Annotated in this window: 58 protein-coding genes, 1 tRNA gene, 4 pseudogenes and 1 riboswitch (2 of these 64 cut by a window edge); of the genes and pseudogenes, 27 read left to right on the forward strand and 36 right to left on the reverse strand. The window is 68.4% G+C overall.

What is annotated here, in order from left to right; all coding sequences use genetic code 11:
* On the forward strand, positions 1-629 hold the 3' portion of the coding sequence (locus ATI37_RS02365) for a glycosyltransferase family 4 protein (protein WP_198665490.1). The gene continues 448 nt to the left of window position 1, outside the view; 629 of the gene's 1,077 nt are visible here — the last part of the coding sequence; its start codon lies off the left edge, out of view; the stop codon is at positions 627-629.
* An 11-nt stretch (positions 630-640) separates the two neighbouring features.
* Positions 641-1,852 carry a glycosyltransferase family 4 protein gene (locus ATI37_RS02370; RefSeq protein ID WP_117236947.1) on the forward strand — a complete coding sequence of 404 codons (1,212 nt, stop codon included), beginning with the start codon at positions 641-643 and terminating at the stop codon, positions 1,850-1,852.
* Here ATI37_RS02370 and ATI37_RS02375 read toward each other — a convergent pair.
* Positions 1,791-2,474: a glycosyltransferase family 2 protein gene (locus ATI37_RS02375; protein ID WP_117236948.1), complete on the reverse strand. Its 684-nt coding sequence runs from the start codon at positions 2,472-2,474 to the stop codon at positions 1,791-1,793. The genes ATI37_RS02370 and ATI37_RS02375 overlap by 62 nt on opposite strands.
* 14 nt (positions 2,475-2,488) lie before the next feature.
* Here ATI37_RS02375 and ATI37_RS02380 point away from each other — a divergent pair, with 14 nt between their 5' ends.
* Together ATI37_RS02380 and ATI37_RS02385 are read left to right on the forward strand one after the other, a co-directional pair.
* Positions 2,489-3,655, forward strand: coding sequence for an MFS transporter (locus ATI37_RS02380; protein ID WP_117236949.1), 1,167 nt, complete (start codon positions 2,489-2,491; stop codon positions 3,653-3,655).
* Positions 3,646-4,827 carry a polysaccharide deacetylase family protein gene (locus ATI37_RS02385; protein ID WP_117236950.1) on the forward strand — a complete coding sequence of 394 codons (1,182 nt, stop codon included), beginning with the start codon at positions 3,646-3,648 and terminating at the stop codon, positions 4,825-4,827. Before ATI37_RS02380 ends, ATI37_RS02385 begins: the two co-directional genes overlap by 10 nt.
* Here ATI37_RS02385 and mnmD read toward each other — a convergent pair.
* Positions 4,721-5,389 (reverse strand): tRNA (5-methylaminomethyl-2-thiouridine)(34)-methyltransferase MnmD, encoded by a 669-nt coding sequence (gene mnmD / locus ATI37_RS02390; RefSeq protein ID WP_117236951.1) that lies wholly within the window; start codon positions 5,387-5,389, stop codon positions 4,721-4,723. The genes ATI37_RS02385 and mnmD overlap by 107 nt on opposite strands.
* 20 nt (positions 5,390-5,409) lie before the next feature.
* Between mnmD and ATI37_RS02395 the strand changes: the two genes are divergently transcribed.
* From ATI37_RS02395 to ATI37_RS02425, 7 genes are read left to right on the forward strand one after another with little or no spacing between them, the layout of a single operon-like run.
* Positions 5,410-6,153 (forward strand): DUF554 domain-containing protein, encoded by a 744-nt coding sequence (locus ATI37_RS02395; RefSeq protein ID WP_117236952.1) that lies wholly within the window; start codon positions 5,410-5,412, stop codon positions 6,151-6,153.
* Between the two features lie 10 nt (positions 6,154-6,163).
* Positions 6,164-6,433 (forward strand): Asp-tRNA(Asn)/Glu-tRNA(Gln) amidotransferase subunit GatC, encoded by a 270-nt coding sequence (gene gatC / locus ATI37_RS02400; protein ID WP_198665491.1) that lies wholly within the window; start codon positions 6,164-6,166, stop codon positions 6,431-6,433.
* A 2-nt stretch (positions 6,434-6,435) separates the two neighbouring features.
* Positions 6,436-7,704, forward strand: a complete 1,269-nt coding sequence (serS, locus tag ATI37_RS02405; protein ID WP_117236954.1) for a serine--tRNA ligase — start codon at positions 6,436-6,438, stop codon at positions 7,702-7,704.
* Entirely contained in the window at positions 7,695-8,804 is a 1,110-nt protein-coding gene (menC, locus tag ATI37_RS02410) for an o-succinylbenzoate synthase (RefSeq protein WP_117236955.1), read from the forward strand. The genes serS and menC overlap by 10 nt, the downstream gene beginning before the upstream one ends.
* The gene (locus ATI37_RS02415) at positions 8,777-9,559 is read left to right on the forward strand and encodes a GNAT family N-acetyltransferase (protein WP_117236956.1); all 783 of its coding nucleotides are present in this window, start codon (positions 8,777-8,779) and stop codon (positions 9,557-9,559) included. Before menC ends, ATI37_RS02415 begins: the two co-directional genes overlap by 28 nt.
* Positions 9,540-10,649: an amidohydrolase family protein gene (locus ATI37_RS02420; RefSeq protein WP_117236957.1), complete on the forward strand. Its 1,110-nt coding sequence runs from the start codon at positions 9,540-9,542 to the stop codon at positions 10,647-10,649. The genes ATI37_RS02415 and ATI37_RS02420 overlap by 20 nt, the downstream gene beginning before the upstream one ends.
* On the forward strand, positions 10,649-12,022 hold the full coding sequence (locus ATI37_RS02425; protein WP_117236958.1) for a chloride channel protein: 1,374 nt from the start codon (positions 10,649-10,651) through the stop codon (positions 12,020-12,022). The genes ATI37_RS02420 and ATI37_RS02425 overlap by 1 nt, the downstream gene beginning before the upstream one ends.
* Here the strand turns inward: ATI37_RS02425 and ATI37_RS02430 are convergent.
* Positions 11,910-12,563, reverse strand: coding sequence for a PIG-L deacetylase family protein (locus ATI37_RS02430; protein WP_198665566.1), 654 nt, complete (start codon positions 12,561-12,563; stop codon positions 11,910-11,912). The two genes, ATI37_RS02425 and ATI37_RS02430, sit on opposite strands and share 113 nt — an antisense overlap.
* A 68-nt stretch (positions 12,564-12,631) precedes the next feature.
* On the opposite strand from ATI37_RS02430, the gene aroH reads away from it, so the two are divergent.
* Both aroH and ATI37_RS02440 read left to right on the forward strand, forming a co-directional pair.
* On the forward strand, positions 12,632-13,000 hold the full coding sequence (gene aroH / locus ATI37_RS02435; protein ID WP_117236960.1) for a chorismate mutase: 369 nt from the start codon (positions 12,632-12,634) through the stop codon (positions 12,998-13,000).
* A 156-nt stretch (positions 13,001-13,156) separates the two neighbouring features.
* Complete coding sequence (locus ATI37_RS02440) at positions 13,157-13,456, forward strand: hypothetical protein (protein WP_232822420.1); 300 nt, start codon at positions 13,157-13,159, stop codon at positions 13,454-13,456.
* Positions 13,457-13,561: 105 nt separating this feature from the next.
* On the opposite strand, the gene ATI37_RS11935 is transcribed toward ATI37_RS02440, so the two are convergent.
* The 7 genes from ATI37_RS11935 to ATI37_RS02470 all read right to left on the reverse strand — a co-directional run bounded on the left by ATI37_RS11935 (position 13,562) and on the right by ATI37_RS02470 (position 18,927).
* Complete coding sequence (locus tag ATI37_RS11935) at positions 13,562-13,978, reverse strand: WD40 repeat domain-containing protein (RefSeq protein ID WP_232822421.1); 417 nt, start codon at positions 13,976-13,978, stop codon at positions 13,562-13,564.
* A gap of 36 nt (positions 13,979-14,014) precedes the next feature.
* On the reverse strand, positions 14,015-14,584 hold the full coding sequence (locus ATI37_RS11940) for a WD40 repeat domain-containing protein (protein WP_232822422.1): 570 nt from the start codon (positions 14,582-14,584) through the stop codon (positions 14,015-14,017).
* Between the two features lie 125 nt (positions 14,585-14,709).
* Positions 14,710-16,299: an aldehyde dehydrogenase family protein gene (locus ATI37_RS02450; RefSeq protein WP_117236961.1), complete on the reverse strand. Its 1,590-nt coding sequence runs from the start codon at positions 16,297-16,299 to the stop codon at positions 14,710-14,712.
* A gap of 20 nt (positions 16,300-16,319) precedes the next feature.
* Complete coding sequence (gene coaD / locus ATI37_RS02455) at positions 16,320-16,805, reverse strand: pantetheine-phosphate adenylyltransferase (protein ID WP_117236962.1); 486 nt, start codon at positions 16,803-16,805, stop codon at positions 16,320-16,322.
* Positions 16,806-17,321 (reverse strand): RsmD family RNA methyltransferase, encoded by a 516-nt coding sequence (locus tag ATI37_RS02460; protein ID WP_117236963.1) that lies wholly within the window; start codon positions 17,319-17,321, stop codon positions 16,806-16,808.
* Between the two features lie 10 nt (positions 17,322-17,331).
* Positions 17,332-18,810, reverse strand: a complete 1,479-nt coding sequence (locus ATI37_RS02465; protein WP_117236964.1) for a PhoU domain-containing protein — start codon at positions 18,808-18,810, stop codon at positions 17,332-17,334.
* A 40-nt stretch (positions 18,811-18,850) separates the two neighbouring features.
* Positions 18,851-18,927, reverse strand: a tRNA-Pro gene (locus ATI37_RS02470).
* A 117-nt stretch (positions 18,928-19,044) separates the two neighbouring features.
* A riboswitch (SAM riboswitch) is annotated at positions 19,045-19,181 on the forward strand.
* A 106-nt stretch (positions 19,182-19,287) separates the two neighbouring features.
* On the opposite strand from ATI37_RS02470, the gene ATI37_RS02475 reads away from it, so the two are divergent.
* Together ATI37_RS02475 and metX are read left to right on the forward strand one after the other, a co-directional pair.
* The gene (locus tag ATI37_RS02475) at positions 19,288-20,553 is read left to right on the forward strand and encodes an O-acetylhomoserine aminocarboxypropyltransferase/cysteine synthase family protein (protein ID WP_117238487.1); all 1,266 of its coding nucleotides are present in this window, start codon (positions 19,288-19,290) and stop codon (positions 20,551-20,553) included.
* A complete protein-coding gene (metX, locus tag ATI37_RS02480) occupies positions 20,550-21,692 on the forward strand; it encodes a homoserine O-acetyltransferase MetX (protein ID WP_117236965.1) in 1,143 nt (380 codons plus the stop codon). The genes ATI37_RS02475 and metX overlap by 4 nt, the downstream gene beginning before the upstream one ends.
* 8 nt (positions 21,693-21,700) lie before the next feature.
* Here metX and mnmE read toward each other — a convergent pair whose 3' ends face one another.
* From mnmE to ATI37_RS02545, 12 genes are all read right to left on the reverse strand, one after another.
* Positions 21,701-22,999: a tRNA uridine-5-carboxymethylaminomethyl(34) synthesis GTPase MnmE gene (gene mnmE, locus ATI37_RS02485; protein ID WP_117236966.1), complete on the reverse strand. Its 1,299-nt coding sequence runs from the start codon at positions 22,997-22,999 to the stop codon at positions 21,701-21,703.
* Positions 22,996-23,208 (reverse strand): type II toxin-antitoxin system HicA family toxin, encoded by a 213-nt coding sequence (locus ATI37_RS02490; RefSeq protein WP_117236967.1) that lies wholly within the window; start codon positions 23,206-23,208, stop codon positions 22,996-22,998. Before ATI37_RS02490 ends, mnmE begins: the two co-directional genes overlap by 4 nt.
* Entirely contained in the window at positions 23,198-23,419 is a 222-nt protein-coding gene (locus tag ATI37_RS02495) for a type II toxin-antitoxin system HicB family antitoxin (RefSeq protein ID WP_232822423.1), read from the reverse strand. The genes ATI37_RS02490 and ATI37_RS02495 overlap by 11 nt, the downstream gene beginning before the upstream one ends.
* 8 nt (positions 23,420-23,427) lie before the next feature.
* Complete coding sequence (gene hemL, locus ATI37_RS02500) at positions 23,428-24,702, reverse strand: glutamate-1-semialdehyde 2,1-aminomutase (RefSeq protein ID WP_117236969.1); 1,275 nt, start codon at positions 24,700-24,702, stop codon at positions 23,428-23,430.
* A 124-nt stretch (positions 24,703-24,826) separates the two neighbouring features.
* A complete protein-coding gene (locus tag ATI37_RS02505; protein WP_117236970.1) occupies positions 24,827-25,363 on the reverse strand; it encodes a Uma2 family endonuclease in 537 nt (178 codons plus the stop codon).
* Positions 25,364-25,375: 12 nt separating this feature from the next.
* Positions 25,376-26,371 (reverse strand): alpha-ketoacid dehydrogenase subunit beta, encoded by a 996-nt coding sequence (locus ATI37_RS02510; protein WP_117236971.1) that lies wholly within the window; start codon positions 26,369-26,371, stop codon positions 25,376-25,378.
* Positions 26,365-27,405 carry a pyruvate dehydrogenase (acetyl-transferring) E1 component subunit alpha gene (gene pdhA / locus ATI37_RS02515; protein WP_117236972.1) on the reverse strand — a complete coding sequence of 347 codons (1,041 nt, stop codon included), beginning with the start codon at positions 27,403-27,405 and terminating at the stop codon, positions 26,365-26,367. The genes ATI37_RS02510 and pdhA overlap by 7 nt, the downstream gene beginning before the upstream one ends.
* A complete protein-coding gene (locus ATI37_RS02520; RefSeq protein ID WP_117238488.1) occupies positions 27,402-28,520 on the reverse strand; it encodes a pyridoxal phosphate-dependent aminotransferase in 1,119 nt (372 codons plus the stop codon). The genes pdhA and ATI37_RS02520 overlap by 4 nt, the downstream gene beginning before the upstream one ends.
* A gap of 20 nt (positions 28,521-28,540) precedes the next feature.
* Positions 28,541-29,446, reverse strand: a complete 906-nt coding sequence (locus ATI37_RS02525) for an ABC transporter ATP-binding protein (RefSeq protein WP_117236973.1) — start codon at positions 29,444-29,446, stop codon at positions 28,541-28,543.
* The gene (locus ATI37_RS02530; RefSeq protein WP_117236974.1) at positions 29,446-30,207 is read right to left on the reverse strand and encodes an ABC transporter; all 762 of its coding nucleotides are present in this window, start codon (positions 30,205-30,207) and stop codon (positions 29,446-29,448) included. Before ATI37_RS02530 ends, ATI37_RS02525 begins: the two co-directional genes overlap by 1 nt.
* Before the next feature lie 5 nt (positions 30,208-30,212).
* Positions 30,213-30,971 carry an ABC transporter gene (locus ATI37_RS11945; RefSeq protein WP_117236975.1) on the reverse strand — a complete coding sequence of 253 codons (759 nt, stop codon included), beginning with the start codon at positions 30,969-30,971 and terminating at the stop codon, positions 30,213-30,215.
* Between the two features lie 693 nt (positions 30,972-31,664).
* Positions 31,665-33,137 (reverse strand): hypothetical protein, encoded by a 1,473-nt coding sequence (locus tag ATI37_RS02545; protein ID WP_117236976.1) that lies wholly within the window; start codon positions 33,135-33,137, stop codon positions 31,665-31,667.
* A gap of 147 nt (positions 33,138-33,284) precedes the next feature.
* Here ATI37_RS02545 and ATI37_RS02550 point away from each other — a divergent pair, with 147 nt between their 5' ends.
* A complete protein-coding gene (locus ATI37_RS02550) occupies positions 33,285-33,509 on the forward strand; it encodes a ribbon-helix-helix domain-containing protein (RefSeq protein WP_117236977.1) in 225 nt (74 codons plus the stop codon).
* Positions 33,510-33,528: 19 nt separating this feature from the next.
* Complete coding sequence (locus tag ATI37_RS02555) at positions 33,529-33,756, forward strand: PIN domain-containing protein (RefSeq protein ID WP_232822424.1); 228 nt, start codon at positions 33,529-33,531, stop codon at positions 33,754-33,756.
* Here the strand turns inward: ATI37_RS02555 and tpiA are convergent.
* From tpiA to gap, 3 genes are read right to left on the reverse strand one after another with little or no spacing between them, the layout of a single operon-like run.
* Positions 33,753-34,505, reverse strand: coding sequence for a triose-phosphate isomerase (tpiA, locus tag ATI37_RS02560; protein WP_117238489.1), 753 nt, complete (start codon positions 34,503-34,505; stop codon positions 33,753-33,755). The genes ATI37_RS02555 and tpiA overlap by 4 nt on opposite strands.
* Positions 34,506-34,556: 51 nt before the next feature.
* Positions 34,557-35,726: a phosphoglycerate kinase gene (locus tag ATI37_RS02565; protein ID WP_117236979.1), complete on the reverse strand. Its 1,170-nt coding sequence runs from the start codon at positions 35,724-35,726 to the stop codon at positions 34,557-34,559.
* A complete protein-coding gene (gene gap / locus ATI37_RS02570) occupies positions 35,727-36,722 on the reverse strand; it encodes a type I glyceraldehyde-3-phosphate dehydrogenase (RefSeq protein ID WP_117236980.1) in 996 nt (331 codons plus the stop codon).
* A gap of 344 nt (positions 36,723-37,066) precedes the next feature.
* On the opposite strand from gap, the gene ATI37_RS12415 reads away from it, so the two are divergent.
* Both ATI37_RS12415 and ATI37_RS12420 read left to right on the forward strand, forming a co-directional pair.
* Positions 37,067-38,134, forward strand: coding sequence for an XdhC family protein (locus tag ATI37_RS12415; RefSeq protein WP_117236981.1), 1,068 nt, complete (start codon positions 37,067-37,069; stop codon positions 38,132-38,134).
* Positions 38,131-38,598: pseudogene (locus tag ATI37_RS12420) on the forward strand (nucleotidyltransferase family protein); the annotation flags it as partial. The gene ATI37_RS12415 and the pseudogene ATI37_RS12420, both read left to right, overlap by 4 nt.
* Before the next feature lie 285 nt (positions 38,599-38,883).
* Here ATI37_RS12420 and ATI37_RS02585 read toward each other — a convergent pair.
* The 8 genes from ATI37_RS02585 to ATI37_RS02615 are packed head-to-tail and all read right to left on the reverse strand — an operon-like array spanning position 38,884 to position 46,065.
* Positions 38,884-39,975, reverse strand: a complete 1,092-nt coding sequence (locus tag ATI37_RS02585; RefSeq protein WP_117236983.1) for a vWA domain-containing protein — start codon at positions 39,973-39,975, stop codon at positions 38,884-38,886.
* The gene (locus ATI37_RS02590) at positions 39,972-40,865 is read right to left on the reverse strand and encodes an AAA family ATPase (protein WP_117236984.1); all 894 of its coding nucleotides are present in this window, start codon (positions 40,863-40,865) and stop codon (positions 39,972-39,974) included. The genes ATI37_RS02585 and ATI37_RS02590 overlap by 4 nt, the downstream gene beginning before the upstream one ends.
* Positions 40,866-40,904: 39 nt before the next feature.
* Positions 40,905-41,729: an FAD binding domain-containing protein gene (locus ATI37_RS02595; RefSeq protein WP_117236985.1), complete on the reverse strand. Its 825-nt coding sequence runs from the start codon at positions 41,727-41,729 to the stop codon at positions 40,905-40,907.
* 11 nt (positions 41,730-41,740) lie between these two features.
* The gene (locus ATI37_RS02600; RefSeq protein WP_117236986.1) at positions 41,741-44,098 is read right to left on the reverse strand and encodes a xanthine dehydrogenase family protein molybdopterin-binding subunit; all 2,358 of its coding nucleotides are present in this window, start codon (positions 44,096-44,098) and stop codon (positions 41,741-41,743) included.
* Between the two features lie 12 nt (positions 44,099-44,110).
* Positions 44,111-44,596: a (2Fe-2S)-binding protein gene (locus tag ATI37_RS02605; protein ID WP_117236987.1), complete on the reverse strand. Its 486-nt coding sequence runs from the start codon at positions 44,594-44,596 to the stop codon at positions 44,111-44,113.
* Complete coding sequence (locus ATI37_RS02610) at positions 44,556-45,035, reverse strand: SRPBCC family protein (RefSeq protein ID WP_117236988.1); 480 nt, start codon at positions 45,033-45,035, stop codon at positions 44,556-44,558. Before ATI37_RS02610 ends, ATI37_RS02605 begins: the two co-directional genes overlap by 41 nt.
* 57 nt (positions 45,036-45,092) lie before the next feature.
* Entirely contained in the window at positions 45,093-45,386 is a 294-nt protein-coding gene (locus tag ATI37_RS11965; protein WP_332871149.1) for an IS4 family transposase, read from the reverse strand.
* Positions 45,343-46,065, reverse strand: a complete 723-nt coding sequence (locus ATI37_RS02615; protein WP_232822426.1) for a hypothetical protein — start codon at positions 46,063-46,065, stop codon at positions 45,343-45,345. Before ATI37_RS02615 ends, ATI37_RS11965 begins: the two co-directional genes overlap by 44 nt.
* A gap of 138 nt (positions 46,066-46,203) precedes the next feature.
* On the opposite strand from ATI37_RS02615, the gene ATI37_RS02620 reads away from it, so the two are divergent.
* Genes ATI37_RS02620 through ATI37_RS02630 form a run of 3 tightly spaced genes read left to right on the forward strand, consistent with a single transcriptional unit; the run spans position 46,204 to position 48,486 of the window.
* Positions 46,204-46,758: an ABC transporter substrate-binding protein gene (locus ATI37_RS02620; protein ID WP_232822427.1), complete on the forward strand. Its 555-nt coding sequence runs from the start codon at positions 46,204-46,206 to the stop codon at positions 46,756-46,758.
* On the forward strand, positions 46,755-47,744 hold the full coding sequence (locus tag ATI37_RS02625) for a FecCD family ABC transporter permease (RefSeq protein ID WP_232822417.1): 990 nt from the start codon (positions 46,755-46,757) through the stop codon (positions 47,742-47,744). The genes ATI37_RS02620 and ATI37_RS02625 overlap by 4 nt, the downstream gene beginning before the upstream one ends.
* The gene (locus tag ATI37_RS02630) at positions 47,737-48,486 is read left to right on the forward strand and encodes a heme ABC transporter ATP-binding protein (RefSeq protein WP_117236989.1); all 750 of its coding nucleotides are present in this window, start codon (positions 47,737-47,739) and stop codon (positions 48,484-48,486) included. The genes ATI37_RS02625 and ATI37_RS02630 overlap by 8 nt, the downstream gene beginning before the upstream one ends.
* 57 nt (positions 48,487-48,543) lie before the next feature.
* On the opposite strand, the pseudogene ATI37_RS02635 reads toward ATI37_RS02630, so the two are convergent.
* Positions 48,544-48,690: pseudogene (locus ATI37_RS02635) on the reverse strand (RNA-guided endonuclease TnpB family protein); the annotation flags it as partial.
* Positions 48,650-49,096 (reverse strand): annotated as a pseudogene (locus tag ATI37_RS02640) (IS5/IS1182 family transposase); the annotation flags it as partial. The pseudogenes ATI37_RS02635 and ATI37_RS02640, both read right to left, overlap by 41 nt.
* Positions 49,097-49,145: 49 nt before the next feature.
* On the opposite strand from ATI37_RS02640, the gene ATI37_RS02645 reads away from it, so the two are divergent.
* The 5 genes from ATI37_RS02645 (at position 49,146) to ATI37_RS02665 (ending at position 52,870) form a co-directional block, all read left to right on the forward strand.
* Complete coding sequence (locus tag ATI37_RS02645) at positions 49,146-49,667, forward strand: winged helix-turn-helix domain-containing protein (RefSeq protein WP_232822428.1); 522 nt, start codon at positions 49,146-49,148, stop codon at positions 49,665-49,667.
* On the forward strand, positions 49,664-50,188 hold the full coding sequence (locus tag ATI37_RS02650; RefSeq protein ID WP_117236990.1) for an IS630 family transposase: 525 nt from the start codon (positions 49,664-49,666) through the stop codon (positions 50,186-50,188). The genes ATI37_RS02645 and ATI37_RS02650 overlap by 4 nt, the downstream gene beginning before the upstream one ends.
* 89 nt (positions 50,189-50,277) lie before the next feature.
* Complete coding sequence (locus ATI37_RS02655; protein ID WP_269801866.1) at positions 50,278-51,966, forward strand: helix-turn-helix domain-containing protein; 1,689 nt, start codon at positions 50,278-50,280, stop codon at positions 51,964-51,966.
* Positions 51,963-52,601: an AzlC family ABC transporter permease gene (locus ATI37_RS02660; protein WP_117236992.1), complete on the forward strand. Its 639-nt coding sequence runs from the start codon at positions 51,963-51,965 to the stop codon at positions 52,599-52,601. Before ATI37_RS02655 ends, ATI37_RS02660 begins: the two co-directional genes overlap by 4 nt.
* The gene (locus ATI37_RS02665) at positions 52,598-52,870 is read left to right on the forward strand and encodes an AzlD domain-containing protein (protein ID WP_117236993.1); all 273 of its coding nucleotides are present in this window, start codon (positions 52,598-52,600) and stop codon (positions 52,868-52,870) included. The genes ATI37_RS02660 and ATI37_RS02665 overlap by 4 nt, the downstream gene beginning before the upstream one ends.
* A 31-nt stretch (positions 52,871-52,901) precedes the next feature.
* On the opposite strand, the pseudogene ATI37_RS02670 reads toward ATI37_RS02665, so the two are convergent.
* Positions 52,902-53,146: pseudogene (locus ATI37_RS02670) on the reverse strand (IS256 family transposase); its annotated part runs 116 nt beyond the window's last position; the annotation flags it as partial.

Below are 53,146 nucleotides of genomic sequence, written 5' to 3' on the forward strand. Positions count from 1 at the left end.
ACTTCGGCTTGAGAGCCCATGTGGTGCCCGTAGGCGTTGATCCAAACCACTTTAAGCCCCCGACGGAGGAACAGCGGCACCAACTGCGCCATACATATCGCTTGGAGCGCTTTACGCTCATTACACCCGCCCGCTTCACCCTGGAGAAAAATCAAATCAGTATCGCTTTTGTTGCCAAGCTTGTACCTGAAGCTGAGTTCCTTCTTGTAGGAGAAGGGAATTTAGCCCGAGTTATCCAGACCTTGAGCCGCGCTCTAAGGGTGAACAACGTTCGGTTTCTAAAGCCTCGCCTGGACGTGTCCGAGCTCTACCGGGCAAGCGATGCAGTCCTCTTCCCCACGTTAGGGGACAACCCTGGGCTCGTCATCTTGGAAGGTATGGCATCGGGCCTGCCTGTGATTACAAGCCCCTTCCCTCCCCAGAAGGAAGTGCTCTCACCTTCGGAAGGACTTTTGGTCCCTCCTACGCCTAGGGCTCTAGCCAAAGTCGTGCGCTGGCTCCAAGACCACCCGACAGAACTCAAAATCATGGGCCAAAAAGGACGCGAGCGCATCCTACGGGAGCGAACCAACGCCCATAGCGCCCAAGCCCTGGTTGAAGCCCTACACCAATGTCTAAACCGTAGGTAGAATCCCCTAGGATGCGTCTTTATCGCGTAGGTCTCTTCACCGACGTCTACTTCCCCAACCCCAACGGGGTGACCACCAGCGTCTACCTCCTCCTGAGGGAGCTCAGGCGCATGGGGCACGAGGCCTGGGTCCTGGCTCCCGCCCACCCCGAGGCCCCGGAGGAGGAAGAGGGCGTGGTGCGGGTCCCCTCGGTGGCCTACCCTTTCTACGAGGGCCAGCAGATCGCCCTACCTTCGGCTCGCTATTTGCCTACGAAGTTCGAGATCGTCCACACCCACACCCCCCTCACCCTCGGGGTCTGGGGGCTGAGGCTCGCCCGCAACAGGGGCCTGCCCCACGTCTCCACCTTCCACACCCACTACGAGAAGTACGCCCACTACATCCCAGGCCTGGCCGTTCTGGATCGGTACACGGGCATCGTGCCCCGCCTGGCCAAGGCCTTCTACAACCGGGTGGAGGTGGTCATCACCCCCACGGAGCCGGTGAGACGCTTGGCGGAAGGGTACGGGATCGAGAGGCCCATCCGGGTCATCCCCACGGGGATTGACAACCGCCTCTTGGAGGAGGCCCCCCTCCCCTCCCCTCCCCCCTGGCCCGAGGGGAAAAGGCGGCTTGTCACTGTGGGCCGCCTGGGGAAGGAGAAGAGCTTTGACCTGGTCCTGAGGGCGCTGGCGGAGATGGCCCGAGTGGAGGACGTCTTCCTGGTTCACATCGGGGAAGGTCCCGAGCTTACCTATCTCCAGGCCCTGGCCCGGGAGCTTTCCATCGTCCACAGGGTGCGCTTTCTAGGACCCGTCCCCTACCGAAGGATCGGGGGCTACTACCGTTCGGCCGAGCTCTTTCTCTTCGCCAGCGAGACGGAAACCCAGGGCCTCGTCATCTGGGAGGCCCAGGCCATGGGGGTGCCGGTGATAGCGGTGGGAGCGGAAGGGACTTTAGAAGGGGTAGAGGAAGGAAGGACCGGATACCTAGTGCCCCCCGGAGACTACAAAGCCTTGGCGAAAAAAGCCTTAGAGCTCCTCCAGGATGAGGAAAAGCGGCGGCGATTCAGCGTACGGTCCCGGGCCTGGGCCCTGGAACGCTCAGCGGAGCGCATCGCCGAAAGGATCGTGGCCGTCTACGAAGAGGCCAGCGAGATCCTCCGCGCCGAGCCCAGGCGGCTCATCTTTCCCTTTCCCCGCCTTCCCCGAAGTAACCTCGAGGATCGCCCAGGAGGTTCCTAACCTGCCTCAGGAGAAAAGGCCCCCAGCCCCCCTGGAGTCTCCGGGCCGAGGTAAGGACGAGGGCCTCGGGCACGTAGCGCACAGGGCCGAGGCGCCTTAGCCTCCAACCCAAAAGGACGTCCTCCCGGGCCTCCACCTCGGGGAAGCCGCCCACCCAGAGGGCCGCCTCCTTGAGGAGCATCATGTTGGCCCCCGCCAGGTTGGGCCGACCGAGGAGGGCCATCAGGTTGAGAAAAGCCCGGTAGCCTTGCTCGGAAAGGGTGGCCTCAAAGGGGGAGACCCCGTAAAAGCGTAGGGGGCCGTAGAGGGCCACCGCCCCCCCTGCCCGCGCGGTCAGGCGTTCCAGCCAGCGCTCCGTGGGCAAGGAGTCGGCATCGGTCATGGCCACCCACTCCCCCCGGGCCGCCAGGAGGCCCGCCTGCCGGGCGAAGGCCACCCCCTTCCTGGCGCAGAGAACCACCCGGGCGCCGTGGGCCTCGGCCACCTCCCGTGTGCGGTCGGTGGAGGCGTTGTCCACCACGATGACCTCCAGGGGCTTCAGGGTCTGGGCCGCCACCGCCCCAAGGGCTCTAGGAAGGTAGGCCTCCTCGTTGTGGGCGGGGATCACCACGCTGATGCGCACGGGTATACTTTAGCGTGTTTCGCTACCTGCCTTGGGCCCAAGACGGTCTTAGCATCCTCCTCCGCCTCATCCTGGCCGTGGGTCTGATGGAGGGGGTAAGGAGCGGTTATTTTGCTGGATTTCTCGCCTTCTACGCCCCGGAAAGGTTAGAGCTAGGCCCCACCGCTTTCACCCTGGCCTACACCCTACATCACCTCGCCGACCACCTCTCCAAAGGCCTGGGGGGGCTGATGGCGGAGCGGGTAGGCTTCGGCCTCACCGCCAGCCTGGCGGCTTTTGTGGGCTTTTTGGCCCTCCTCCTCACCCCCGCGGCCCACGGGGCCTGGACCCTCTGGGCCTTGGGGCTCCTCTGGGGGGTTTCCATGTCCACCCTCTACCCGGGCCTCATGACCTACGCCAGCCGCATCGCTGTCCCCGGAAGGGAGGCCAGGGCCCTTTCCTTCACCCTTACCCTGGTCCTGCCCTGGGTGGGCATCGGGGTGGTGGGGGTGGGGCAGGTGGCCTGGCGCCACCCGGAGGCGGGCCTCACCGCCCTCCTCTTCGCCCAGGGGGCGGCCCTGGCCCTGGCCCTCTCTCTCCTCCGCTTCCGCATCCCCGTGCCCCCGAAGAGCCGGAAGCGCTACCCCCTTTCCCGCCCTCTGTTCTTTTTGCCCGCGGCCTTCGGCCAGACCTTCGCCCCGGCTTTGGTCTCCCTCTTCCTCCTCCGCTTCGCCAAGGAGAGCCTGGGCCTCGAGCCCATCGGGGTAGGGGGGCTCCTCCTCCTTGGCGGCGGACTCGCCTTCGGCCTCCTCCCCTTCACCGGCAGAATGGTGGACCGCAAGGGGTACCGCCTGCCCCTGATCCTGGGCCTGGCCCTCCTGGGCGGGGTCATGCTCCGCCTGGCCCTGGGGCCCTCTCTGGCGGAGGTCTTTCTCCTTGCGGCCCTGGGGGGCTTGGGCTTCAGCCTCTTCATGCCGGGGTGGAACGGCTTCCTGGCCAAGAACCTGCCCCAGGAGAATCGGGCCGCCATCTGGGGTAGCCTGATGACCGTGGAGGGGCTCGGCGTGGCCCTGGGGCCCGTGGTGGGAGGGGCTCTCTGGGAGGCCTTTGGGCTCCAAGCTCCCTTCTTGGCGGGGGGCATCATCCTCTTTAGCCTGAGCCTCTTCTACGCCTTAGCGCTACGGAGGTTTGGATGGAACTAGCCTTCGGATTGGTCCTTCTGCTCTACGGACTTTCGGATATCCTCTTCCGCTTTCTGGGCCTTGGGGCCTACGCCCGGGGAAGCCGGCGGGAGCCCAAGGTGGCCCTCACCTTTGACGACGGCCCTTCGGAAAGGACAGAGGCTCTTCTTCACCTCCTGAAAGCCCACGGGGTGAAGGCCACCTTCTTCCTCACCGGGGAAAAGGCGAAGAAGCGGCCAGACCTGGTGGAAAGGATCAGGGAAGAGGGCCACCAGATAGAGGACCACGGCCAGATCCACCAGGCCTGGAAGCTCCTTCTGCCCTGGGTGGAGTGGCGGCACATGGCGGAGAACCCGGCGCGGTACTACCGCCCCCCCCACGGTCTCCACACCCCCTTCACCCGCCTCTTCGCCCGCCTACTGGGGAAAAGGGTGGCCCTCTGGGACCTGGAGAGCAAGGACTGGCTGGACCTGCCTCCTGAGGCCTTGGCGGAGAGGCTTCTCTACTACCTGCGCCCAGGGAGCGTGGTCCTCCTCCACGATGGCCCCGAAAGGACCCTGAGGCTTCTGGAGCTGGCCCTACCCAGGATGCGGGCGCTGGGCTACCGGTCCGTCACCCTAGACGAGCTTTCCCCCATACCCCTGGGGCCCCGTTTAGCCCTGGTCAGGGGCCTCCAGGGGTTCAACGAGCGGTATGACCGGAGGCACGGGCTAAAAAGGGTAGGTCTCGGCCCTTTTGATTTCCTCAAAGTGGAAGCCAAGCCTTTTCCCTTTCCTCCACTTAGAGGAGAGCCCGCTTTGGAACTCCATCTGGACTCCGAGCGGGTGGTGGAGCTCAGCCCCTTCCAAGCCCTCAGACAGATTCGGGAGGGGATGAAGGGGCTTGCGGCCATGATAGAAAGGGGCGAGATTCCTAGGCCCAAACTCCTTTATGGTTTCAGCTACCAGGCGGAGGACCTACGGGTTTTGGGTTTCCAGCCTTGGCCTTACCCTCTTCCCCCATGGGCCGCCCGCCTGGCCGCCTTAGCCACCATGTGGCAACTCTGGCTCTACCGAGGCGACCTCCCCGACTGGCGTAGGCCCGCCGCTACCCTCCGCTACATGGAAACCGAGGAGCTTCTACGGCGATTCCCACCGTCCACTCCCGCTTCCCCACCCCTGGCACCCGGTGGAGGCGAAACCCCGCCTCCTTGAGGGCCCGCCGGAAGGCTCCTTGGGCGGAGTAGGTGGCGAGCACCCCGCCCCGCCTTAGGGCCAGGCGGAGCCTCCTGAGCACCGGGGCTTCCCAGGCCTCGGGGTTGGCCTTGGGGCTGAAGGGGTCCAGATAGACCGCCGTGGCCCAGAGGGCGGGAAGGGCCACCTCCCGGATATCCCCGAAGACCACCCTAAGCTCCCCCCAGGGGCCGGAAAACCGCTCCTCGGGCCAGGCCTCGAGGATCTCCCCAAAGACCCTCTCCCCCAGGGGCAGGGGGAGGCGGATGGCGGAAAGGACCTCCCGGGGCAGGGGCTCCTTTTCCACCGCCAGGTAGCGGAGGAAGACCCCCCGGGCCAGGGCGCTTTCCAGGGCCACCCGGAAGTTCACCAGGAGGCCCAGGCCCACCTCCAGGACCCTCGGGGCCGGGTGGAGGTGGGTCCGGGTCCTCTCCAGGTAGAGCCTCCGGGCCTGGAGGAGGGCCCCCTGCCTGGGGTGGTAGGCCTCCCCGTAGGCGGGGTGGAAGAGGGTGGGGGTGCCGTCTTCGGTGTACAGGACCTCCACGCCCCCTTAGAATACCCCCCATGGAGCTCACCCTCCTGGATAGGCTCTCGGGAACCCTGGTGAACGCCGCCACGGTGGCCCTGGGCACGGGGCTGGGCCTGGCCCTAAGGGGCAGGCTACCCCAGCGCATGGCCCGCATCATGGTCCAGGGGGTGGGGCTCACCACCCTCTTCATCGGCCTCTCCATGGCCCAGGCCCTGGGGGGGGCCAAAGGGGGAGCCGTAGACGGGGTGGTCCTGGGCCTCCTGGCCTTGGTCCTGGGGGGGCTTCTGGGGGAGGCCCTGGGGGTGGAGGAGGCCCTCGAGGGCCTGGGGGAGAAGATCAAGCGGGCGGTGCGGGGCGGGGGGAGCTTCACCGAGGGCTTCGTGGCGGCAAGCCTCCTCTTCTGCGTGGGCCCCATGACCCTTTTGGGCTCCATCCAAAACGGCCTCACCGGGGATGCAAGCCTCCTGCTCCTCAAGGCCACCCTGGACGGGATGAGCGCCATCGCCCTCACCAGCTCCTTCGGGATCGGGGTAGGGTTCAGCGTGGTGGTGATCCTCCTCTACCAGGGCGGGGTGGCCCTCCTGGCGGGCACCCTGGCCCAGGTCCTCCCCGACCCCGCCCAGGACCCCCGGGTCCTCCTGGTGACCGGGGTGGGGGGGCTCATGGTCCTGGGGGTGGGGATCAACCTCCTGGGCCTCACCAAGGTGCGGGTGGGCTCCTTCCTGCCCGCTCTTCTCCTCGCCCCCCTGGTCTGGGCCCTGGCCGACTGGCTGAGCTAAGATAGCCCCCATGGAACTATCCTCCGAGCTATTGAGGAAGCTGGAAGCCCTGGCCAAGCTCAGGCTTTCCCCAGAGGAGGAGGCCCTTCTCCTGGAGGACCTGAGGCGCATCCTGGACTTCGTGGACACCCTGCCCCAGGTAGAGGTGGAGGAAGGGGATGAGGCCCTGGGGCGGCTAAGGGAGGACGAGGAAAGGCCCTCCCTCCCCCAGGCCCTGGCCCTCTCCGTGGCCCCCGACCAGGAGGAAGGCTTCTTCCGGGTCCCCCCGGTTTTGGAGTAGCCATGGTGGACCTCAGGCGCATCCGGCAAAACCCCGAGGAGATCCGGAGGACCATCGCCCTAAAGGGGGTGGACCTAGACCTCGAGGCCCTCCTGGCCCTGGACCGGGAGGTGCTAGGCCTCAAGCAACGCCTCCAAGACATCCAAACCGAGCGCAACCGCATCGCCAAGGAGGTGCCCAAGGCCTCCCCTGAGGCCCGAGAGGCCCTCATCGCAAAGGGGAGGGCCCTGGCCGAGGAAGCCAAGGCGGCGGAGGAGGCCTTGAGGGCAAAGGAGGCCCTCCTCCAGGAACTCCTCCTAAAAGTCCCCCTCCCCCCCTGGCCTTTGGCTCCGGTAGGCCCTGACGACAGCGCCAACGTGGAGATCAAGCGGGTGGGAGACCCCCCCCGGTTCTCCTTCCCTCCCCTGGACCACGTGAGCCTCCTGGAGAAGAACGGCTGGTGGGAGCCCAGGATCAGCAAGGTTTCGGGAAGCCGCTCCTACGCCCTAAGGGGGGACCTGGCCCTCTACGAGTTTGCCCTCCTCCGCTTCGCCATGGACTTCATGGTGGGAAAGGGGTTCACCCCCCTCACCCTTCCCTCCTACGCCCGGGAGATGGCCTTCGTCGGCACTGGGCACTTCCCCGCCGCCAGGGAACAGGTCTGGCCCATAGGGGGCGCCGACCTCTACCTCACGGGGACGGCGGAGGTGGTCCTGAACGCCCTCCACTCCGGGGAGATCCTGAGGAAGGAGGAGCTTCCCAAGCGCTACGCCGGCTACGCCCCCGCCTTCCGCTCGGAGGCGGGAAGCTTCGGCAAGGACGTCAGGGGCCTCATGCGGGTCCACCAGTTCCACAAGGTGGAGCAGTACGTCCTCACCGAGGCCAGCCTCGAGGCCTCGGACCAGGCCTTCGGGGAGCTTTTACAAAACGCCGAGGAGATCGTGAGCCTGCTGGAACTCCCCTACCGCCTCGTAGAGGTCTCCACCGGGGACATGGGCCCGGGGAAGTGGCGGCAGGTGGACCTGGAGGTCTGGGTCCCCTCGGAGGGGCGGTACCGGGAGACCCACTCCTGCTCCGCCCTCCTGGACTGGCAGGCCCGGCGGGCTGAGCTCCGCTACCGGGACGGGGAAGGCCGGGTGCGCCACGCCTACACCCTCAACAACACCGCCCTGGCCACCCCCCGCATCCTGGTGATGCTCCTGGAAAACCACCAGCTCCAAGATGGCCGGGTCCGGGTACCAGGGGCCCTCATCCCCTACGTGGGCAAGGAGGTGCTGGAGCCATGCGGATAGAGGCGGCCGAACTGAGGATCCTGGAGCTTCCCCTGAGGTTCCGCTTTGAGACTAGCTTCGGGGTGCAAACCAAGCGCACCATCCTCCTCCTGAGGCTCTTCGGGGAGGGCCTCGAGGGCCTGGGAGAGGGGGTGATGGAGAGGCTTCCCCTCTACCGGGAAGAAACCGTGGAGGGGACCCGCTACCTCCTCCAGGAAGCCTTCCTGCCCCGGGTGCTGGGCCAGGACCTCCCCAACCCCGAGGCCCTCGCCCAGGCCCTAAGCCCCTTCCGGGGGAACCCCATGGCCAAGGCCCTCCTGGAGATGGCCTTCTACGACCTCTTCGCCAAGGGACTGGGAAGGCCCCTCTGGCAGGTCCTGGGCGGGGTGCGGCGGGAGGTGGAGGTGGGGGTCTCCCTGGGCATCCAGTCCACGGTGGAAGCCACGCTCCGGGTAGTGGAGAGGCACCTCCAGGAGGGCTACCGCCGCATCAAGCTGAAGATCAAGCCGGGCTGGGACCACGAGGTTCTGAGGGCCGTGAGGGAGGCCTTCCCCGAGGCCACCCTCACCGCCGACGCCAACAGCGCCTACCGCCTTTCCGACCTCCCCCGCCTTAGGCGCCTGGACGAGCTGGGGCTGGACTACCTGGAGCAACCCTTGGGTTACGACGACCTCCTGGACCACGCTAGGCTCCAGCGGGAGCTTGCTACCCCCATCTGCCTGGACGAGAGCCTCACCTCGGCGGAGAAGGCCAGGAAGGCCATAGAGCTGGGCTCGGGCCGGGTCTTCAACGTCAAGCCCGCCCGGCTTGGGGGCCACGGGGAAAGCCTCAAGGTGCACGCCCTGGCCCAAAGCGCCGGCATCCCCCTCTGGATGGGGGGGATGCTGGAGGCGGGGGTGGGCCGGGCCCACAACCTGCACCTTTCCACCCTGCCCGGCTTCACCAAGCCCGGGGACGTGAGCTCCGCCAGCCGCTACTGGGAGGAGGACCTCATAGATGAGGCCCTCGAGGCCAAGGAGGGCCTCATGCCCGTTCCGGAGGGCCCCGGCATCGGCGTCCATCTGAAGCTTGCCTTGGTGGACAGGATCACCCTATGGAAGGGCTACGTGTCCGCGAGCTGAGGGGCTGGGAAGAGATGGAAAGGGTGGTGGGGCTCCAGCGGGAGGTCTGGGGCCGCGCGGAGAGCGACCTGGTGCCCAGGGGCCTCCTCATCGCCGTCCAGGACCAAGGGGGGCTGGTGGCGGGGGCCTTTTTGGGGGAGGAGCTGGTGGGCTTCGTCTTCGGCCTCCCCACCCAAGACCCTAGCCTCCAGCACTCCCACATGCTGGGGGTCCTGGAGCCTTACCGGGGCACGGGGGCCGCCCTCCTCCTCAAGCGCTTCCAGCGGGACTGGTGCCTAGCCCGGGGCATCCGCAAGGTGGTCTGGACCTTTGACCCCTTGAGGGGGGCCAACGCCAACTTCAACCTGAGGAAGCTCGGGGCCTGGAGCAGGACCTACCTCCCCGACCACTACGGACCCATGTCCGGCATCAACGCCGGGGCCCCCTCGGACCGCCTCCTGGCCGAGTGGGACCTCCTTTCGGAAAGGGTCTACGCCCGGATCTACGCCCCTCCGCCCGAAGCCAAGGTGGCGGGCCTTCCCCAGGCCAACCGGGTGGAGGAGGAGGTGCCCCTGAAGGCAAGGCTGGACCTGGAGGCGGAAAGGGTGTTGGTCCAGATTCCCGAGGACTGGGGACGGATCCTGCGGGAAGACCCCGCTTTGGCCCTAAGGTGGCGGGAGCACAGCCAAGAGGTCTTCGGCCATTACTTCGCCCGGGGGTACGTGGCCGTGGACTTCGTCCGAGGGCCCAACCGCTATGTCCTGGCCAAGGACTGAGATCTGGACCGCCGAGGTGGTCTACACCGGCTTCGGCACCCCCATGCTCCGGGGGGGGATCGCCGTCCAGGGGGGGGTGGTGGTGGGCCAGGGGCCTTTGGAAGAGCTCCAGGCCCGCTTCCCCCAGGGCCAGGTGGTGAGGAAGGGCCGGGCCCTCCTCCCGCCCCCGGTGAACGCCCACACCCACCTGGACCTCTCCCTCCTCTCCCTCTACCGGGGGCCCTTCACGGGCTTCCTCCCCCACGTGGTGGCCCACCGGGGGCTCAGGGGCCTCGAGGGGGCAAAAAGGGGCTTAGAAGAGCTCCAGGCCTCGGGGGTGGGGGCCTTCGGCGACATCGTCTTCCGGGACGAGGTCATGGACTTCCTCCTCCGGGAAAGCCCCCTGCCGGGGGTGGCCTTCTACGAGGTCTTCGCCCCCGAGCCCAGCGAGGCCGAGGAGGTTTTCGCCAGGGTGCGGGGGAAGCTTGCGGCCTGGCGCAGGCGGGAAGGGAGGGTGCGGGTGGGCCTCGCCCCCCACGCCCCCTACTCCGTGAGCCCGCCTCTGCTTAGGAAGCTGGCCCAGTATGCTCAGGCCGAGGGCATCCCCCTCATGATCCACGCGGCGGAAAGCCTCGAGGAGGTGAGGTTCCTCAAGGGCGGAGAGGGACCTTTTTTGGAGGTGTACCGCCGCCTCGCCCAGACCCCCTGGCGGCCCCCGGGCCTCACCCCCATCCGCCACCTCCACGCCCTGGGGGTCCTGGGGCCCCAGACCCTTCTGGTTCACGGGGTCCAGGTGGACGAGGAAGAGGTGCAGCTCATCGCCGAAACCGGAGCCAAGGTGATCCTCTGCCCTAGGTCCAACGAGAACCTTGAGGTGGGGGAGGCCCCCCTTCTCCTCTACGCCCGCCACGGGGTGGAGCTAGCCTTGGGAACAGACTCCAGGGCCAGCAGCCCCGATCTGGACGTGAAGGGGGAAGCCCTCCACCTCTGGGACAAGGCGGACCCCCGCCTCCTGGTGCGGGCCCTCACCCGGGGCGGGTACCGGGCTTTGGGCCTTCCCACCCCCCGCCTCGCCCGGGGAACCCCAGCGGCTTTGGTACACTCCCTCTGATGCGGCCCCTGCCCCACACCCTGGGCTTTCTCCCTACCCTCTTTGGTGAGGACCTGCGCCAGACGGGCCCCCTCATCCTCTACAGCGCCTTCACCGGGGCCCTGGCGGGGCTTCTGGTGGCCCTTCTGAACCTCCTCCTGAGGGCCTTAAGCGCCCTCTTGGGCCTCCTCTTCGGCTACCTTCCCCCCGAGGCCCCCGGGGAGAGGGGGCTCCTCCAGGCCTTCACCGGACCCCCGTTCTGGCCCCTGGCCCTCCTCCTCCCGCCCCTCTTCGCCCTCACCAGTTTTCTGGGCACGGGGCAGGGGCTTTCCGCCCTCCTCCTCGCCGCCCGGGAAGGACGCCCACCCCCGAGGCACACCCATCCCCGGACGATCCTGGGCGGGGTCCTGCAGATCTCCCTCTACTCCCCCATGGGCCGGGAGGGGCCCTTCGGGGTCCTGGGCCTCTGGCTGGGAAGCGCCCTGGACCACCGCTTTCCCCGGATGGGCGGGGGGCTCGCCTTTGCCGGCTTGGCAGCAGGCCTCGCCGCCGCTTTCCACGCCCCGGTGGCCGGGGCCCTTCTGGCCACGGAGATCCTCTACCGCTCCCTCCTCCTCGAGGCCCGGGCCCTTACCCCCGCCCTCATCGGGGCCCTCTCGGGCTTCGCCGTCTACGGGGCCTTCTTCGGCTACACCCCCCTCCTCCCCTTCCGGGTGGAGGTGGAGCTCACGGCCATCCCCTTGGGGGCCCTCATCGGCCTCCTGGCTGCCGCTCTGGCCACCTTCTGGACGGAAGGAAGCCGCTTTCTGGAAGGCCGCCTGAGGGGCCTGGTCCTCCCCCTGAGACACGCCCTCTTGGGCCTAGCCCTGGCCTTCCTCCTCCTCTTCCTCCCCGAAGCCTTGGGAAGTGGCCTGGGATGGGTAGCCATCGCCACCACCCCCCTCCTTCCCCCTCTGGCCCTCCTCTACCTCCTCCTGGCCAAGCTCCTCCTCCTCCTCCTGGCCCAGGGGGTGCGGGCCCACGGCGGCCCTTATACCCCAGCCCTGGTCCTGGGCGGGTTTCTTGGGGCCCTTCTCGCCCGCTTCTCCGGCCCCCTGGCCCTACCCCCCGAGGCTCTGGCCCTGGCCGGGGGGGCAGCGGTCCTCTCCGGGGTAGCCCGGGCCCCTTTTGCGGCCACGGTCTTGGCGGCGGAGTGGGGCGGGTACGCCATCTTGCCCCTGGTCATCCCCGCGGTCCTCCTAGCCTATGTGCTCACCCCGGCCCATGCCCCGGAGGAAGGCTTCAAGGAAGCCCCGGCCACGCCGGAGGCGCCTCCGTCTGAAACGCCTCTGCAAAGGGAACCCCCGCCTCCTGCCCCCGGAGCCGACGCCGAGCCCGGAAGTCCTCGAGGGTGAAGGGCCAGCGGTAAAACTCCTGGTAGAACCGGAAGACGGCCTCGGCCACCTCTTCCGTCTCGGTCACGTCCACATAGACCAGGGGCCTCCCTAGGTCCCGCCTGGGGTAGTGGTAGAGGCGCACGGGGTCCCGGTGGGCCTCCCCCACCAGCTTGGGGATGCGGCAGAGCTTCAGAGCCGAGAGCACCGCCTGGTGGGTAGCCCGGTGGTCGGGGTGGAGGTCCAAGGGATCCCAGGTGATCACCGCCTGGGGGCGGAACGCCGCCATGAGCCGGGCTAGGGCCAAGGCCTCCTCCCTTCCTCCGGAGAGAAGGGTGTCTCCGAAGGGCAAAAACCTGTACTCGGCCCCAATCAGCCCGGCTACGTGAGCCCCGTGCTCCTCCCGCATTTGGGCCACCTCCTCGGGAGAGGCCTCCCCAAAGTGGCTGGCCAGTTCCCCCCGGGTCATCCAGACCAGAAGGACCCGGTCCCCCCTCCTGGCGTGGAGGGCCAGGGTGCCCGAGGCCCCAATCTCGTCGTCGGGATGGGCGAAGACCGCCATGAGGTTCATGGGGGGAAGTCTACCCAACTTGCCCCCCTAGGGCAAACCCCTTAGCATGGGGCCTAGCCATGGTTCGGGGTATCCGGGGTGCTATCGCTGTGGAAGAGGACACGCCCGAGGCCATCCACCAGGCCACCCGGGAACTCCTCCTGAAGATGCTGGAGGCCAACGGCATCCAAAGCCATGAGGAGCTGGCCGCCATTATCTTCACCGTCACCGAGGACCTCACCTCGGCCTTTCCCGCGGAGGCCGCGCGGCAGATCGGCATGCACCGGGTGCCCCTCCTCTCCGCCCGGGAGGTGCCCGTGCCGGGCAGCCTCCCCCGGGTCATCCGCGTCCTCGCTCTCTGGAACACGGACATCCCCCAGGACCGGGTGCGCCACGTGTACCTGAGGGAGGCGGTCAAACTCCGGCCCGATCTGGAAAGTGCCCAATGAGCCTTGACAAGCCGGTCCCCCGGGCGTATCCTGAAGAAGGTAAGGTTTAAGGGAGAAAAAAGGCATATCTGGTTTGGGGTATGACGGCGCTTCCTAGCTTGGGAGTGGCTCAACAGGTGGGAGGCCTCACCCCGGAGGGCCTACCCTGTAGGGTTCGTGGACCTCACCCCCTGGAAGCGGGCCTTGGAGGCGGCGGAGGCCCTAGTAAAGCAGAACCCCAACGACCTGCGGGCCCTCCGGCTCCTGGCCGAGATCTACACTGAAACCCAGTGGGCCATCCGCGCCTGGGAGGCCTGGATGAACTACCGGGAGCAGGGGGGCATCTGGGACGAGGCCTCCAGGGAGGCGGCGGCCAAGGTGGCCCGCACCCTAGCCTTCTACGCCAACCAGCGCGGGGACCGGGCCGAGGCGGAGCGCTGGGCAGCCCAGGCCCTGGCGGTGGGGGCGGGCCAGTAATACCACCCCATGCTGGCTTGCGCCGGCATGGGGGCCCCGGCGCAAGGTCCCTGGGGGCCTCCTAGGGCTCGTAGGGTAAAGGAAACCGGAAGCAAGGGTATAAGCCTAGGGCAGGCGGAAAAGGAGGACCCGCCCTTCCCCCCCGCCCGTAGCCAGGGCGGGGGCTTGGGGGTGAAAGTCCAGCCCGTACACCGCACCGGTATGCCCCACGTAAACCCGCTCCAAAAGGTCCGCCTCGAGGTCGTAGAGGCGCACCTCCTGGTCCTGCCCTCCGGAAGCCAAATAGCGGCCATCGGGGCTGAAGGCTAGGCCCAAGGGCAGATCCTTGTGGGCGTAGAGGAGCCGGGGTTCGGGCCCGCCCGGGGCCAGGAGGTCCAAAAGCCTCACCCCCCCGTCCGCCGAACCCACGGCGAGGTAGCGGCTGTCGGGGCTGAAGGCCAGGGCGTAGACGGGCCCTCCCGGGACCCGGACTTCCCCCCGCTTTCCTGGGAGGGCGAGGTCCCACACCTCCACCCGGCCCACGGAAAGCCCCAAAGCGAGGACCCTCCCCCCGGGGCTTTAGGCCGCGGAGAAGAGGTAGGGGCTTAGGGGACGGGTGGCCAGGACCTTGCCCGTGGCAGGGTCAAACAGGGAGAGGTTCCCCCGGAGCTGAAGGCCGTAGAGGCGGCCCTGGGAGTCAAAGCCCACCTTGAGGAAGGCCGGGCCCCTACCCAAAGCCCGGAGGAAACGGCCTTGGGTCTCGTACAGGCGCACCGTCCCATCCCCTGAGGCCGAGGCGAGGTGGCGGCCGTCGGGGCTGAAGGCTAGGTCGCGCACGTAGGAGGCGTGCCCCTCGAGGTCCAAGGGGGGGCGGCCCGGGGGGATGAGGCGGACCTGCCCGGCTGCGTCCCCCAGGGCCAAGACCCCCTTGGGGCTGTAGGCCAGGGCGTAGACCAAGCCCCTGCCCCCCTTCAGGGCCTCCGCCCGGGGATCATGGCGCAGGAGTTCGGCGGTGAAGGCCCTCAGGCCCCCCTCCTGCACCTCCACCCGAGCCTCGTAGGCCAGGTAGGTCCCCCCGGGCTCCTCGAGGCGCAGGCGGAGAAGGCGGCGGCCCGGGGCAGCTTGGACCTCGAGGGGACAGGTCCCCAAGAGGCTCCCGTCCCAGAAGACTTAGGCGGGCCTGGCCTCCCCTCGGAAGCAGCAGTCCAGTTGAAAGGCCGGGGCCAGGGTCTGGGCCAGGGCCGGAAGGACGAGGGGGAGGAGACCCAGCGCCCTCATCCCAACACCTCCCCCCAGGGCGTGGGCTCCTTGGGGCTCACGTAGCCCGTGTCCATCTGGGCGAGCTGCAGCCTCCCCGAGTACTCCTCGTTCACCGCCTGCCAGTAGGTGTACTCCTCTATGACCCAGATCCCCGACTCCCGGGCCCCGTTGCCGCTCCCCTTCACCCCGCCGAAGGGCAGGTGGGCCTCGGCCCCCACAGTGGCGTTGTTGATGCTGGTCATGCCCGCGCGGATGCCCACCTTGAAGAGGTAGGCCCAGTGGCGGTGGTTGGTGTAGATGGCGCTGGAAAGCCCATAGGGGGTGCTGTTGGCCACCTCGATGGCCTCCTCGATGCCGTCCACCTTCACCAGGTTGATGGTGGGGCCGAAGATCTCCTCCTGGAACTGGCGCATGCCGGGACGGGCCTCAAAGACCGTGGGCCAGCCGAAGAGGCCCGCCTCCGGGTCCCCGTGGAAGTGGGGGTAGGGGTTGTCCCGCCCGATCCGCCCCCGGCCGAAGAGGAGCGTAGCCCCGTCCTCCTCAGCCCAACGGTAGTGCTCCAGCCAACGGGCGTAAAGCCTCTCGTTGATGAAGGGGCCATAGGTGACCTGGGGGTAGAGGAGGGGGTTGCCGATGGCGGTGGCCTCCACCTTCTCCAGGAAGCGCCTTTTGAACTCCTCGTAGATGGGGGCGTCCACCAGGATGTTGCCCGCCGAGGTGCACCTTTGGCCCCCGGTGGCGAAGGCGCTCCACCAGGCCCCCTCCACCGCCAGGTCCAAGTCGGCGTCCCGCATGACCAAAAGGGGGTTCTTGCCCCCAAGCTCCAGGGTGGGCCTTATGAGGTTCCGCCCCGCCACCTCCCCGATCCAGCGGCCCACCTGGGTGCTCCCCGTGAAGGCGAACTTCTGGAAAAGCCCCTCGTCCATGAGCTCCACCAGCCACTGGCCGGTGGAGTCCTTCCCTCCGCCCAAGACCAGGTTGATGACCCCGGGGGGTAGGCCCGCTTCTTCAAAGAGCTTCACGAAGACGTAGGAGAGGACCGGAGAGTCGTCGGAGGGCTTCCACACGACCGTGTTCCCCGCGAGGACCGCCGGGATCAGCTTCCAGCTGGGCACGGCGATGGGGAAGTTGCCGGCGGTGATCATTCCCACCACCCCCAGGGGCCGCCTGAAGGTGAAGAGCTCCTTATGGGGCATCTCGCTGGGGACGGTCTGGCCGTAGAGCCTGCGCCCCTCGGAGGCAAAGAAGATGGCGGTGTCTATGGCCTCCTGCACGTCCCCTGCCGCCTCCTTGAAGGTCTTCCCCACCTCCCGCACCATGAGGCGGGTCAGGGTGGGCTTCTCCCTTTCTAGGATCTTGGCCAGGTTGAAGAGGACCTGGCCCCGGACGGGGGCGGGGGTGCGGCTCCATTCGGAGAAGGCCTCCTTAGCCTTCAGGGCCGCCTTCCTCAGGGTGTCCTTGGTGCCCTCGGGGAAGCGGGCGATCAGGTCCTCCCCGTCCGAGGGGTTCCGCCTCTCCAGGACCTTCCCTTCAAAGACCTCATCCCCACCGATGAGGTGGCCCAGCTCCAGGGCGTTGCCGTACTTGCTCGCAAAGGCCTTCATGGGAACCTCCAGGGAGGATTCTACCCCTGGCCGAACTTGGCCTTCAAAGCCCTCAGGGTGGCGGGGGGAACCAGCTTGGACACGTCCCCTCCGTAGCGGGCGATCTCCTTTACCATGGTGCTGGAAACGAAGGAGTAGCGGGTGGCGGAGAGGATAAAGAGGGTTTCCAACCCGGGCAGGAGCTGGCGGTTCAGGTGGGCCATCTGCAGCTCGTACTCGTAGTCGGAAACCGCCCTAAGCCCTTTCACAATGGCCTGGGCTCCCACCCGCCGCACGAAGTCCACCAGAAGCCCGGAGAAGGTGGAGGCCTCCACGTTGGGGAGGTGGGCGGTGGCCTCGCGGACAATGCTTAGCCGCTCCTCGGCGGTGAAGAGGTAATGGCCCCGCTTGTTGGGGTTTTCCAGGATGGCCACCGTGACCTTGGTGAAGAGGCGGCTCGCCCGCTGGATCACGTCCATATGGCCATTGGTCAGGGGATCAAAGCTTCCGGGGTAGACCACGTGCATCTAGACCTCCACCAGGGTGAGGGCGTTCTCCCCGTAGACCCGGCGCTCCCCCAAGGGCAGGTGGAGGTCCTTGGGGTGCTGAAGGATGCAAAGCCCCCCTTTCTCCACCAGACTGCTTTCTAAAAGGGCCCGAAAGGCGGCCACCAGGTCCATGGGATAGGGCGGGGCCATGAAGGCCACGGTGTACCGCTCCCCTTTGGCCTGGGCCTCGGGGAGGAAAACCTCCACGGGCAAGGGGACGATGCGCACGGAAAGACCGGCCCTACGGGCGTTTTCCTTGAGCAGGGCGATGGCCCCTTTGTCCCTCTCCACCAGGGTGGCTTGCCAACCCTCGCTGGCCGCCTCGAGGCCCACCGCCCCGCTTCCCGCATAGAGGTCCAGAAACCGCCCCTTCCTTGGGTAGCGCAGGCGGAGGTAGTCAAAGAGGGCCTTCCTGAGGCGCACCGGGGAGGGACGGGCCGAGGTGGGCACCTTCAGGGGCACCCCCTTGGCCCTGCCGCCAAGAATCCTCACCACACCCCTTAGCTTAAAGCTCCAAGACCAGCTGGGCCAGGCGGGCCACCCCCTGGTCTATCTCCTCCAGGGTGAGGAGGATGTCCAGATGGGCCAGGGTGCTGGCCCGGGTCTGGGCTAAGCCGGCCTCGAGGCGGCGCAGATGGGCCCGCTTGAGGCCTTGGAAAAACTCGCCGCCCTCTTCCCCCAAAACCTCCTTCGCCAAGGCCCGCTCCCCCGTGGCCAAGGCCGCCCCCAGGCGCTCCAGCCGGGAGAGCACCCGGGAGGCCGCCAGGAGAAGGTCCTCCTTGCCCTCTGGGCTGAAGCGGAGGCCCTGGGACCAGAGCCTCTCCGCCTGGCGCACCACCCGGCGCACCAGGTCCCCCAGGCGCTCCAGCTCGCTGGCGGCCACGAACAGCCTCACCGCCCGCTCGTCCCCTGTGCGTCTAGCCAGCTCGGAGGTGTAGAGGACCAGCTCCCGGGTGAGGGCGTCCACCTTCTCCTCCTGTTCCTGCAAGCTGGCCTCTCTCCCCTCCTCCTGGGAAAGGACCCGCACGGACTGGACCAGCATGCTCCGCACGGTGTCCGCCACCCGGGATAGCTCCCGCCGCGCCAGGGCTAAGGCCAGAAGGGGGGAGTCCAAAGCTTCCGAACGCAGGTACTTCGGGACCACCTTGCGCTTAGGGAATATCCCCTGCGCCACCCTGCCCCAAACCCCGGAAAGCGGCCAGTAGAGGAGGGTATAGAGGAGGTGGCCCAAAAGGTGCCAGGCCAGGATGTTCTCGGGAATGATCCACACCAGGGGGAGGAGGAAGCCCGAGACCAAAAGCCGGTGCAGGAAAAGGGGAATCCCCAGGCGCCAGGCCTCCCCCCTTCCCCCTAGGGCGGCCCAAAAGAAGGTGCTGGTGGTGCCCACCCCGGCCCCCAGGACCATGGCGGCGGCCACCCCAGGGGCTAGCTCGCCCACAAGCAGGAGAGCCAAAGCGGCCACGGCGTTGGCCGAGCCCATGAGCCCCCCTAAAAAAAGCCCCACCAGATACCCTGTCCCAAGGCCCCGCACCTCCCGGGCCAGGGCCAGCACCGGGTCAAGGCCCCGCCCCATCTCGGCAAAGCCCAAAAGGAGGAGGCCCAGGCCGAGGAAGAAAAACCCCCACCGCCGCCACGCGGCCACCAGGTAGAGGAAAAGCCCCAAAACCAAAAGGGCCTCCTGCACCCCCTCCCGGGCCACGGCCAACAGCCCTACCCAGACCCCCGCCCCCGCGGTGGCGGCCAGGGCCAGGAGGGCCGCCTGGGCGTGGGTCAGGACCCCCACCTCCAGGAGGGCCAAGGCCAGCAGCCCAAGACCCGAGCCGCTCCCGGAGAGAGCGCCCAGGGCCAGGCCATAGACCAGGCTCCCCGCAGGAGAGCCCAGCCCCCGGGAGAGAAGCACCCTGCGCCCCCTCCATCCGGCCAGGGCCTCGGAGATGAGGTGTAAACCCAAGAGGAAGAGGGCCAGGCCCGCTAAAAAGTGCACGGGGAAAGTATACGTAAAGCCGGCCCCAGGGCCGGCCTTATGGTCGGGGAGACTGGATTTGAACCAGCGACCCCCTCGTCCCGAACGAGGTGCGCTACCGGGCTGCGCTACTCCCCGTAGCGGAGTCCAGTATAGGGGAGGAAGGAGAAAAGGTCAAAGGGGATTGACGGGAAAGCCCAAGGGTTTCTACACTAGGGCCTAACCGCGCCGGGGCGCGGCCACAACCAGCCCGTTCTCTTATCCAGAGCGGTGGAGGGTACGGCCCTAGGAAGCCGCGGCAACCTCCCACCCCTTCCGTTTCATGGCCGGATGCGGGTGGGGCTGGTGCCAACGCCGGCCCGGGCGGGGGAAACGCCCGGGGACGATAAGAGAGGGGGGTAAGCGCCACGCCCAACCCCTTCTTGGCGAGAGAACGGTCCCGCCGGGAAGGGGCTTTTTATGGCCCCTTCCAGCGCCCCCGCGGGGAAGGAGGCCAAGATGCGCTTTGAGACCTTACAACTGCACGCCGGGTACACGCCGGAACCCACGACCCTAAGCCGCCAGGTCCCCATCTATCCCACCACGAGCTACGTCTTCACTAGCCCCGAGCACGCCGCCGACCTCTTCGCCCTTAGGACCTTCGGCAACATTTACTCCCGCATCATGAACCCCACGGTGGACGTCCTGGAGAAGCGCTTGGCGGCCCTAGAAGGGGGGAAGGCGGCCCTGGCCACCTCTAGCGGCCACGCCGCCCAGTTCCTGGCCCTCACCGCCATCGCCGGGGCGGGGGACAACCTTGTCTCCACCCCCAACCTCTACGGGGGTACCTTCAACCAGTTCAAGGTCACCCTGAGGCGCCTGGGGATCGAGGTGCGCTTCACCTCCCGGGAAGAAGCCCCCGAGGAGTTCCTGGCCCTCACCGACGAGAGGACCCGGGCCTGGTGGGTGGAGTCCATCGGCAACCCCGCCCTCAACATCCCCGACCTCGAGGCCCTGGCCCAAGCGGCCCGGGAGAAGGGCGTGGCCCTCTTCGTGGACAACACCTTCGGCATGGGAGGCTACCTCCTTAGGCCCTTGGAATGGGGGGCCGCGGTGGTCACCCACTCCCTCACCAAATGGGTGGGGGGGCACGGGGCGGTGATCGCCGGGGCCATCGTGGACGGGGGGAGCTTCCCCTGGGAGAACGGCCGCTACCCCCTTCTCACCGAGCCCCAGCCGGGCTACCACGGCCTCCGGCTTACGGAGGCTTTCGGGGACCTGGCCTTCATCCTCAAGGCCCGGGTGGATGGCCTCCGGGACCAGGGGCAGGCCCTGGGGCCCTTTGAGGCCTGGGTGGTCCTCCTGGGGATGGAAACCCTCTCCTTGAGGGCCGAGCGCCACGTGGAGAACACCCTGCACCTGGCCTACTGGCTTAGGGAGCACCCCCAGGTGGCCTGGGTCAACTACCCGGGGCTTCCGGACCACCCCCACCACCAGAGGGCCCAGAAGTATTTCAGGGGAAGGCCGGGAGCCGTCCTCACCTTCGGCCTCAAGGGAGGCTACGAGGCGGCCAAAGCCTTCATCTCCCGCCTCAAGCTCATCTCCCACCTGGCCAACGTGGGGGACACCCGGACCCTCGCCATCCACCCCGCCTCCACCACCCACTCCCAGCTCTCCCCAAAGGAGCAGGCCCAAGCCGGGGTGGCCCCGGAGACCATCCGCCTCTCCGTGGGCTTGGAGCACGTGGAGGACCTGAAGGCGGAGCTAGAGGAGGCCCTGGGATGAGCGAGATCGCCCTGGAGGCCTGGGGGGAGCACGAGGCCCTCCTCCTCAAGCCCCCCCGCTCCCCCCTCACCATCCCCCCGCCCAAGCCCCGCACCGCCGTCCTCTTCCCCAGGCGGGAGGGGTTTTACACGGAGCTCGGGGGCTACCTCCCCGAGGTGCGCCTCCGCTTCGAGACCTACGGGGGGCTTTCCCGCAAGCGGGACAACGCCGTCCTCGTCTTCCACGCCCTCACGGGAAGCGCCCACCTGGCGGGGGTCTACGACGAGGCCACCTTCCAAAGCCTCTCCCCCCTGGAAAGGGCCTTCGGCCGGGAGGGCTGGTGGGATAGCCTCGTGGGCCCGGGAAGGATCCTAGACCCCGCCCTCTACTACGTGATCTCCGCCAACCACCTGGGAAGCTGCTACGGCTCCACCGGACCCCTCTCCTTAGACCCCAGGACGGGGAAGCCCTACGGCAAGGACTTCCCGCCCCTCACCCTCCGGGACCTGGCCCGGGCCCAGGCGAGGCTTCTGGACCACCTGGGGGTGGAGAAGGCCACGGTGATCGGGGGAAGCTTGGGGGGAATGGTGGCCCTGGAGTTCGCCCTCATGTACCCGGAGCGGGTCAAAAAACTGGTGGTCCTCGCCGCCCCCGCCCGGCACGGCCCCTGGGCCCGGGCCTTCAACCACCTCTCCCGCCAGGCCATCCTCCTGGACCCCGAGTACCGAAGGGGAAATCCCACCCCTAGGGGGATGGCCCTGGCCCGGGGCATCGCCATGATGAGCTACCGGGCCCCCGAGGGGTTCGCCGCCCGCTGGCAGGAGGCCCCGGAGATGGGGGAGGCCTACCTGGACTACCAGGGGGAGAAGTTCCTAAAGCGCTTCCACGCGGAAAGCTACCTGGTCCTCTCCCGGGCCATGGACACCCACGACGTGGGCCGGGGGCGGGGGGGCGTGGAAAAGGCCCTAAGGCGGCTTAGGAACCTCCCCGCCCTTTTCGTGGGCATCGACACCGACCTCCTCTACCCCGCCTGGGAGGTGCGGGAGGCGGCCCGCCTAGCCGGGGCCCGGTACCGGGAGATCAAAAGCCCCCACGGCCACGACGCCTTCCTCATAGAGACCGACCAGGTGGAGGAGATCCTCGAGGCCTTCCTCCCCTAAGGCCCGGCCTACTTACCCACGCAGAAGTTCTGGAAGACCCGGGCCACCACCTCCTCGGCCACCTCCTTGCCCGTGAGGGCGGAAAGGGCCTTCAAGGCCTCCTCCAGGGCCAGGCCCATGAGGTCTTCGGGGAGGGCAAGGGCCTCCAAGAGCCTCTCCTTGGCCCGAAGGAGGGCCTCCACCTGCCTTTCCGTGAGGAGGAACTCCCCACCCCCGCTCCCCAGCAGGGCCTCCTTGAGGGCTTCCTTGAGGTTTTCCATCCCCTCCCCCGTCAGACTGGAGACGGAAAGAAAAGCGGGGTCCCCCCAAGCGGGAGGGAGGTCGGCCTTGGTGGCCACCCGGATGACCCGCTCCCAGGGAAGGGGGGGCGGCGGGGGCCTGGGGACCGAGCGGTCGGCCACGTAGAGGACCAGGTCCGCCTCCTCGGCGATCCTGAGGGCCCGCTCCACCCCGGCCCTTTCCAGGGGGTCCTCCGTCTCCCGCACCCCGGCGGTGTCCAAGGCGACGAGGGGGATGCCGAAGAGCTCCAGGGGGGCCTCCAGGTAGTCCCGGGTGGTGCCGGGGATGGGGGAAACCAGGGCCCGCTCGTAGCCCAAAAGGGCGTTCAGGAGGGAGCTTTTCCCGGCGTTGGGGGCCCCGACCAGGGCCAGGCGGGCCCCCTTCTGGGCTAGGCGGGAGGCCTTGGCCTGGGCCAAAAGGCCCTCTACCTCCTCTAAGGCCTCCCGGATGGTCCCTTCCGCCCGGTGGGGCTCCACCCCCTCCTCGGGGTAGTCCAGGAGGGCCTGGATGTGGGCCAGGAGGTCCAGAAGCCTCTCCTCCAGGGCGGCGATCCTGCGGGAAAGGGCCCCCTCGAGGCCCCTCAGGGCCTGCCTCCTGGCCAGCTCCCCTTCCGCCTCTACCAGAGCCAGGACCGCCTCCGCCTGGGCCAGGTCCAGCCTGCCGTTCAGATAGGCCCTCAGGGTGAACTCCCCCCGCCCGGCAGGCCTCGCCCCCAGGCCCACCAGGACCTCCATCACCCGCTTCAAGACCGCTGGGGAACCGTGGGTCTGGAACTCCACCAGGTCCTCCCCGGTGTAGGAGCGGGGGGCGCGGAAGACCAGGAGGAGGGCCTGGTCTATGGTCTCCCCGGTCCAGGGGTCCACCACCTCCCCAACGGTGAAGCGCCCCCCCTTCAAGCGCCTGGGGTCCTTCCCCCGGAAGGCTTGGGCGGCGATCTCCAAAGCGCCTTCCCCCGAGAGGCGCACCACCCCGATGGCTCCCTTGCCGGGAGGGGTGGCGATGGCGCAGATGGGGTCCTTGAGGTTCACGCCTGGCGAAACTCCTCCTCGGTGATGCCCGCTTGCTTCAGGATGGCCCGGAAAAGGCCCCAGGGAATCTCCCCGGAGTGCATGGGCAACACCACCCTTCGGCCATCTGGGTGCACATAAACCCTATGCCCGCCCTTACCTCTTCGCGGCAGGAGTTGGAAACCCAACCGCTCCAGCTTGCGGGCCACCTCGGAAGTCTTAGGCGGCATCCAGGGAGACCTGGGCCACCGCCACGTCGGGAGGCGGAGCTTCCCCTAGGGCCTCGAGGGCTTCCAGGGCAGCCGCCAACGCGTCCTTGGCGTTTTCCAGAGCCTCTTCCGGGGAGTGCCCGAAGGTGACGCACCAAGGGATAGCGGGCACCTCGGCCAGCCACACCCCGGGGGTCTCCGGGTCGGGACGAAGGAGGACGGTGTAGCGCATCCTTCCCATTATAGAGCCTGATCCAGGGCCTCGAGGGTCCTCGCCACCTCCTCTTCCCCGTGGGCGATGGAGAGGAAGGCGGCCTCAAAGTTGGAGGGCGGCCAGTACACGCCCCGGGCCAGGAGGCCGTGGAAGAAGCGCTTGAAGAGCTCCAAATCCGTGCGCTTGGCCTCGGCGAAGGTGCGCACGGGGCCTTCGGTGAAGAAGACGGTGAGCATGGACCCCACCCGGTTCACCGCGTGGGGCACGCCCTTTCTGGCGAGGACCTCCCCTAGCCCCTCCTCCAGCCTGGCCCCCACCTCCTCCAGGTGGGCGTAGAAATGGGGGTTCGCCTCCAGGGTCTCCAGGGTGGCCAGGCCCGAGGCCATGGCCAGGGGGTTCCCGGAGAGGGTCCCCGCCTGGTACACAGGGCCTAGAGGGGCCACCTTCTCCATGATCTCCCGCCTTCCCCCGTAGGCGGCGGCGGGGAGCCCCCCGCCCAGGACCTTGCCCAGAGCGACGAGGTCGGGCTTGAGGCCAAAACGCTCCGTGGCCCCGCCTGGGGCCAGGCGGAAGCCCGTCATCACCTCGTCGGCGATGAGGAGGGCCCCGTAGGCCTGGGCCTCGTGGAGGGCCTTGAGGAAGTCCTCCGTGGGGACCAGGACCCCGGCGTTCCCCACCACGGGCTCAAAGATGATGGCGGCGATCTCCTCGCCCCGGCGCTTCAGGACCTCCCGGAGGCCCTCGGCGTCGTTGTACTTCAGGACCAGGGTGAGCCGGGCGTAGGCCTCGGGAACCCCGGCCGAGGAGGGCACCCCCAGGGTGAGGGCCCCGCTTCCCGCCTCCACCAGGAGGCCGTCCGCGTGGCCGTGGTAGTTGCCCCGGAACTTGACGATGAGGTCCCGGCCCGTAAACCCCCGGGCGAGCCTCAGGGCGCTCATGGTGGCCTCCGTCCCCGAGCTCACGAAGCGCACCAGCTCCACGCCGGGGTAGGCCCGCTTCACCTTCTTGGCCAGCTCCACCTCGAGGGGGTGGGGGGCCCCGAAGGTGAGGCCCCGCTCCAGGGTCTCCCGCACCCGGGCGAGGACCCTAGGGTGGGCGTGGCCCAGGATCAGGGGCCCCCAGCTCAGCACGTAGTCCAGGTAGCGGTTCCCGTCTATGTCCCACACATAGGCCCCCTCACCCCGCACCAGGTAAGGGGGGGTCCCCCCCACCGCCCTGAAGGCCCGCACCGGGCTGGACACGCCCCCGGGGATATGCCTTTTCGCCTCCTGGAAGTAGGCCTCAGAGATGGGCCGCTCCATGCCCCCTACTCTATCGGGTTCCGGCGGAGAGAAAGTGGGGAAAGGGCCCCAAGCGCCCGCACCTTAGCCCGGGCTACGGAGCCCCCTTTTCGGGTCGCTGCCTGAGCCAAAGCCGGAGGGAGGCTTAGGCCCCAAAGAGGTCCTTCAGGGGAAGGCGGAAGCCGGGAAGGGCCTCGCCCCCCTCCAGGACCTCTCCGGGCCGCAAAAGCCTTCCCTCCCCGCCCCGCCTGTAGACCTCCACCGCCTGGAGCTCGGGGTAGACCAGCCACACCGCCTTGGCCCCCGCCTCCAGATAGTCCAGGACCTTGGCCAAAACCCCCTCCGCCTCCTCCCCCGGGGAGACCACCTCCACGGCGAGGTCCGGCGCCCCCTCGTAGAAGCCTTCCCGGGCCACCTCCTTGAGCCTTTCGTGGGAGAGGAACCAGACGTCAGGGCTCCGCACCCGGTCGGGGTCCCGCCTCAGGATAAACCCTCCCTCCACCCCGGCCACGCCGAGCTTGGTCTCCTCCAGCCAAAGGCGAATGCGGAAGAAGACCTCGCCAGCGATCCTACCGTGCCCCGGCTTGGGCGGCATCTCCTCCCGGACCTCCCCGTCCACAAGCTCCCCCCGCTTTAGGGGCAAGGCGAAGAACTCCTCGGCCTTGAGGCGGGTCTTGACCATGGGGCCTCCTTCCTAATAGGTTAGCACCTTCCTGAGGGCGGCCAGAACCCTTCTGGCGTTGGGCCGGTAAAGGTGCTCAATGGCGCTAAAAGGAGGGTAGGGGGCGTCGTACCCCGCCACCCGCAGGACGGGGGCCTGGAGGTGGTCTATGGCCCCCTCGGCGATGCGGGCGGCGATCTCCGCCCCAAAGCCCCCGGTGCGCATGGCCTCGTAGACCACGATGGCCCGGCCCGTAGCCCTCACCGCCTCCAAGAGGGTGTCCTCGTCCAGGGGGACCAAGGTCTCCAGGTCCACCACGGTGACCTCCACCCCCTCCCTTTGGGCCACCTCCGCCGCCTCCAGCATCACCTCCACCATCCCCCCGTAGCCGATGAGGGTGGCCGCCTTCCCCTCCCGCACCACCCGGGCCTTCCCCAAGGGCAGGGTGTAGTACCCCTCGGGCACCTCGGCCCTGGCCCCCCGGTAGAGCTTGATGGCCTCCAGGAAGAAGACCGGGTCCTCGTCCTCTATGGCGGAAAGGAGAAGCCCCTTGGCCCTTTCCGGGCTTGCGGGGATCACCACCTTGACCCCCGGGGTGTGGCAGAGGAAGGCCTCGGGGGAGTCCGCGTGCTGCTCGGGGGTGTGGACGCCCCCGCCGTAGGGAGCCCGCACCACCACGGGCAGGCCCACCCGGCCCCTGCTGCGGTGCCGCCAGCGCCCCAGGTGGGAGAGGATCTGGTCCAGGGCGGGGTACAAGAACCCCGCGAACTGGATCTCGGCCACGGGACGCATCCCCCCCATGGCCAGGCCGATGGCCAGGCCCAGGATGCCGCTTTCCGCCAGGGGGGTGTCAAAGACCCTGCTCTCCCCGTGCTTGGCCTGAAGGCCCTCCGTGACCCGGAAGACCCCCCCAAGCCTCCCCACGTCCTCCCCGAAGACCAGGACCCTCTCGTCCCGGGCTAGGGCCAGGTCCAGGGCCTCGTTGATGGCTTGGACCAGGTTGAGGACCCGCGTCCTTTCCCTCACCATGCCTCCTCCACGTGGAGGCCCCGCCTCAAGGCCTCGTGGGCCCGCCTCTGGTCGGGGCCCATCTCCTTGTACACGTGCTCCACGATCTCCTCAGGCCGGGGCTCGGGGGCCTGGTCCGCCAGGGCGAGCTCCCTTTGGAACTCCTCCTCCAGCTCCTCTAGAAGGCCCCTCTCCCGCTCCTCGTCCCAGAGGCCCCGTTCCTCCAGGGCCTTCCGCAGGCGCAGGATGGGGTCCTTCTTCCGCCAGGCCTCCTCCTCCTCCCGGGTGCGGTAGCGGCTGGGGTCGTCGGAGGTGGTGTGGGGGGCCAGGCGGTAGGTGAGGGCCTCGAGGAGGGTGGGCCCCTCCCCCCGCCTCGCCCTTTCCACCGCCTTCTTGGCCTCCAGGTAGACGGCGAAGGCGTCGTTCCCGTCCACCACCACCCCAGGCATCCCGTACCCCTCGGCCCTCCTGGCGATGTAGTCCACCCGCATCTGCCGGGAGCGGGGAACGCTGATGGCGTAGCCGTTGTTCTGCACCAGGAAGACCACGGGGGCACTAAAGACTGCGGCGAAGTTCAGCCCCTCGTGGAAGTCCCCCTCGCTGGTCCCCCCGTCCCCGATGGAGACGGCCACCACCCAGTCTTCCCCCCTATACCGCCCCGCCAGGGCCAGGCCCACCGCCTGGGGGATCTGGGTGGCGATGGGGATATAGGGGTTCACCCCCCGGAAGCCCTGGGGAAAGCCCCAGCCCGCCGGGTGGGCCCGCCAGTAGAGGAGGAGGACGTGGATGGGAAGGCCCTTGGCGAGGAGCAGGGCGCTTTCCCGGTAGGAGGGCACCACAAAGTCCCCTTCCCCTAGGGCCAGGGCCACGCCCACCTGGGCCGCCTCCTGGCCCATGAAGGGGGGGTAGACCCCAAGCCGCCCCTGGCGCTGGAGGGTGACGGCCTTCTCGTCAAAGAACCGGGCCCGGCGCATGGCCCGGTAGAGCCTCAGGGCCTCCCCCTCCTCCAGGGGAAACTCGCCCCTTTCCAAGTAGGCCACAGGCTTTAGCTTCACGCCAGGGAGTTTACCACAGGGGCCAGGCGCTCGAGGGCGAGGGAGAGCTCCTCCTCGGTCTTGCAGAAGGCGAAGCGGAAAAGCCCCTCCGGAGGGTCTTCCAGGTAGAAGGCCGAGGCGGGGATCAGGGCCACCCGGGCCCTTTCCACCAGGCGAAAGGCATCCCACCCCGGAAGCCCCGCCATGAGGAAGTAGGTGCCCTGGGGCACGTAAACCCTGAGCCCCAGGGCCCTAAGCCCCCCGGCCAGGAGGTCCCGCCTTTTCCGGTAGCCCTCCCTCAAGGCCTGGTAGAAGCCCTCCCGCCTCGCCACCCTCAGGGCCTCCGCTACCCCGGCCTGGAGGGGGCTGGGGGCGGAGAAGCTCGTCCACTGGCGCATCCCCGCGAGGGTGGGCATGAAGTCCTTGGGCCCCACGATCCAGCCCACCCGGTAGCCCGTGGCCTCCAGGCGCTTCCCCGCGCTCCCCACGGTGAAGGTGCGCTCGGGGGCGAACTCCCTAAGCCGCCTTGGCCTTTCCCCATAGTAGAGCTCGTCGTAGACCTCGTCGGAGACCAGGAAGAGGTCGTGCCTCCTGGCTAGCGCGGCCATGGCCATGAGCTCCCTTTCCCCGAAGACCAACCCCGTGGGGTTCATGGGGGTGTTGAGGAGAAGGAGGCGGGTCCTGGGGGAGATGGCCCTTTCCAGGGCCTCGAGGTCCAAGGAGAAGCCCTCCTCGGTTAGGGCGAGGCGCACCAGGCGGGCCCGGGCCCCCGCCAGGAAGGCATCCGGCAGGTAGACGTCAAAGAAGGGCTCCAGGACCACCACCTCGTCCCCAGGGCCCACGAGGCTTTGCAGGAGGACGTAGATGGCCTCCGTGGCCCCGGAGGTGACCACCACGCCCTCGGGCTCCACGCCAAACTCCTCCGCCAAGGCCTCCCTTAAGGCGGGAAGCCCCGCCGGGGGGGCGTACTGGTCGTAGCGGCCCACCGCCCGGCGCACGGCCTCGAGGAGGAAGGGAGGGGGAGGGCTACTGGGAAACCCCTGGCCCAGGTTCACGGCCCCCAGGCGCTGGGCCAGGGCGCTCATCTTGGGGAAGATGCTCTCTTTGGCGGCCTCGGTGCGGGGATGGAGGCGCATGGGGATAGGGTAGCGCAACTTTATGCCTGGGGGGAGGGGTCCTTGAAGAGGCGGAGGAAGAGGCTTTCCAGGCTGGGCGTCCCCTGGGAGACCTCGAGGGCCTCCACAGGAAGCCTTGCCAGGGCCTCCCTCAGGGCTTCCCAGGGCCCCAGAAAGAAGAGACGGTCCGGGGCCTCAACCAGCCACTCCGGCCCCAAGGCCCCCGCCAGGGCCTCCGCCTTGGGCTCGGCAATGCGCACCCGGTACCCCTCCCCGGCCCACTCCCGGAGGAGGGACCGGGTGGGGCCCTCCCGCAGCACCTCCCCCCGGTGGAGGAAGGCCACCCGGTCGCTCACCCGCTCCACGCTCTCCAGGTCGTGGGAGGTGAGGAGGATCCCCCACCCCTCCCCCTTCAGGTCCAGGAGGATGGCCTCCAGCTCCTTGCGGCTCACGGGGTCCAGACCCAGCGTGGGCTCGTCCAGGAGGAGGAAGCGGGGGTTGAGGGCGAGGGCCAGGGCCAGGGCGGCCTTCTGCTGCATCCCCCGGGAGAGGGAGGCCAGGGGGGCGTGGAGGCGGTCCCTGAGGCCGAAGCGCTCCAACCAGGCCTCAAACCGGGGCCGCACCTCCCTGGGGGAAAGCCCCCGGATGCCCCCGAAGTAGAGGGCGTTGGTGAGGAGGGAGAGGTTCACGTAGAGGTTGCGGCTTCCCTCCAGGAGGACGCCGAACTCGTAGCCCTGGGGCCGCTTCCGCCTTTCCCCTTCCACCAGGACCACCTCCCCCCCATCGGGGAGGAGGAGGCCGAGGACGATCTTGATGAGGGTGGTCTTGCCTGCCCCGTTGGGCCCGAGGAGACCCAGGATCTCCCCAGCGCCAAGCTCCAGGCTCACCCCCTTCAGGGCCTCCAGCTTTCCGAAGCGCTTGTGAATGTTTTGCACTAAAAGCCGCATCAGTACCTCCCCAAAAGACCCCTTCGCCGCACCACAGCGTAGGTCCAGGCCATGGCGAGAAAGCCCAGGACCAGGAATAGGAAAGCCTGGAGGGCGGCTAGGCCCACCAGGGCTAAGGACAGTCCCTCCCCCGTAAGGCCGATCCGGAGGAGGTAGGCCCCCGGGGCGAAGGGCAGGGGGACCATCCAGGGCTCAAACCGGACCAGGGAGAAGAAGTAGGGCAGGAAGAGGAACCGAACTATGGTGAAGAAACTATCCACCTCCTTGAAGTAGAGGGCCAGGGCCCCCATACCGAGGGCGAAGCCCAAGGCGGCGAGGTACAGGGGCAAAAGCCCCAGGGGCCACCAGGGGGCGGGGGCGAGCCGCACCCCTAGGAGAAGAGCGAGAGGGAGGAGGATAAGGAGGCCGGTGGCGATGCCCGTAAGACCCCGCACGAAGGAGCGCAGGAGGAGCTGCCAAAGGAGCCCTCCCCGGGCTAGGCCCAGGTGCTCCAGGGTGCCTCGGGCGGCCTCGGACTGCACGCTGTACGCCACGGACTGAAAGGTGCCCACCACCAGGTTGAAGGCGGCGAAGAGGAGGAGTAAGGGGCCCACATCCAGGCCCAGGCTCGCCAGGCCTTCAGGGGTCAGGTTCTCCAGGCCAAGGACCATGGAATAGAAGAAGAGAACCGAGGCCAAGAGCCCCGCTACCAGTTCAAACCAGTAGCGCTTGGTCAGGATCCACTCCAGGAGAAGCTCGCTCCAAAGTTGCCAGAGCATCACGCCTCCTAGAACCTACCCAATATACCCCGCCTACGGACCAGGCGGTACATGTAGACCATGGCGAGAAGCCCGGCGGCGAGCAAGAAAAGACCCTGAAAAAGGGCCAGGAGGAAAATGCCCCGGTCAAACTCCCCGCCCGTGAGCCCAAGCCGCACCAGGTGGGCTCCCGGGGCAAAGGGGAGGTAGGCCATGTAGGGCTGCCAGTGGATGAAGGAAAGGAAGTAAGGGATGAGGGTGAACTGGATGAGGGTGAACAGGCTGTTGATTTCCCTGAAGTAGAGGGTGAGGGCTCCCATGAGGAGGGAAATCCCTATCGCCGCCAGCAAGACCGCGCCCACCCCAAGAGGCCACCAGGAGGTGACTTTTAGGGTAACCCCCGTCAGGGCCAGGAGGATCAGGAGAACCAATAGAGTTTGTCCCAGGATGACGGTACCGTGGGCTAGGAGCCTCATGAAGAGCTGGTACAGCAGGCCTCTCCGGGCTAGGGCCATGTGCTCCAAGGTGCCTTGGAGTGCATCGGTGCGTATGAAGTGGTAAACGGAAACGTAGAAGCCTAAGGTCAGCTGGAGTACCGCATAAATCAACACCAGGGAGGAGGTTCCCGGCAGGTTTTCACCGGGCACCAGATTCCGGACGGCCACCAGAATGGCGTAGAAGTACACCAGGTCCACGAAGGTGCCGACCAGGTTGTTGAACCAATACCGCCTTAGAATCTGGGCCGCAAAGATAAACTCCGCTTGGAGTTGGGTGAGACCGATTTTCATTTTGCTAACCATAGCTCTACACAAACGGATTCGTAGGAACATAGGGGCCGGAGCCATTTGAATCCGGCCCCAAGGTTGCTCAGCTGAGCAGCCCTAACCCTTGCCGTTTACTTGACCCCATTCTCGCCGCAATTCTTCCCGCAGATGAAAGGGAGTTGAAGGCGAGCTTCTCGCCCGTAGGCAGGGTGTGGAAGTGGTTGAAGCGGCTCGGCTTATAGGTCACCCCTCCCTGGGTTAGCGCTGCGGCGGGTTCCTGAAGGTTCACCGTAGGCAACTGCAGCATCTCCTCTTGCATGCTCTTTCACCTCTCTTGACCACCTTCAGGCTGACCTTAGGGTAGCAAGGGGAAGGTAACGCCCACGTAACTCAGGAAGCTCTCATAAAGGCTCCTTGGCGTTACGCGGAGGTTATGTAGGCCCAGGGAGCCTCCAAACACACGGTTCCTAGGGCTTCTCCTCGCCCTCCTCGAGGGCTCTTGGGTCCTTCCCCAGTGCCTCACCCCCCACTGCCCGCCCCCGGGGCTTGGGCTCTAAGCGCCACTTCGGCTTTGCAACATGATGCCCAAGCCGGGGCTGCGGGAAGGCTTTTGGGGGCCCCCACCGCGGCCAAAGCCGCGGTGGGTTAGCTCAGAAGAACCTCCCAGGAACCCCTTTCCGGGGCCCCCATGCTGGCTTGGGCCAGCATGGGGTGGTGTTAGAGGCCCCACTCCCCCCTGAGCCTTTCCGCCCGGGCCTGGGCGATGGGAAGGCGGGGGTCCTGGGGCGGGAGCCTCTCCAGGAGGGCCTCCCAGACCTCCAGGTCCTCCCCCAGGCGCTCCGCCAGGAGGAAGAGGGCGTCCGGGTCCTTGGAGGCCAGCACCGCTTGCCTCAGGGCCTCCTCCAGCTCCAGGCGGAGGGCCTCCACCCCGGGGGCCTGGCTTTGGGGCAGGAGGGGGCCCTGGTAGCGGGCGAGGGCTCCCCTCAGGTCCCCCTGGCGGAGGGCTTCCCATACCTCCAGGAAGTCCGCCGCAAGGGCCTGGGCCAGGCGGTAGGGGCGGCTTTCCACGGCAAGCCCCCGCCGCCTCAGGCGCAGGACCTCCATGCGAAGGGCGGGCCCGTTGGCCTCTCCGTAGAGGGCCTGGGCCAGCTCCTCCCCCTTCCAGCCTTCCCTCCGGGCTAGGAGAAGGACCAGGAGCTCCGCTTGGCGTAGGGGGAGGGGCTCGCCCCCAAGCCTCGGCTCCCCCAGGGCCCGGAAGTGGGCCGAAGGGGTTGCGGGCCAGAGAAACTCCTGTCCCCGCTTGGAGAGCTCTCCCAGGAGGGGATGGGGCCTCCCCAGGAAGAGGAGGCCCCGCATGGCCTCCTCCGCTGCCTCCTCTAGGAGGAGGGGGAGGGCCCCAGCCACTCCTTCCCCGTCCCCCCGGTAAAGCCCCTGGGCCAGGGCGAGGAGGGCCTGGGTGAAGGGCTCTTTGGCCCAGGGCCTCGCCGCCTGGAGAAAGGGGAGGGCTTCCTTCCCAAGGAAGCGCACCCCGGCAGGGGCGAGGTAGGGAAGGGCGGGAAGAGGGGCCTCCTCCAGGACCTTCCGCAGGTAGGCCCGGGCGGTGGGCTCCTCCCCCTGGAGAAGGCGAAGGTGGGCCATGAGGAGGCAGGCGTAGAGCCCCACGCCTCCCCTCGCGCTTCTCCCCAGGCTCAGAGGCTCCACCTGGCGGAGGAGGTCGGGGAGGGAAGGCTCCTCCGCCGCGAGAAGGGCCAGCCAGGCCCACTCCAGGAGGGCGGAGGGGGTGAACCCCCGGGCATGGGCTAAGGCGGCGTAGTCCAAGGCCTCCCACAGGCGGCCGAGCCGCCTCAGGGTGCGGGCCAGGGCCAGGGCGAGGCGGCCCTGGGCCCGGGGGTCCTCGGTGCGCCGAAGGGCCTCCTCCAGGGCCAGCGCACCCTCCCTTGGGGGCAGGGCCAGGCCCAGGTGGTAGAGGGTGAGGGGAGTCTGGGCCCTCCGGGCGCCCTCGAGGGCCAGGGCACGGTAGGCCCCGAGGTTTCCCCGCCTCGCCTCCACGAAGCCGAGAAGGGCGAGGCGCTCCGCCTCCAAAGGGCCCTCCTGGGGAACAAGGAGAAAGGCCAGGGCCTCCTGGTCCCTCCCCTCCTCCAAGAGGCGGAGGGCGGGGGCCAGGGGGTTCCCCGGAAGCTCCCGGGCCACGGGGCCATTTTAAGTACCCCACCGCGGCTTTCGCCGCGGCGAGGCCCCTAAAGAGCCTCCTCCTGGTCCTGTTTCGGGTATCCCGTATTGCGAAGCCCCTGTGTGGGGGCTGAACGCCACCTGCCATATAGGGTGTACAGTGAAGACATGGAGAAGACCACCCTCTACCTTCCCCCAGAGCTTCACCGAGCCCTAAGGGAAGCCGCGCGGCGGGAGGGCAAAAGCCAGGCGGATCTCATCCGGGAGGCCCTAGCGGCCTACCTCGCCCAGCGCCAAAGGCCCCCCTTTCGCTCCTTGGGCGCAGGCGAGGACGAGGAACTCTCCGGCCGCACCTCTGAGGCTTGGCTGGAAAGGGCCTGGTCTGAGCGATGATCACCTGGGGCTCAGGGCCTTGGAGGCCTTCCTTCAAGACCTCGAGGCCAGGGCCTTCTCCCTGGAGTGCGGGGAAGAGGACCTGCCGCGCGTTAGGGAGCTGGTGGCCCGGTACCAGGACCTCCCCCTGGGCTTCGCCGACGCTGCGGTCATCGCCGTGGCCGAGCGGAGCGGCGGCCTAGTCCTCAGCCTGGACCGCCACTTTCACGTGGTGGCCCAGGAGGGTACCCTCCGCGTCCTTCCCTAGCCCGCGATCCGGAGGAGGGCGAGGAAGCTTTCAAGCTCCAGGCTCGCCCCGCCCACAAGCCCCCCGTCCACGTTGGGCATGGAAAGGAGGTGGGGGAAGTTCTTGGGGTTCACGCTCCCCCCGTAGAGGATGCGGACCCTTTGGGCGAAGGCCTCCCCATACCGTTCCGAGAGGGCCTTGCGGATGGCCTGGTGCATCTCCTCGGCATCCTCCGGGGTGGCGTTTTTCCCGGTGCCAATGGCCCAGACGGGCTCGTAGGCGATGACCAAGCGCTCAGGGGCGTTAGGCTCCACGCCCTCCAGGCTTCCCAGGAGCTGGGCCAGGGTGTAGGGCACCGCCTCCCCCCTCTCCCGGACCTCGAGGGGCTCCCCCACGCAGAGGATGGGGGTAAGGCCCTCTTCCAGAAGCCTCTTGGCCTTCTCCGCCACCAGGGCGTCCGTCTCCCCGTGGTAGCGCCTCCTTTCCGAGTGGCCCACGATGGCGTAGCGGCAACCGAGGTCGGAAAGCATCCGGGCCGAGACCTCCCCCGTGTAGGCCCCCTCCTTGTGGGCGGAGACGTCCTGGGCCCCGTAGGCGACCTGGGTGCCCGAGAGGACCTCCTTGGCCACGGGGAGCATGGGGTAGGCGGGGAGCACCGCCGCCTCCGACTGCAGGGGGGGAAGGAGCCTTTTGAGCTCCGCCAGCCAGACCCGGGCCTCCGAGGGAACCTTGTGCATCTTCCAGTTTCCTGCTACCAGCACGCGGCGCATGGGGGATAAAAGGAAGGGCCCCAACCCCAAAGGGGCAGGGGCCAAGGAAACCTACTCCAGGACCTCAATCCCGGGAAGCGTGCCCTTCTCCAGATACTCCAGGCTGGCCCCGCCCCCGGTGGACACGTGGCCGAAGCGGTCCTTGAGCCCTAGGCGGTTCACCGCCGCCACGGAGTCCCCGCCCCCCACCACGGTGAAGGCCCCCGTGAGCTCCGCCAGGGCCCGGCCCACGGCCAGGGTCCCCTCGTCAAAGGGAGGCACCTCAAAAACCCCCATGGGGCCGTTCCAGAAGGCGGTGCGCACGCCCTTTAGGGCCTCGGCGAAGGCCTCCCGGGTCCTTGGCCCGATGTCCAGGCCCATGTAGGGGATGGGGATGGCGTCCGCCGGGAAGACCTGCGTGGGCACACCGGGCTCTATCCTCTCCGCTGCCACCACATCTACGGGGAGGTAGACCCTGACCCCCAGGGCCTCGGCCCGGGCCAGGAGGTCCTTGGCCAGGCCCAGGCGGTCCTCCTCCACCAGGCTTTTGCCCACCTCACCCCCCAGGGCCTTGATGAAGGTGAAGGCCATGGCCCCGCCGATGAGGAGGCGGTCCACCTTGGGGAGGAGGCTCTCCAGCACCCCGATCTTGTCGGAGACCTTGGCTCCACCGAGGACCACGGCGTAGGGCTTTTCCGGGTCGTGAAGGAGGCGGGAGAGGGCCTTCACCTCCTTCTCCATGAGGAAGCCCGCGTAGGCGGGGAGGAGCCTCGCCACCCCCACCACGCTGGCGTGGGCCCGGTGGGCGCTCCCGAAGGCGTCCAGGACGAAGGCCTCCCCCAGGCGGGCATACCGCTTTGCCAGCTCGGGATCGTCCTTCTCCTCCCCGGGCTCAAAGCGCACGTTCTCCAGAAGGGCCACCTCCCCTGGAGCTAGGCCCTCCACCGCCTTGTAGGCCTCCTCGGAGCTAGGGCTAGAGGGCACGAAGCGGACCCCGGGGAGGTGCTTGGCCAGGGCCTCGGCCACAGGCTTGAGGGAGTGCTTGGGGTCAGGCCCCTTGGGGCGGCCCAGGTGGGAGAGGAGGACCAAGGAGGCCCCCCCATCCAGGAGGTGGCGCAGGGTGGGAAGGCTTTCTTGGATCCTGGTCTCATCTTGGACCACGCCCTCCTGGATGGGGACGTTGTAGTCCACCCGCACCAGGACCCGCTTTTCCTTGGGGTCCAGGTCCCGTAGGGTGCGCATTTAGACCCCCTTCTTCAGGACTAGCTCCACCAGGTCCGCCACCCGGCAGGAATAGCCCCACTCGTTGTCGTACCAGGCGAAGACCTTGACCATGTTGCCCAAGGCCTTGGTGAGCTTGCCGTCCACGATGGAGGAATGGGGGTCCATGACGATGTCTTGGAGGACGATCTCGTCCTCGGTGTAGGCCAGGATACCCTTTAGAGGCCCTTCGGCGGCGGCCCTAAGGGCGGCGTTCACTTCCTCTGCGGTCACCTCCCGCTTGAGGAGGGCGGTGATGTCGGAGATGCTCCCCGTGGCCGTAGGCACGCGGAGGGCCGTGCCGTCAAAGCGGCCCTTGAGGGAGGGGAGGACCAAAGCCGTGGCCTTGGCCGCCCCGGTGGTGGTGGGGATGATGTTGATGGCGGCGGCCCGGGCCCGGCGCAGGTCCTTGTGGGGCAGGTCCAGGACCCGCTGGTCGTTGGTGTAGGAGTGCACGGTGGTCATGAGGGCCCTCTCCACCCCGAAGGCCTCCTCGAGGACCTTCATCACGGGGGCCAGGGAGTTGGTGGTGCAGGAGGCGTTGGAGAGGATGCGGTGCCTTTCGGGTTCGTAGGCCTCGTGGTTCACCCCCATGACGACGGTGAGGTCCTCCCCCTTGGCGGGGGCGGTGATGAGGACCTTTCTGGCCCCGGCCTCGAGGTGGGCCTTCGCCTTTTCGGCGTCGGTGAAGACCCCGGTAGACTCGATGACCACGCCCACCCCCATCTCGGCCCAAGGGATCTCCTTGGGGTCTTTGATGGCCGTGGCCCGGACGGCCTTCCCGTCCACGTAAAGGTTCTGCTCATCGTAGGTCACTTCCCCGGGGAAGCGCCCGTAGATGGAATCGTACTTGAGGAGGTGGGCCAGGGTCTTGTTGTCGGTGAGGTCGTTGACGAGAGCCACCTCTACGCCCCTTTGGTATAGGATGCGGAAGACCTGACGCCCAATGCGACCGAAGCCGTTGATGCCTACCTTCATCAAACTCTCCTCCTTCTGCCCCGAAAGGGGCCTAGGAAGATTCTACCCCTCCCCACAAACCCTAGGATGAGGACTCTAGCAGCTAGCCCTGAAAGGCTTATCTATCCACCGAAGACCTCGAGGTTGCAGACCTTGTCCGCCCGGCATTCCTCCCCGGCACCCGTCGCACCACACCTTCCAGGGCCCCTAGAGCTTGCCCCGCGCCTTGGGTTCCTGGAGGTGCAGACGCACCGGGGCCCCTCTGGGAAGCCTCTGGGGCCTTATGAGGTGCGGCGGTTGCGCCGGCTAGGGCCGCAGGATTGGCATTATGAGGAGGCGCAAGGTATCCTGTTTTACAAAAGCTTATGGCGCCGTCCGAAGTCCAAAGCCTGCTCCAAGCTTTGGCCCAAGGGAGGAGGCAAGGCATCCTGGCCACCCTGGTTCGGGTCCGGGGCTCCGCCTACCGCAGGGAGGGGGCCAAGATGCTCGTCCTCCCCGACGCCACCACGGTCTGCAGCCTCTCGGGGGGTTGCCTGGAGCCCGACGTGGCCCAAAGGGCCCTGGAGGTGATGGAGACGGGAAGGCCCCTCCGGGTGGCCTACGACCTGGAGGAGGATACGGTCTGGGGGCTCGGCCTGGGGTGCGGGGGGAGCGTGGAGGTCTACCTGGAACCCCTCAGGGACCCCCTCCTCCTGGCCTTCCTGGAGAGCCTCAGAGGGGAGGAGCCAAGCCTCCTGGCCACCGCCCTCTCCGGCGGCGAGGGCCGCCTCCTCTACCGGGAGGGGCGTTGGGAGGGCAGGATGGAGCCCAGGGCGTTGGAAGAGGGGACCAAGGCCCTGGGGGAGGCGCTCCTGGCGGCCCAGACCCCCAGGGCCAAGCTCCTGGAGGTGGCGGGGGCCGAGGTCTTCCTGGACCCCCACGCCCCTCCCCTGGAGCTCGTCCTCTTCGGGGGCGGGCACGACGCCATCCCCCTGGCCCAACTGGCCCGGCGCTACGGCTTCAAGGTCACCGTGGTGGACCCCCGGGCGGCCTACGTCCACGAGGGGAACTTCCCCGGCTGCCGCCTGGTCCTCGCCCACCCCGAGGACCTCCCCGAAGGCCTCCTCGGGCCCCAGAGCTATGCGGTCATCATGAACCACCACCTGGAAAGGGACCGCAAAACCCTGGCCTACGCCCTCCGCTCCCAGGCCCCCTACATCGGGGTCCTGGGACCCCGGGACCGCTTCCAGAGGCTCCAGGAGGCCCTGGAGAAGGAGGGGTTCGCCTTCGGGCCAGAGGCCATGGCCCGCATCCACAACCCCGTGGGGCTGGACATCGGGGCCGAGGGGCCCGAGGAGATTGCCCTCTCGGTCCTAGGGGAGGTCTTGGCCGTGTCCCGGGGCTACGAAGGGGGGTCCCTCCGGCACCGCCCCGGCAAGATCCACAAGGCGTGAGCCTCCACGGCCTCCTCCTGGCTGCCGGGGGGGCAAGCCGCATGGGGGCCCCCAAGCTCCTCCTCCCCGCCCCCGAGGGCACCCTCCTTCGCCGCATGGCCCTCCTCCTGCGGGAGAGCGTCCCAGGGCAGGTGGCCGTGGTCCTGGGCCACGAGGCCCTTCTCCACCGCCGGGCCCTGGAGGGGGTGAGGAGGGTCCGCCTGGCCCATAGCAGGAACTGGGCCCTGGGCCTCTCCCAAAGCCTCAAGGCCGGGCTCCGGGCCCTCCCCGAGGGGCCGGTCCTGGTCCTCCCCGCCGACCAAGGGGGCGTGGGACCAGGGGAACTGGAAGCCCTCCTCAGGGCCTTTCGCGAACCCGGGGTCCTCTCGGGGCACGGGGGAGTGGCCATGAGCCCCGCCCTCCTGGGGAAGGAGGCCAGGAGGGAGGTCTGGCGGATCCAAGGCGACCAGGGGGCCAAGGGCCTCCTCCTGGCCCTGGGGGCCCGGGTGGTGGAGCTGGGCCCGGGGCCCTGGAGCCTGGACGTGGACACCTGGGAGGCCTACGCCCACCTGGTGCGGGCCCTGGGCTGGACCCTCCCCCACCCTCCCCTCCCCTGGCGCGGCCCCCCCACCCGGCCCTCCTCCGGCGCACCCCCCTCTTCCGCCTGGGGCCCGCCCTCCTCCTCTATGGCCGCCCCGGGGCCTACGCCGGCCCCCTCTTGGCGGAGCGGGACGCCCTCCGCCTCCTCGCCCGGGGGGCGGCCACCCTCCTCAGGGGAGGTCCCTGAGGCGGCGGAGAAAGGCCAAAAGCTCCTCCCCCGTCCCCGCAGGAAAGAGGGCGTCCAGGTAGGGCAGGGCTGCCCGCATCCCACGGGCCAGGGGGGCGTACCCAGGGAGGCCCGCCAGGGGGTTGAGCCAGTAGACCCGGCGCACCCGCCGCCTCAGGGCCCCTAGGGCCCGGGCTACCGCCTCAGGGTCCCCCTGGTCCAGGCCGTCGCTCAGGACGAGGAGGAGGCTCCGCCGGCCAAGCCTCCGCCCCTCGCCCTCCAGAAAGGCCCTGAGGCTCTCCCCGAGCCGCGTCCCCCCGGCGAAGTCCTCGGCCAGGCGGCCAAGCCCAGGGAGGGCCTCCTGGGGGGGCAGGGGGAGGAGGGGGGTGATGCGGGTGAGGCGGGTGCCGAAGGCGAAGGCCTCCAGGGGGAGGCCCCGCCCCTTCAGGGCCTGGAGGAGGAGGAAGAGGGCCCGGGCGTAGGGGGCCATGGAGCCCGAGACGTCCAGGAGGACGTAGTAGCGGTAGGCCTGGCGCCTGGGCCTGAGGAAGCGGGCCTCCAGGATGTCCCCCCCGGTCCTCAAGGCCCGCCGCAGCGTGGCGGGGAGGGATAGCCTCTCCCCCTTGGGAGCCCGGCGCCTCCGCCTCGCCGCAAAGCGGGGGGGCGGGAAGGCCAGGGCGGCGAGCAACCGGGCAAGGAGGAGGGCCTCCCCCGGGGTCAGGCCCTCCAGGGGGCGCCTGAGGAGGCGCTCCAGGGGGCTGTAGGCCCCCTTCAGGACCCCTTCCCCCTCCGCCTCCCCCGAGCCCAGGACGGGAAGGGTTCCCTGGGCCTGGGGCCGGGGAAGGGCCTTGGGCCTGAGGTGGCCGAAGTAGCGGCGGAAGGCCCGGTCAAAGGCGGCGTAGTCCTCCTTGCGCCCCACGAGGAGGGCCCGGGAGGCCAGGTAGAAGGCCTCCCCCTCCCAGGGGACCAGGAGGAGGCCCTGGAGCCAGGCCTGGACCTGGGCCCTCCCCGGGTGGAGGCCCTCGGCGCGGAGGGCCCCCACGAACCCCAGGAGGCCTCGAAGAAGAGGGGTCTCGAGGATACGGGGGTCGGTCATCCGAGGGCCATGAGGAGGTCCCCCAAGGCCCGCCGCACCCTCTCCACGTCCTCCCGGGCCTTGAGGAGGGCCCCGAGGGCGGGGTCCAGGGCCTCAGGGGCCAGGTCCCCCACCCCTAGGGCGAGGAGGGAGGCGGCGAGGTCCAGGGTCTCCGCCACCCCAGGGGGCTTGAGGAGGCCCAGGCCCCGCACCCGCTGCACCAGGGCCACCACCTTGCGGGCCAGGGCCTCGGGGAGCTCGGGGAGCCGGGCCCGCACGATCCTCAGCTCCTTCTCCAGGGAGGGGTAGTCGATCCAGTAGTAGACGCACCGCCGCCTCAGGGCATCGTGGAGCTCCCGGGTGCGGTTGGAGGTGAGGACCACCAGGGGCCGGGCCCTGGCCCTGAGGGTGCCGAGCTCGGGAATGGTGACCTGGAAGTCGGAGAGCACCTCCAGGAGGAAGGCCTCGAAGGCCTCGTCCGTGCGGTCCACCTCGTCGATGAGGAGCACCGCCTCCCCTAGCTCCAGGGCCTCCAGGATGGGCCGCTTCAGGAGGAACTCCTCCCGGTAGACCCCCGCCCGCAGGCGGTCCAGGTCCCGCTCCCCCAAGGACTCCAGGAGGCGGATCTCCAGAAGTTGCCGGGCGTGGTCCCACTCGTAGAGGGCCTGCTCCAGCTCCAGCCCCTCGTAGCACTGGAGGCGCACCAGGGGCACCCCAAGGCCCTTGGACAGGACCCGGGCCACCTCCGTCTTCCCCACCCCGGGCTCCCCCTCCAGGAGGAGGGGCCGCCCCAGGCGCAGGGCCAGGAAGGTGGCGACGGCAAGCCCCTCTTCGGCGATGTACCGCTCCCTCTCCAGGAGGGCGGCCACCGCCGCGGGGCTTTCCAGGGCGAAGGCGGGCTTGGGGTCCATGGCCTCCAGGTTAGCCCCCCAGGCCCGCCCGGTGAACCCCTATCCGGCCAGGGCCCTCTCCAGGGCCCGCCGGGCCAGGACCCGGAGGAGGTGGAGCCGGTACTCGGCGCTCGCGAAGCGGTCCTCGGCCAGGGGGACAGGGGGGGTGTAGTCCCGGGTGGCCTCCACGGGGCCCGCACCCCCCTTGAGGGCCGCCTCCACCCCTTCCAGGCGGAAAGGCCCGTAGGCCGCCCCGGTGGCCCCCAGGCGGACATCCTTGAGGGCCTCCCCCTCCTGGAGGACCGCCGCCGCCACGCCCACCACAGCGTAGCCCGAGGCGGGGTGGAGGAACTTCTCGTAGGCGAAGCGGTACCCGGGGAGCTTGGGGACCCTTAGGCCCACGAGGACCTCGCCTGGGGCCAGGGCGGTCTGGAACATCCCCTGGAAGAAGTCCCGGGCGGGGATCCAGCGCTCCCCCCTGGGCCCCCTGGCCAGGATCTCGGCCTCCAGGGCCAGGACCGCCGCCGGGTAGTCCGCCGCGGGGTCGGCGTGGGCCAGGCTCCCCCCAAGGGTGCCCAGGTTGCGCACCATGGGGTCCCCGATCACCCGGGCCACCAGGGGGAGGAGGGGGAGGGAGGAGCGCTCCAGCTCGGCGTGGGTGGTGAGGGCCCCCACGAAGTAGGCCCCGTCCTCCTCGCGGATCCCCTTAAGCTCGGGGAGGCGGCCAATGTCCACGAGGAGAGGAGGGGTGGCCAGGCGGAGCTTCATGGCCGGGATCAGGGAGTGCCCCCCCGCCAGGAGCTTGGCCTCCGGGTTCTCCTCCAGAAGCCGGATGGCCTCGTCCAGGGTCTGCGGCCGGAGGTAGCGGAAGCTTGCCGGGTACATCCCAGACCTCCCTAGTCAGCAGCCACGGGAACCCTGTCCCGAAGGGCCCGCCAGATCTTCTCCGGGGTAAGGGGCATGTCCAGATGCCGGACCCCAAAGGGCCTAAGGGCGTCCATCACCGCGTTGACCACCGCCTGGGCCGCGGCGATGGTCCCCGCCTCCCCAATCCCCTTGACCCCCAGGGGGTTCACCGGGGAGGGCGTCACCGTATGGCCGTGCTCGATCCGGGGGATGTGGGCCGCCCTGGGCATGGCGTACTCCATGTAGCTCGTGGTCAGGAGCTGGCCGTTCTCGTCGTACACCCCCTCCTCCAGAAGGGCCTGGGCGATGCCCTGGACCACGCCCCCCTCCACCTGCCCCTTGACCAAGAGGGGGTTGATCTGGGGGCCGCAGTCGTCCACAGCCACGTAGCGGAGGAGCTTGACCTCCCCGGTCTCGGGGAAGACCTCCACCACGGCCACGTGGGTGCCGAAGGGGAAGACGAAGTTAGAGGGATCGAAGAAGGCCGTGGCCTCCAGGCCCGGCTCCATCCCCTCAGGCAGGTTGTGGGCCAGGTAGGCCTGGAGGGCCACCTCCTGGAAGCCCTTGGCCTTCCCCGGCACCCCCTTGACCTCAAACCGCCCCTCCCGGTACTCCAGGTCCTCGGGGGCCACCTCCAAGAGGTGGGCGGCGATGCGCCTCGCCTTGTCCAGGACCTTCTCCACGGCCCGGACCACGGCGGAAAGCCCCACCGGGGCGCTCCGGGAGCCGTAGGTGCCCATGCCGAAGGGGATGCGGCCCGTGTCCCCGTGGACGATCTCCACGTCCTCCAGGGAAACCCCCAAGAGGTCGGCCACCACCTGGCTAAAGGCGGTCTCGTGCCCCTGGCCGTGGCTGTGGCTGCCCGTGTAGACCTCCACCTTGCCCGTGGGGGCCACCCGCACCAGGGCGCTCTCCCAAAGCCCCGCCTGGGCCCCAAGCTGGCCCACCACCTTGGAGGGGGCGAGGCCGCAGGCCTCGATGTAGCAGGAGAGGCCGATGCCCAGGTAGCGCCCCTTGGCCCTGAGCTCCGCCTGCTCCTTGCGGAGGTTCCAGTAGCCCACGAGCTCCAAGGCCTTCTGGAAGGCCTCCTCGTAGTTGCCCGAGTCGTAGACCAGGGCCACGGGGGTGGCGTAGGGGAAGGCGTCCTTGGGGATGAAGTTCTTCCGCCTGAGGTCCGCGGGGTCCACCCCGAACTCCTCCGCCGCCAGGTCCATGAGGCGCTCCAGGATGTAGGAGGCCTCGGGCCGGCCCGCCCCCCGGTAGGCGTCCACGGGGGTGGTGTTGGTAAAGACCCCGGTGACGTGGCAGTAGATGGCAGGGATGCGGTACTGGCCGGAGAGGAGGGTGCCGTAGAGGTAGGTGGGGATGGCGGGGGCGAAGAGGGAGAGGTAGGCCCCCATGTTGGCCAGGGTCCGCACCCGGAGGCCCAGGACCCGTCCCTCGGCGTCGAAGGCCATCTCGGCCTCGGTCTCGTGGTCCCGGCCGTGGGCGTCCATGAGGAAGCTCTCCGTGCGCCGGGCCGCCCACTTGACCGGCCGGCCCACCTGGCGGGCCGCCACCAGGACGGCGGCCTCCTCGGGGTAGGGGAAGATCTTGCTCCCAAAGGCGCCTCCCACGTCTGGGGCCACCACCCGGAGCTTGGGCTCGGGGATGCCTAGGATGAAGGCCGCGTGCATGAGCCGGTGGACGTGGGGGTTCTGGCTGGTGGTGTAGAGGGTGTACTCCCCGGTACCGGGGTTGTAGGCGGCCAGGGAAGCCCGGGGCTCGATGGCGTTGGGGATGAGGCGCTGCTGCCGGAGGCTTAGGCGCACCACCTTGTGGGCCTTGGCGAAGGCCTCCTCCACCGCCTTCTCGTCCCCGATCTCCCAGGTGAAGGCCACGTTGCCCGGGGCCTCGGGGTGGAGCTCAGGGGCCCCGGGGGCTAGGGCCTTCCTGAGGTCCGCCGCCGGAGACAGGGGCTCGTAGTCCACCTCCACCAGTAGAGCGGCGTCCTCCGCCTGGGCCCGGGTCTCCGCCACCACTACGGCCACGATCTCCCCCACGTGGTGGACCTCGTCCTTGGCCACTACGGGCCGCGGGGGGATCTTGAGGGTGGGGAGGAGCCAGCCCACGGGCATGGGCTTGACCCCCTCCCGGGCGAAGTCCTCCCCCGTGAGGACCGCCAGGACCCCGGGGGCCTTGAGGGCCGCCTCGGTGCGGATGGCCCGGATGCGGGCGTGGGCGTAGGGGGAACGGACAAAGGCCGCGTGGACCATCCCGGGGAGGGTGAGGTCGTCCGTATAGGCCCCGCGCCCCGTGAGGAACCGGTAGTCCTCCTTCCGCTTCACCGCTTGACCAACGTAGGGCATCTCCCTCACCTCCTAGTCCGCCGCCTGGGCCGCCCGCATCCTCTCCGCGGCCCAGAAAACCGCCTCCACAATGCCCTGGTACCCCGTGCACCGGCAGAGGTTGCCCTCCAGGTAGTGGCGGACCTCCTCCTCCGTGGGGTTGGGGTTCTCCTGGAGGAGGGCGTAGGCCGCCATCACCATCCCCGGGGTGCAGAAGCCGCACTGCAGGCCGTGCTTCTCCCGGAAGCCCTCCTGGACGGGGTGCAGGCCGTCTTGGGAGAGGCCTTCCACGGTGAGGACCTCGCGGCCGTCCGCCTGCACGGCGAAGAGGGTGCAGCTTTTGACCGCCTTCCCGTCCAGGAGGACGGTGCAGGCCCCGCACTGGGAGGTGTCGCAACCCACGTGGGTCCCGGTGAGGCCCAGGGTCTCCCGGAGGTAGTGGACCAGGAGGGTCCTGGGCTCCACCTCGTGCCGGTGCTCAACCCCGTTCACCCTGACTTGAATCGCCACCCTCTCCATACCGCCTCCTCAGCTCCTGCTCCAGGTTCTGGAAAAACTGCTCCGCCAAACCCTGGGCCGCCCCCTGGAGGAGCCTCGCCCCAAGCCCCGCCAGGCTGCCCATGAGCCGGGCCTCCCCCTCGTAGCGCACCCGGGTGGCCTCCCCCTCGGGGAAGAGCTCCACCCGGCCCTCCCCCTCGGCCCGGCCCAAGGGGCTCTGGACCTCCAGGCCCAAGGTGAGGGCCTCAGGGGGCCTGCGGTCCTTGATCAGGACCCGGCCCTGGAAGCGGCCCCGGAGAGGCCCCAGGGCGAGCTCCAGGACGGCCCGGTAACACCCCTCCCCCTCGGGGACCAGCTCCTTGGCCCCAGGCACCGCCTTGGCGAGGAAATCCGGGTCTTGGAAGATCCGAAAAAGGGTTTCCCGGTCTGCTGGTATAGTTTTTTCTCCGCCCAAACGCATCGTTTAGCCCTATTATAAGAGGCCCTGGCCAAAATGAAAAGGGGTTAGAGCAGGACTTTACCCAAAACTTCCCTCCTCCTCTTCCAAGGCCTCCTTGGTGACCTCGTAGTTGAGCAGGCGGACCAAGCCCCGCAAGAGCAGGTAGGGACCATCCCGCTCACTGGCTATCCCCAGCTTTCCCCCAAGCCGCAAAAGGAGGCCCTCCAAGGCACCCCCAGACCGCCGCACCTCCCAAAGAAACACCGCCAGCCCCAGCAAAACAGCCACCACCTTGCGAATCCGGCTAAGCCCCCGCACCGGAAAGCTCTCAAGCCCCAACCCCGCCTTCAGAAGGCGGAAAAACTCCTCCACCCCCCACCGCCTCCGGTACATCTCCACCACCCGCAGCGCCTCCCTCTCCCCCCTCACCTCCAAGCTGGTCAAAAGCCACCACTCCCCCCGCCTCCCCAAAGCCGGTATCCAGCTCACCACCAGATGAAGCCTCCGCCCCTCCACCTCCCTCCATCCCAGCCCAAGCTCCACACCCCAGCACCTGCCCAAACACCTTCCGGTCGTCAAAACCCCGGTCCGCCACGTACACCAGCCGCCGCCCCTCCCCCCCAAGAACCCCCCGCGCCCCCGCAATGGCCCGCTCCACCTCCCGGGGCAGGCTGGCAAACCCCCGCTCCCCGTAGGCCACCAGGTGGGCGTACCCCAGGGCCAGCCGCCCCTGGACATCCATCCCCAGCGCGGTCAGGAGCTCATACCCGGTCTCCCGCTTCCTCCCCACCCGGGCTATCCCCTCCAGGGCCCGGGCGTGGGGCTTGCGCACCGGGCTCAGGTCCAGGAAGACCAAAACCTCCTCCCCCTCCAGGGCCAGGGCGCTCTCCCGGCACACCCTCTCCAGGAGGGCCTCGGCCCCCACCCGGGGGTTGGCCAGGAAGCGGTAGAGGGCTTCGGCCTGGTGGAAGGGGCGCTGGAGGTGGGAGGGCAGGGTAGCCACCATCTCGCTTACCCGGGCAGAGCCCGCAGCCAAGAGGCCTCGGCTCATCTCCTCCAAACGCCTGAAGAGCCGCTTATCGGGGGAAAAGGTCGGCCAACCGGGCCGTGAACTCGTGGAGCCTGCTCTCTGCAACCTTGAGCGCCTTCATGGCTCAACTTCGGCTCCGAAATCTACCACGCAGGCAGGATGTGGATAAAGTCCTGGAAGATCCGCACCGTGGCTGCTGCCGTGGGCCAGGTGGGCCGCGGGGAAGAGCTGGTCCGGGCCTTGGAGCGGGACCTCTTGGCCCTCCGCTCCAAGCTCCTGGTGCGCAGGGGCCCGGAGGCCCGGGTCCTCTACCTCTACCCCCGGGACCCCCGCAACACCTTTGTCTGCGGGGAGGAGGCCAGCGGGGCTGGCCTGATTGCCCTGGCGGGGGCCCAGAATGCGGTGAGGAGGGTGGCGGCTCCCGGGGCGTTGCGGGGATGCGTGAACCTGAGCGCCGAGGCCGTGGTGGCCGCCCGGCCTGACGTCATCCTGGTTCCCGTCTTCCCCGACCAGCCCTTCAGCTTTGAGGCGGTCCTGCGCCTGCCTGGGGTGGCCGAAACCCCCGCGGGCAGGGCGGGCCGGATTGTGGCCATGGACGTCACCTACCTCTCCGGGTACGGCTACACCGTGGGTAAGGGGGCCCTGGACCTCCACGAGGCCATCTACGAGAAGGGCGGGCAGGTCCTCATCCCGCACCCAGACCTCCGGAGGTGAGGGAACCCGTCTCGGCCGGGCGGCCCTATGCCAGGGGTCTGGCCTTTTTGTCCGCCCTCCTCCCCCTGGCCATGCTCCTGGCCGCCTCCCAAGGGGCCTACCCCATCCCTCTCCCCGAGCTTCCCCAGGCCCTTCGCGAAGGGGGGGAGCGCGCCGCCGTCCTCTGGAACATCCGCTTCCCCCGGGTGGTCCTGGCGGCCTTGGTGGGGGGAGGCTTGGCCATGGCCGCCTCCGCCCTGCAGGGGGTATTCCGGACCCCCTTGGTGGAGCCCGGGCTCGTGGGGATGGGTGGAGCGGCAGCCTTGGGGGCCCTCCTGGGGTTGGCCCTCTGGCCCTCCCTCCCCTGGCTCCTCCCCCTCTTCGCCGCCATGGGGGCCCTGGCCCTGGCGGGGTTCCTCTCCCGGTTGGCCCACCGGGAGGGCCCGGTCCTCCTCCTCGTGGGCGTGGTGGCCGGCCTCACCCTGGGGGGTGTCCTGGGGGTCCTCCAGTTTCTCGTCGAGGATCCCCAGGGGCGGAGCCTTAGCTTTTGGACCCTGGGCAGTTTTGCCGGAGCTAGCTGGGAGAGCGCAGCCCTGACTGCTGGGATGCTCCTCCTGAGCGGGCTTGCCCTCCTCCGCCTGGCCCCCTTCCTGAACGCCCTGGCCCTGGGGGAGGAGGAGGCCTTTCACCTGGGGGTGCCCGTGCGGGCCCTTAGGAGGTGGGCGCTGGCCTGGTCCAGCCTGGCGGTGGGGGCCGCGGTGGCCGCGGGGGGCAACGTCGCCTTTGTGGGCCTCCTCGTGCCCTGGTTCTTGCGGCGGTGGGTCGGGTCAGACCACCGTTTCCTCCTCCCGGGGGCCTTCCTAGGGGGGGCGAGCCTTGCGGTGCTGGCGGACTTGGCGGCGCGGACCCTCTTCGTCCCGGCGGAGCTCCCCGTGGGGCTCCTGACCACGGTCCTAGGGGGTCCCCTGTTCCTCTATCTGGTCCTGGGGGAGGGGAGGCATGCTTGAGGCCCGGGCCTTGGGGCATGCCCGCAACGGGCGCTGGCTGGTGGAGGGGGTGGACCTGAAGCTTCCCGCCGGGTCCCTGGTGGTCCTCCTGGGCCCCAACGGGGCGGGGAAGAGCACCCTCCTGCGCCTCCTGGGCGGGGAGTGGGCGCCCTCAAAGGGGGAGGTCCGGCTGGGGGAGAAGTCCCTCCGGGCCTACACGCCCCGCGAGCTCGCCCTCATGCGGGCCTTTTTGCCCCAGCACCGGGGGGTGGCCTTTCCCTACACCGCTTGGGAGGTGGTGGCCCTGGGGCGGCTTCCCCACGGAAGGGGGCCCAAAGAGGCGGAGCGCGTGGCCTGGGCCTTGGCCCAGACCGGGGCCCTGCACCTGGCGCACCGGCCCTACCCCTCCCTCTCTGGGGGCGAGCGGGCCCGGGTGGACCTGGCCCGCGTCCTGGCCCAGGACACCCCCGTTCTCCTCCTGGACGAACCCACCAACCACCTGGACCCCAAGCAGCAGTTGGAGGTTATGGCCCTCTGCCGCCGCCTGGCCCGGGGAGGGCGCCTGGTCCTCTCCGCCCTCCACGACCTCAGCCTAGCCGCCCTTTTCGCGGACTGGCTGGTTTTCCTCAAGGGAGGACGGCTTTTGGCCCATGGGCCCCCTTCGGAGCTCCTGCGCCCCGAGCTCCTGCAGGAGGTCTACGAGGTGCCCTTTGAGGTGCTTTGGCACCGGGGGCGGCCCCTGGCCTTTCCCAGGGAAGGGTGAGCCCTTCTCTTTGCGAGCGAGCTGCCTGGACCTCCGCCTGAGGAGCCTTAGTGCCTTCGCCAACGGCTTGGGCGCCTCTATCCAGGTGCCGTCGGAGAGGACGGCGAAGGAGGACAGGCCGAGGTCTATGCCCACGACATCCTCAGGCCCCTTCACCTCCTTCCTCCCAGGTTCGGGCCGCCCCACCTCGCAGGTAAGGCTCATGTAGGGCCGGTCCACCTCCCGGGAGAGGGTGGCAGAGAGAATCCCGGCCTTCCCCTCCCCTAGAAGCACCTCAGGGAAGGAGGAAACCGCCGCTTTGGGGCCCCTGCCCCAAATGAACCGCAGCACCTCCCCCCCAAGCCAGGGATCCGGGGCGTAGCCCTCCCCGGCCACCCCACCCCAGGGCCACAAGAGCCGCCTCCCCCTATCCCACCGCCTCATGGCCAGAAGCCGCGCGTGCCCCCGCAGCCGCCGCACCTCTTTCCCCCGACGAAAGCGGAGGGGCCGGTCCTTGCTCCGGTAGGCCAGCCCCGTGGTGTCCATAAGGTAGAGGGGGGAGGCGCCGGCACCTGACCGGAAGGAGCTACCTCCTCCGGCGAGGCGAGGTGGGCCTCCAGTTCCCGGGCAAGCCTCTCCAGGAGGGTTTCTAATACCCTTTCTTGCTGTATCCTTCGTCCATGACCGTAGCCGACCACCTGACCCTGAACGAGCTTTGGCGAAGGGTCAAGAAGGCCAAGGACCCTATAGACAAGCACCGCTTCCTGGCCGTCTACCATGCCAAACGGGGCCTCACCGCCAAGAAGATCGCCAAGATCACCCTCAACACCCCCCGCTGGGTCCAGGAGACGGTGCGCCGCTACAACCAGGGCGGCCCTGCGGCCCTGGGGGACAGGCGGCACCAGAACCCGGGGCAGAAGCCCAAGCTCACCCCGGAGGAACGGGAGAGGGTGCTTGGAGCTCTACAGGGCCCCCCACCCGACGGAGGCTTGTGGACGGGGCCCAAGCTGAGGGACTGGGTGGAAAGGGATCTGGGAAAGAGGCTTTCCCTCTACCCCATCTACCGGCTCCTACACGAGATGGGGTTTGCCCTGCGGGTGCCCCGCCCCCGGCACGCCAAGGCGGATGAGGCGGCGGGGGAGTTGTTCAAAAAAACCTCCTCGCCCAGGTCCAAGAGGCGAGGGCCCAGGGGAGGAGGGTGAGGCTTTTGGCCTATGATGAGCACCGCTTGGGGCTGAGGCCGGTGTACCGGCGGGTATGGGCCCGGCGAGGGGATAGGCCCTTGGCGGTGGGGGCGCACCGGTACCGGTGGTTTTACGTGTGCACCTTTGTGGAGCCGGAGACGGGGGAGAGCCTGAGCCTCCCCTTGGACGGGGTGGACACGGAGGTCATGGGCTGGGTTCTGAGGGAGCTCCGGGATTGGTTGGGAGAGGGGGAGGAGGGGTGGGTGGTCCTGGACCGGGCTGGGTGGCACGTGTCGGGGCGGGTGGAGGTGCCGGAGGGGGTGCGGCTGGTCTTCCTGCCCCCCTACAGTCCGGAGCTGCAACCTGTGGAGAGGGTGTGGCCCTTGGTGAACGAGGCGGTGGCCAACCGGTACTTCCGGGACCTTGAGGAGATGATGGAGGTGGTGGCGGAGCGATGCCGGGTTCTCGCGCAGGACCCAGAGACCCTCAGGCGGCACACCCTGTTCCACTGGTGCCCTGGGATGAAGGAATCAGCATAAAGTGGTATTATTACACAAAAGTCTTGACACGACCTCTCCCCCTGGTTTGTTCTATATTGTTCTGTACGGAGAACGATTTGTCCTACGAAGTGGGTCAAAACCTCCGTCGCCTGCGCCAGGCGCGGGGGCTTACCCTTTCTGGCTTGGCAGCCAAGGCCGGGGTGGCGAAATCCCTTCTCCATGCTTTGGAAGCGGGACACGCTAACCCTACCTTGGCCACCCTTTGGGCCTTGGCCCAGGCCCTGGAAGTGCCCTTTGGCGAGCTGGTCCAGGCCCATCCCGTGGGGGAGGAAGGTGCGATAGTTCAGCTTATTGAACAAACCCAGGGGCGGGCAGGGGAGAGGCTGGAGGTGTACCGCATGGATCTCCTACCCCGTTCCGAGCGTTGGGCGGAGGCACATGAGCCTGGCCTCCGTGAGCGGGTCATCGGTTTAAAGGGCAGAGCCCGGGTGGGACCACCTCCGGGTAGGGAGGTGGGCCCCGGAGAGGAGGTGGAGTTTTCCGGGGACGAACCCCATGTGTACGCCAGTGAAGAAGGGGCCAGCCTCTTGGTCTTTCTGCACTACCCCCCGCTTCCCCGACCCAAAGGGGAAGCTGGAAGCCCAGAGAAGGCCTCCTTGGCCCTTCGGGAGGTGAGCTTGGGGGTGGGAGGGTTGGCCTTGGAGGGTCGCTGGCTTGCCCCGGGGTTTCAGGAGGGGGTTTTTGTGCGTTGGAGCGGGAACGGCACCTACTTTTTCGGCCTTCCTTTGGCGCCTCTTCCCCGTCTGGAAGGCCGAGGGCTTTTGGGCGAGGCCCTGGCCCTTCTTCACGCACCCGTAGAAGACCTGAGGCCTTATCGGCAAAGCCCAAGCCTTCTTCTACGGACCTTGGCCTGGGAGGGGTTGCTCCTTAAGGGAGAGGTGGCCGACCCAGCGCCTCTTCTCCTCAAAACTGCGCACTTTCCTGCCAGCTCAGAGGAGGGGGAATGGGAGAGCCGTATCTCTGTGGACCGCTACGCCCAGGTGGAGCTCCTCCACCCCGGTTACGCCAGGCAGCCTCTTTTTCTGGCCTATTATCTGCAGGCCGCAGGCCTGGAAGGGGGGAGGTTCTTGAACGTGGGTACGGGGCCAGGGCATCATCTTCTTCTCCTCTTGGAGCTTCTGCCCCATTTGGAGCCGGTAGCGGTGGAACCCAACCCGGCCTCGAGGCAGGCCTTGGCACAGCTTCTCCCAGGCGTGGAAGTATGGCCCGAAGATTTCACCCTTTTGTCCACGGAGGAAACCTTTCCCTTGATGGTCTGCGTGGGTGCCAGCCACCACATGTCCACGTGGCGCCTTTTGGAGAAGGCCTACCGGCTTCTACGCCCCGGGGGCCTTTTGGCGGTGGTAGATGAGTTTTTGAGCCCCTTCGCCACCCAGGAGGAACGGGCCCGGAACCTGGTGCTTCACCACACGGCCTACCTGCTCCCCTTTCCCCTGGAAGAACCCGAGGCCCTTTGGGCTTTGCGTCTCCTCGCCCTCCAGGGAGAGCCCCGGGGCCTTAAGAGATTGGCGGAAGAGGCGTTGCAGGGCCTTAGGGCGCGGTCCGACCCTCTGGCCGCCTTCGCTCGGTTAGAGCTTCAAGCCCTAGTAGCCGGGCTGGACTACGAGGCGGAGACCAAGACCTACCCCCGCCGTTTTTTGGAGCTTGCCTTTGCCGTGGGCTTTGAGCTGGAGCGCCACCAGCGCCTGTTCGCCACCCATGGAAGCCGCTCCTGGGACGGGGGCACGCACCTCTTCCTTCTCAGGAGACCTAGATGATGCGGGGACTCCGTGCAGCTTGGCCCATCGCCCTAGGGTATTTCCCCGTGGCCATAGCCTTCGGCGCTTTGGGGGTCCAAGCGGGGCTCAGTCCCCTTTGGGTTCAGCTTACCTCCCTCTTGGTCTTTGCTGGGGCCAGCCAGTTCGCTCTGGTGGGTCTTCTGGCCCAGGGGGTGCCGCCTTTGCTGGCCGCTCTTTTGGGCCTTCTCCTCAACCTGCGCCACGCCTTCTACGGCCCAGCCCTGAGGCCCTACCTGAAGGGGAGTCCCCTGGAAGCCTTCTTTCTCACCGACGAGGTCTTCGCCTTGGCCCTGAGGGCCCTCCCGGGCCTTCCCCCAGGGGAAAGACGGGGCTACTTTCTGGGCTTGGGCCTGGGAGCCTACCTTTCCTGGAACCTAGGCACCGCCTTTGGGGCCTTGTGGGCCCGTGGGCTCCTGGCTTGGCCGGGCTTGAGGGAGGCCCTTGCCTTCTCCCTTCCGGCCCTCTTCTTTCTCCTGGCCCTCCCTCATCTAAGAAACCCTGTGGCTCTTCTAGCGGGCGGGGTGGCCCTAGCCTTCCACCTCCTGGGCCAGACGGCCTGGGGCCTCTTCTTGGCAGGGGTTGTAGGGCTTCTTGGGGAAAGGAGGCAGCCGTGACCCTGGCTCTCTTCCTCCTGGCCCTGGCCACCTTCCTCCTCCGCTTCCTTCCCTGGCGGGCGGAGAAGAATTTGAGGGCAGGCCAGGCAGGGCCTGCCCTGGTGGTGGCCCTCTTTTTGGTTTCCGCCTTCGGCCCCCCTCCCTCTTCCGAGTGGCTCCGCGCCCTCCTGGCCCTTTTTGGCACCTACTTGGGTACCCGCCTTACGGGAAACCTCGGCATCGCCGTTTTCCTAGGGGTGGGGCTTTACGGGCTTTTGGGCCTTCTTTAGCGGCTCAGGATATGAAGAGCTGCACCTGCTGCCCCAGGGCGCTCTCCGCCGGCAAGAGCCAGTAGCCCAGGAACCGCCGATCCCCAGGGCCACATGCACCCCCTTCCTGACCACACCTTCCCCTTCTCTTAAGACCTTTAGGTACAGGCTGTCCAGGTAGACGAAGGCCATCTCCTCGGTCACGGCGCCGGGGGTCTCGTGGGCGTAGCAGTGGCCCAGGAGGAGGCTTCCTGGGGTAGTGGGCGTTCTTGCGGCCTCCGTGTATCCGCGGGAAGG

It is taken from the genome of Thermus sediminis, assembly GCF_003426945.1.
Lineage (GTDB): Bacteria > Deinococcota > Deinococci > Deinococcales > Thermaceae > Thermus > Thermus sediminis.

Bases quoted from the DNA above. Each gene is read 5' to 3' on its own strand.
- ATI37_RS02370 (WP_117236947.1), top strand. From the start codon at position 641: ATGCGTCTTTATCGCGTAGGTCTCTTCACCGACGTCTACTTCCCCAAC.
- ATI37_RS02385 (WP_117236950.1), top strand. From the start codon at position 3,646: ATGGAACTAGCCTTCGGATTGGTCCTTCTGCTCTACGGACTTTCGGAT.
- ATI37_RS02395 (WP_117236952.1), top strand. From the start codon at position 5,410: ATGGAGCTCACCCTCCTGGATAGGCTCTCGGGAACCCTGGTGAACGCC.
- gatC (WP_198665491.1), top strand. From the start codon at position 6,164: ATGGAACTATCCTCCGAGCTATTGAGGAAGCTGGAAGCCCTGGCCAAG.
- serS (WP_117236954.1), top strand. From the start codon at position 6,436: ATGGTGGACCTCAGGCGCATCCGGCAAAACCCCGAGGAGATCCGGAGG.
- menC (WP_117236955.1), top strand. From the start codon at position 7,695: ATGCGGATAGAGGCGGCCGAACTGAGGATCCTGGAGCTTCCCCTGAGG.
- ATI37_RS02415 (WP_117236956.1), top strand. From the start codon at position 8,777: ATGGAAGGGCTACGTGTCCGCGAGCTGAGGGGCTGGGAAGAGATGGAA.
- ATI37_RS02420 (WP_117236957.1), top strand. From the start codon at position 9,540: ATGTCCTGGCCAAGGACTGAGATCTGGACCGCCGAGGTGGTCTACACC.
- ATI37_RS02425 (WP_117236958.1), top strand. From the start codon at position 10,649: ATGCGGCCCCTGCCCCACACCCTGGGCTTTCTCCCTACCCTCTTTGGT.
- ATI37_RS02430 (WP_198665566.1), bottom strand. From the start codon at position 12,563: ATGGCGGTCTTCGCCCATCCCGACGACGAGATTGGGGCCTCGGGCACC.
- aroH (WP_117236960.1), top strand. From the start codon at position 12,632: ATGGTTCGGGGTATCCGGGGTGCTATCGCTGTGGAAGAGGACACGCCC.
- ATI37_RS02450 (WP_117236961.1), bottom strand. From the start codon at position 16,299: ATGAAGGCCTTTGCGAGCAAGTACGGCAACGCCCTGGAGCTGGGCCAC.
- coaD (WP_117236962.1), bottom strand. From the start codon at position 16,805: ATGCACGTGGTCTACCCCGGAAGCTTTGATCCCCTGACCAATGGCCAT.
- ATI37_RS02475 (WP_117238487.1), top strand. From the start codon at position 19,288: ATGCGCTTTGAGACCTTACAACTGCACGCCGGGTACACGCCGGAACCC.
- metX (WP_117236965.1), top strand. From the start codon at position 20,550: ATGAGCGAGATCGCCCTGGAGGCCTGGGGGGAGCACGAGGCCCTCCTC.
- ATI37_RS02490 (WP_117236967.1), bottom strand. From the start codon at position 23,208: ATGCCGCCTAAGACTTCCGAGGTGGCCCGCAAGCTGGAGCGGTTGGGT.
- ATI37_RS02495 (WP_232822423.1), bottom strand. From the start codon at position 23,419: ATGCGCTACACCGTCCTCCTTCGTCCCGACCCGGAGACCCCCGGGGTG.
- hemL (WP_117236969.1), bottom strand. From the start codon at position 24,702: ATGGAGCGGCCCATCTCTGAGGCCTACTTCCAGGAGGCGAAAAGGCAT.
- ATI37_RS02505 (WP_117236970.1), bottom strand. From the start codon at position 25,363: ATGGTCAAGACCCGCCTCAAGGCCGAGGAGTTCTTCGCCTTGCCCCTA.
- ATI37_RS02510 (WP_117236971.1), bottom strand. From the start codon at position 26,371: ATGGTGAGGGAAAGGACGCGGGTCCTCAACCTGGTCCAAGCCATCAAC.
- ATI37_RS02520 (WP_117238488.1), bottom strand. From the start codon at position 28,520: ATGCGCCTCCATCCCCGCACCGAGGCCGCCAAAGAGAGCATCTTCCCC.
- ATI37_RS02525 (WP_117236973.1), bottom strand. From the start codon at position 29,446: ATGCGGCTTTTAGTGCAAAACATTCACAAGCGCTTCGGAAAGCTGGAG.
- ATI37_RS11945 (WP_117236975.1), bottom strand. From the start codon at position 30,971: ATGAAAATCGGTCTCACCCAACTCCAAGCGGAGTTTATCTTTGCGGCC.
- ATI37_RS02550 (WP_117236977.1), top strand. From the start codon at position 33,285: ATGGAGAAGACCACCCTCTACCTTCCCCCAGAGCTTCACCGAGCCCTA.
- tpiA (WP_117238489.1), bottom strand. From the start codon at position 34,505: ATGCGCCGCGTGCTGGTAGCAGGAAACTGGAAGATGCACAAGGTTCCC.
- ATI37_RS02565 (WP_117236979.1), bottom strand. From the start codon at position 35,726: ATGCGCACCCTACGGGACCTGGACCCCAAGGAAAAGCGGGTCCTGGTG.
- gap (WP_117236980.1), bottom strand. From the start codon at position 36,722: ATGAAGGTAGGCATCAACGGCTTCGGTCGCATTGGGCGTCAGGTCTTC.
- ATI37_RS12415 (WP_117236981.1), top strand. From the start codon at position 37,067: ATGGCGCCGTCCGAAGTCCAAAGCCTGCTCCAAGCTTTGGCCCAAGGG.
- ATI37_RS02585 (WP_117236983.1), bottom strand. From the start codon at position 39,975: ATGACCGACCCCCGTATCCTCGAGACCCCTCTTCTTCGAGGCCTCCTG.
- ATI37_RS02590 (WP_117236984.1), bottom strand. From the start codon at position 40,865: ATGGACCCCAAGCCCGCCTTCGCCCTGGAAAGCCCCGCGGCGGTGGCC.
- ATI37_RS02595 (WP_117236985.1), bottom strand. From the start codon at position 41,729: ATGTACCCGGCAAGCTTCCGCTACCTCCGGCCGCAGACCCTGGACGAG.
- ATI37_RS02600 (WP_117236986.1), bottom strand. From the start codon at position 44,098: ATGCCCTACGTTGGTCAAGCGGTGAAGCGGAAGGAGGACTACCGGTTC.
- ATI37_RS02605 (WP_117236987.1), bottom strand. From the start codon at position 44,596: ATGGAGAGGGTGGCGATTCAAGTCAGGGTGAACGGGGTTGAGCACCGG.
- ATI37_RS02610 (WP_117236988.1), bottom strand. From the start codon at position 45,035: ATGCGTTTGGGCGGAGAAAAAACTATACCAGCAGACCGGGAAACCCTT.
- ATI37_RS02615 (WP_232822426.1), bottom strand. From the start codon at position 46,065: ATGAGCCGAGGCCTCTTGGCTGCGGGCTCTGCCCGGGTAAGCGAGATG.
- ATI37_RS02620 (WP_232822427.1), top strand. From the start codon at position 46,204: ATGTGGATAAAGTCCTGGAAGATCCGCACCGTGGCTGCTGCCGTGGGC.
- ATI37_RS02630 (WP_117236989.1), top strand. From the start codon at position 47,737: ATGCTTGAGGCCCGGGCCTTGGGGCATGCCCGCAACGGGCGCTGGCTG.
- ATI37_RS02645 (WP_232822428.1), top strand. From the start codon at position 49,146: ATGACCGTAGCCGACCACCTGACCCTGAACGAGCTTTGGCGAAGGGTC.
- ATI37_RS02660 (WP_117236992.1), top strand. From the start codon at position 51,963: ATGATGCGGGGACTCCGTGCAGCTTGGCCCATCGCCCTAGGGTATTTC.